At 66.3% G+C, this 56,566-nt stretch carries 53 protein-coding genes (1 of these 53 cut by a window edge); 40 read left to right on the forward strand and 13 right to left on the reverse strand.

Going from position 1 to position 56,566, the window contains the following annotated elements; all coding sequences use genetic code 11:
• The first annotated feature begins 64 nt into the window (after positions 1 to 64).
• The 5 genes from ABW137_RS07730 to ABW137_RS07750 are packed head-to-tail and all read left to right on the forward strand — an operon-like array spanning position 65 to position 5,451.
• Positions 65 to 1,621, forward strand: a complete 1,557-nt coding sequence (locus ABW137_RS07730) for a sugar ABC transporter ATP-binding protein (protein WP_526398541.1) — start codon at positions 65 to 67, stop codon at positions 1,619 to 1,621.
• Complete coding sequence (locus ABW137_RS07735; protein WP_526398543.1) at positions 1,618 to 2,730, forward strand: ABC transporter permease; 1,113 nt, start codon at positions 1,618 to 1,620, stop codon at positions 2,728 to 2,730. The genes ABW137_RS07730 and ABW137_RS07735 overlap by 4 nt, the downstream gene beginning before the upstream one ends.
• Positions 2,727 to 3,758 (forward strand): ABC transporter permease, encoded by a 1,032-nt coding sequence (locus ABW137_RS07740; protein WP_526398545.1) that lies wholly within the window; start codon positions 2,727 to 2,729, stop codon positions 3,756 to 3,758. The genes ABW137_RS07735 and ABW137_RS07740 overlap by 4 nt, the downstream gene beginning before the upstream one ends.
• 20 nt (positions 3,759 to 3,778) lie before the next feature.
• Positions 3,779 to 4,783, forward strand: a complete 1,005-nt coding sequence (locus tag ABW137_RS07745) for a LacI family DNA-binding transcriptional regulator (protein WP_526398547.1) — start codon at positions 3,779 to 3,781, stop codon at positions 4,781 to 4,783.
• An 8-nt stretch (positions 4,784 to 4,791) separates the two neighbouring features.
• Positions 4,792 to 5,451: an HAD family hydrolase gene (locus ABW137_RS07750; RefSeq protein WP_526398549.1), complete on the forward strand. Its 660-nt coding sequence runs from the start codon at positions 4,792 to 4,794 to the stop codon at positions 5,449 to 5,451.
• A 135-nt stretch (positions 5,452 to 5,586) separates the two neighbouring features.
• On the opposite strand, the gene mmsB is transcribed toward ABW137_RS07750, so the two are convergent.
• From mmsB to chvE, 3 genes are read right to left on the reverse strand one after another with little or no spacing between them, the layout of a single operon-like run.
• On the reverse strand, positions 5,587 to 6,837 hold the full coding sequence (gene mmsB / locus ABW137_RS07755) for a multiple monosaccharide ABC transporter permease (RefSeq protein ID WP_526398551.1): 1,251 nt from the start codon (positions 6,835 to 6,837) through the stop codon (positions 5,587 to 5,589).
• Positions 6,838 to 8,346, reverse strand: a complete 1,509-nt coding sequence (gene mmsA, locus ABW137_RS07760) for a multiple monosaccharide ABC transporter ATP-binding protein (protein ID WP_526398553.1) — start codon at positions 8,344 to 8,346, stop codon at positions 6,838 to 6,840.
• 26 nt (positions 8,347 to 8,372) lie between these two features.
• Entirely contained in the window at positions 8,373 to 9,560 is a 1,188-nt protein-coding gene (chvE, locus tag ABW137_RS07765) for a multiple monosaccharide ABC transporter substrate-binding protein (RefSeq protein WP_526398555.1), read from the reverse strand.
• Positions 9,561 to 9,930: 370 nt separating this feature from the next.
• Here chvE and ABW137_RS07770 point away from each other — a divergent pair, with 370 nt between their 5' ends.
• Complete coding sequence (locus ABW137_RS07770) at positions 9,931 to 11,724, forward strand: acyl-CoA dehydrogenase C-terminal domain-containing protein (protein ID WP_526398557.1); 1,794 nt, start codon at positions 9,931 to 9,933, stop codon at positions 11,722 to 11,724.
• A 59-nt stretch (positions 11,725 to 11,783) separates the two neighbouring features.
• On the opposite strand, the gene ABW137_RS07775 is transcribed toward ABW137_RS07770, so the two are convergent.
• Positions 11,784 to 12,884: an alcohol dehydrogenase catalytic domain-containing protein gene (locus tag ABW137_RS07775; protein ID WP_526398559.1), complete on the reverse strand. Its 1,101-nt coding sequence runs from the start codon at positions 12,882 to 12,884 to the stop codon at positions 11,784 to 11,786.
• 40 nt (positions 12,885 to 12,924) lie between these two features.
• On the opposite strand from ABW137_RS07775, the gene ABW137_RS07780 reads away from it, so the two are divergent.
• A complete protein-coding gene (locus ABW137_RS07780) occupies positions 12,925 to 13,392 on the forward strand; it encodes an acyl-CoA thioesterase (RefSeq protein WP_526398560.1) in 468 nt (155 codons plus the stop codon).
• Here ABW137_RS07780 and ABW137_RS07785 read toward each other — a convergent pair.
• A complete protein-coding gene (locus tag ABW137_RS07785; protein WP_526398655.1) occupies positions 13,386 to 14,279 on the reverse strand; it encodes a D-2-hydroxyacid dehydrogenase family protein in 894 nt (297 codons plus the stop codon). The genes ABW137_RS07780 and ABW137_RS07785 overlap by 7 nt on opposite strands.
• Before the next feature lie 107 nt (positions 14,280 to 14,386).
• On the opposite strand from ABW137_RS07785, the gene ABW137_RS07790 reads away from it, so the two are divergent.
• A complete protein-coding gene (locus tag ABW137_RS07790) occupies positions 14,387 to 14,824 on the forward strand; it encodes an SRPBCC family protein (protein ID WP_526398562.1) in 438 nt (145 codons plus the stop codon).
• Here ABW137_RS07790 and ABW137_RS07795 read toward each other — a convergent pair.
• Positions 14,821 to 15,501: a GntR family transcriptional regulator gene (locus ABW137_RS07795; protein ID WP_526398564.1), complete on the reverse strand. Its 681-nt coding sequence runs from the start codon at positions 15,499 to 15,501 to the stop codon at positions 14,821 to 14,823. The genes ABW137_RS07790 and ABW137_RS07795 overlap by 4 nt on opposite strands.
• 169 nt (positions 15,502 to 15,670) lie before the next feature.
• Between ABW137_RS07795 and fadD5 the strand changes: the two genes are divergently transcribed.
• The 14 genes from fadD5 to ABW137_RS07865 all read left to right on the forward strand — a co-directional run bounded on the left by fadD5 (position 15,671) and on the right by ABW137_RS07865 (position 31,855).
• Positions 15,671 to 17,335, forward strand: coding sequence for a fatty-acid--CoA ligase FadD5 (gene fadD5, locus ABW137_RS07800; protein WP_526398566.1), 1,665 nt, complete (start codon positions 15,671 to 15,673; stop codon positions 17,333 to 17,335).
• Between the two features lie 350 nt (positions 17,336 to 17,685).
• Entirely contained in the window at positions 17,686 to 18,402 is a 717-nt protein-coding gene (locus ABW137_RS07805) for an MlaE family ABC transporter permease (RefSeq protein WP_526398657.1), read from the forward strand.
• A gap of 85 nt (positions 18,403 to 18,487) precedes the next feature.
• Positions 18,488 to 19,273, forward strand: coding sequence for an MlaE family ABC transporter permease (locus ABW137_RS07810; protein WP_526398659.1), 786 nt, complete (start codon positions 18,488 to 18,490; stop codon positions 19,271 to 19,273).
• A 4-nt stretch (positions 19,274 to 19,277) separates the two neighbouring features.
• Entirely contained in the window at positions 19,278 to 20,510 is a 1,233-nt protein-coding gene (locus tag ABW137_RS07815) for an MCE family protein (protein ID WP_526398568.1), read from the forward strand.
• Positions 20,507 to 21,538 (forward strand): MCE family protein, encoded by a 1,032-nt coding sequence (locus ABW137_RS07820; RefSeq protein WP_526398570.1) that lies wholly within the window; start codon positions 20,507 to 20,509, stop codon positions 21,536 to 21,538. The genes ABW137_RS07815 and ABW137_RS07820 overlap by 4 nt, the downstream gene beginning before the upstream one ends.
• Complete coding sequence (locus ABW137_RS07825; RefSeq protein ID WP_526398572.1) at positions 21,535 to 23,133, forward strand: virulence factor Mce family protein; 1,599 nt, start codon at positions 21,535 to 21,537, stop codon at positions 23,131 to 23,133. Before ABW137_RS07820 ends, ABW137_RS07825 begins: the two co-directional genes overlap by 4 nt.
• Before the next feature lie 12 nt (positions 23,134 to 23,145).
• Positions 23,146 to 24,774, forward strand: coding sequence for a virulence factor Mce family protein (locus tag ABW137_RS07830; RefSeq protein ID WP_526398574.1), 1,629 nt, complete (start codon positions 23,146 to 23,148; stop codon positions 24,772 to 24,774).
• Positions 24,775 to 24,797: 23 nt separating this feature from the next.
• Complete coding sequence (locus ABW137_RS07835) at positions 24,798 to 26,003, forward strand: virulence factor Mce family protein (RefSeq protein WP_526398661.1); 1,206 nt, start codon at positions 24,798 to 24,800, stop codon at positions 26,001 to 26,003.
• 3 nt (positions 26,004 to 26,006) lie between these two features.
• Entirely contained in the window at positions 26,007 to 27,569 is a 1,563-nt protein-coding gene (locus tag ABW137_RS07840; RefSeq protein WP_526398576.1) for a virulence factor Mce family protein, read from the forward strand.
• The gene (locus ABW137_RS07845) at positions 27,539 to 28,246 is read left to right on the forward strand and encodes an Rv1363c family protein (protein WP_526398578.1); all 708 of its coding nucleotides are present in this window, start codon (positions 27,539 to 27,541) and stop codon (positions 28,244 to 28,246) included. Before ABW137_RS07840 ends, ABW137_RS07845 begins: the two co-directional genes overlap by 31 nt.
• Positions 28,243 to 29,262 (forward strand): RDD family protein, encoded by a 1,020-nt coding sequence (locus ABW137_RS07850; protein WP_526398580.1) that lies wholly within the window; start codon positions 28,243 to 28,245, stop codon positions 29,260 to 29,262. The genes ABW137_RS07845 and ABW137_RS07850 overlap by 4 nt, the downstream gene beginning before the upstream one ends.
• Positions 29,259 to 29,819 (forward strand): Rv1363c family protein, encoded by a 561-nt coding sequence (locus tag ABW137_RS07855; protein WP_526398582.1) that lies wholly within the window; start codon positions 29,259 to 29,261, stop codon positions 29,817 to 29,819. Before ABW137_RS07850 ends, ABW137_RS07855 begins: the two co-directional genes overlap by 4 nt.
• Positions 29,786 to 30,829: a mammalian cell entry protein gene (locus tag ABW137_RS07860; RefSeq protein WP_526398584.1), complete on the forward strand. Its 1,044-nt coding sequence runs from the start codon at positions 29,786 to 29,788 to the stop codon at positions 30,827 to 30,829. The genes ABW137_RS07855 and ABW137_RS07860 overlap by 34 nt, the downstream gene beginning before the upstream one ends.
• A 144-nt stretch (positions 30,830 to 30,973) precedes the next feature.
• Positions 30,974 to 31,855 (forward strand): fructosamine kinase family protein, encoded by an 882-nt coding sequence (locus ABW137_RS07865; protein WP_526398586.1) that lies wholly within the window; start codon positions 30,974 to 30,976, stop codon positions 31,853 to 31,855.
• Between the two features lie 2 nt (positions 31,856 to 31,857).
• On the opposite strand, the gene ABW137_RS07870 is transcribed toward ABW137_RS07865, so the two are convergent.
• Positions 31,858 to 32,940 (reverse strand): phosphodiester glycosidase family protein, encoded by a 1,083-nt coding sequence (locus tag ABW137_RS07870; protein WP_526398588.1) that lies wholly within the window; start codon positions 32,938 to 32,940, stop codon positions 31,858 to 31,860.
• Between the two features lie 211 nt (positions 32,941 to 33,151).
• On the opposite strand from ABW137_RS07870, the gene ABW137_RS07875 reads away from it, so the two are divergent.
• A complete protein-coding gene (locus ABW137_RS07875) occupies positions 33,152 to 33,583 on the forward strand; it encodes an SRPBCC family protein (protein ID WP_526398590.1) in 432 nt (143 codons plus the stop codon).
• Here ABW137_RS07875 and ABW137_RS07880 read toward each other — a convergent pair.
• On the reverse strand, positions 33,580 to 34,902 hold the full coding sequence (locus ABW137_RS07880; protein WP_526398592.1) for a PQQ-dependent sugar dehydrogenase: 1,323 nt from the start codon (positions 34,900 to 34,902) through the stop codon (positions 33,580 to 33,582). The two genes, ABW137_RS07875 and ABW137_RS07880, sit on opposite strands and share 4 nt — an antisense overlap.
• A complete protein-coding gene (locus ABW137_RS07885; protein ID WP_526398594.1) occupies positions 34,880 to 35,644 on the reverse strand; it encodes a pirin family protein in 765 nt (254 codons plus the stop codon). Before ABW137_RS07885 ends, ABW137_RS07880 begins: the two co-directional genes overlap by 23 nt.
• A 72-nt stretch (positions 35,645 to 35,716) precedes the next feature.
• Between ABW137_RS07885 and ABW137_RS07890 the strand changes: the two genes are divergently transcribed.
• The 3 genes from ABW137_RS07890 (at position 35,717) to ABW137_RS07900 (ending at position 37,955) form a co-directional block, all read left to right on the forward strand.
• Entirely contained in the window at positions 35,717 to 36,172 is a 456-nt protein-coding gene (locus tag ABW137_RS07890) for a MarR family winged helix-turn-helix transcriptional regulator (RefSeq protein WP_526398663.1), read from the forward strand.
• A 9-nt stretch (positions 36,173 to 36,181) separates the two neighbouring features.
• Positions 36,182 to 36,958, forward strand: a complete 777-nt coding sequence (locus ABW137_RS07895; RefSeq protein ID WP_526398596.1) for an SDR family NAD(P)-dependent oxidoreductase — start codon at positions 36,182 to 36,184, stop codon at positions 36,956 to 36,958.
• A 115-nt stretch (positions 36,959 to 37,073) separates the two neighbouring features.
• Positions 37,074 to 37,955: an endonuclease domain-containing protein gene (locus ABW137_RS07900; protein ID WP_526398598.1), complete on the forward strand. Its 882-nt coding sequence runs from the start codon at positions 37,074 to 37,076 to the stop codon at positions 37,953 to 37,955.
• A gap of 16 nt (positions 37,956 to 37,971) precedes the next feature.
• On the opposite strand, the gene ABW137_RS07905 is transcribed toward ABW137_RS07900, so the two are convergent.
• Positions 37,972 to 38,973 carry an RNA polymerase subunit sigma-70 gene (locus ABW137_RS07905; protein ID WP_526398665.1) on the reverse strand — a complete coding sequence of 334 codons (1,002 nt, stop codon included), beginning with the start codon at positions 38,971 to 38,973 and terminating at the stop codon, positions 37,972 to 37,974.
• Between the two features lie 75 nt (positions 38,974 to 39,048).
• Here ABW137_RS07905 and ABW137_RS07910 point away from each other — a divergent pair, with 75 nt between their 5' ends.
• From ABW137_RS07910 to ABW137_RS07970, 13 genes are all read left to right on the forward strand, one after another.
• Complete coding sequence (locus ABW137_RS07910; RefSeq protein WP_526398600.1) at positions 39,049 to 39,921, forward strand: alpha/beta hydrolase; 873 nt, start codon at positions 39,049 to 39,051, stop codon at positions 39,919 to 39,921.
• Positions 39,918 to 41,003 (forward strand): alpha/beta hydrolase family protein, encoded by a 1,086-nt coding sequence (locus ABW137_RS07915; protein WP_526398602.1) that lies wholly within the window; start codon positions 39,918 to 39,920, stop codon positions 41,001 to 41,003. The genes ABW137_RS07910 and ABW137_RS07915 overlap by 4 nt, the downstream gene beginning before the upstream one ends.
• A gap of 9 nt (positions 41,004 to 41,012) precedes the next feature.
• The gene (locus ABW137_RS07920) at positions 41,013 to 41,945 is read left to right on the forward strand and encodes an NADP-dependent oxidoreductase (RefSeq protein WP_526398604.1); all 933 of its coding nucleotides are present in this window, start codon (positions 41,013 to 41,015) and stop codon (positions 41,943 to 41,945) included.
• 113 nt (positions 41,946 to 42,058) lie between these two features.
• On the forward strand, positions 42,059 to 42,808 hold the full coding sequence (locus ABW137_RS07925) for a DUF2786 domain-containing protein (RefSeq protein WP_526398606.1): 750 nt from the start codon (positions 42,059 to 42,061) through the stop codon (positions 42,806 to 42,808).
• A gap of 306 nt (positions 42,809 to 43,114) precedes the next feature.
• Positions 43,115 to 43,858, forward strand: coding sequence for an SDR family NAD(P)-dependent oxidoreductase (locus ABW137_RS07930; protein ID WP_526398608.1), 744 nt, complete (start codon positions 43,115 to 43,117; stop codon positions 43,856 to 43,858).
• Positions 43,858 to 44,829, forward strand: coding sequence for a DUF6282 family protein (locus ABW137_RS07935; protein ID WP_526398610.1), 972 nt, complete (start codon positions 43,858 to 43,860; stop codon positions 44,827 to 44,829). The genes ABW137_RS07930 and ABW137_RS07935 overlap by 1 nt, the downstream gene beginning before the upstream one ends.
• Positions 44,826 to 45,398 carry a carboxymuconolactone decarboxylase family protein gene (locus ABW137_RS07940; protein ID WP_526398612.1) on the forward strand — a complete coding sequence of 191 codons (573 nt, stop codon included), beginning with the start codon at positions 44,826 to 44,828 and terminating at the stop codon, positions 45,396 to 45,398. Before ABW137_RS07935 ends, ABW137_RS07940 begins: the two co-directional genes overlap by 4 nt.
• A gap of 162 nt (positions 45,399 to 45,560) precedes the next feature.
• The gene (locus ABW137_RS07945) at positions 45,561 to 46,961 is read left to right on the forward strand and encodes an MFS transporter (RefSeq protein WP_526398614.1); all 1,401 of its coding nucleotides are present in this window, start codon (positions 45,561 to 45,563) and stop codon (positions 46,959 to 46,961) included.
• Positions 46,958 to 47,947 (forward strand): cyclase family protein, encoded by a 990-nt coding sequence (locus ABW137_RS07950; RefSeq protein WP_526398616.1) that lies wholly within the window; start codon positions 46,958 to 46,960, stop codon positions 47,945 to 47,947. Before ABW137_RS07945 ends, ABW137_RS07950 begins: the two co-directional genes overlap by 4 nt.
• A 46-nt stretch (positions 47,948 to 47,993) precedes the next feature.
• On the forward strand, positions 47,994 to 48,878 hold the full coding sequence (locus ABW137_RS07955) for a DUF6282 family protein (RefSeq protein ID WP_526398618.1): 885 nt from the start codon (positions 47,994 to 47,996) through the stop codon (positions 48,876 to 48,878).
• A 53-nt stretch (positions 48,879 to 48,931) separates the two neighbouring features.
• Positions 48,932 to 49,660 (forward strand): HpcH/HpaI aldolase family protein, encoded by a 729-nt coding sequence (locus tag ABW137_RS07960; RefSeq protein WP_526398620.1) that lies wholly within the window; start codon positions 48,932 to 48,934, stop codon positions 49,658 to 49,660.
• Between the two features lie 48 nt (positions 49,661 to 49,708).
• Positions 49,709 to 50,650 (forward strand): cupin domain-containing protein, encoded by a 942-nt coding sequence (locus ABW137_RS07965; RefSeq protein WP_526398622.1) that lies wholly within the window; start codon positions 49,709 to 49,711, stop codon positions 50,648 to 50,650.
• Positions 50,647 to 52,113, forward strand: a complete 1,467-nt coding sequence (locus ABW137_RS07970) for a flavin-containing monooxygenase (RefSeq protein WP_526398624.1) — start codon at positions 50,647 to 50,649, stop codon at positions 52,111 to 52,113. The genes ABW137_RS07965 and ABW137_RS07970 overlap by 4 nt, the downstream gene beginning before the upstream one ends.
• Positions 52,114 to 52,166: 53 nt before the next feature.
• On the opposite strand, the gene ABW137_RS07975 is transcribed toward ABW137_RS07970, so the two are convergent.
• Positions 52,167 to 52,964, reverse strand: coding sequence for an N-acyl homoserine lactonase family protein (locus ABW137_RS07975; RefSeq protein WP_526398626.1), 798 nt, complete (start codon positions 52,962 to 52,964; stop codon positions 52,167 to 52,169).
• Positions 52,957 to 53,904, reverse strand: a complete 948-nt coding sequence (locus ABW137_RS07980) for an alpha/beta hydrolase (protein ID WP_526398628.1) — start codon at positions 53,902 to 53,904, stop codon at positions 52,957 to 52,959. Before ABW137_RS07980 ends, ABW137_RS07975 begins: the two co-directional genes overlap by 8 nt.
• A 183-nt stretch (positions 53,905 to 54,087) precedes the next feature.
• Between ABW137_RS07980 and ABW137_RS07985 the strand changes: the two genes are divergently transcribed.
• Positions 54,088 to 56,343: a LuxR C-terminal-related transcriptional regulator gene (locus ABW137_RS07985; RefSeq protein WP_526398630.1), complete on the forward strand. Its 2,256-nt coding sequence runs from the start codon at positions 54,088 to 54,090 to the stop codon at positions 56,341 to 56,343.
• A 98-nt stretch (positions 56,344 to 56,441) separates the two neighbouring features.
• On the opposite strand, the gene ABW137_RS07990 is transcribed toward ABW137_RS07985, so the two are convergent.
• A protein-coding gene (locus tag ABW137_RS07990) for a TIGR04338 family metallohydrolase (RefSeq protein ID WP_526398632.1) crosses the window boundary here: on the reverse strand, positions 56,442 to 56,566 show its final stretch. It continues 415 nt past the right edge of the window; 125 of the gene's 540 nt are visible here — the last part of the coding sequence; the start codon falls outside the window, past its right edge; the stop codon is at positions 56,442 to 56,444.

Raw genomic sequence — 56,566 nt, forward strand, 5'->3', positions numbered from 1 at the left:
CCCGTCGCCTGCGCCGGGGGCGGTACCACCGCTCGATCGACAGGATAGCTCGAAAGGAACATGCATGGACGCCGAGCCCTCCAACGACCCCGAGCCCTCCAACGCCGCCGAGAACTCCCGCCCCGTCGTCGAAATGCGGGACATCAGCATTGGATTCCCCGGTGTGAAGGCCTTGGACGGCGTCGACTTCCGGTTGCTGGCAGGCGAAGTGCACTCTCTGATGGGGGAGAACGGCGCCGGAAAGTCCACCCTGATCAAGGCGCTCACCGGGGTGTACGGCATCGACTCGGGATCGATCGTCGTCGACGGTTCGCCGCAGTCGTTCGCAGGGCCGCGGCAGTCCCAGGACGCCGGCATCAGCACCGTGTACCAGGAAGTCAACCTCTGCCCGAATCTGACGGTCGGCGAGAACATCTTGTTGGGTCGCGAGCCGCGCCGGTGGGGCCGCATCGACTACCGCCGACTCAATCGCAAGGCCCGCGAACTCCTGAGCGAGCTGGAATTGACCATCGACCCCAGGTCTCAACTCGGGTCCCATCCCATTGCCATCCAACAGTTGGTGGCGATCGCGCGGGCCACCGCCGTCAGTGCCAGAGTGCTGATTCTCGACGAGCCCACGTCCAGCCTCGACGCCGACGAGGTGGCCGAACTCTTCCGGGTCATCCGGCGGCTGCGTGACGCGGGCACGGCGATCCTGTTCGTGTCGCACTTCCTGGATCAGGTCTACGCGATCTCGGACCGAATCACGGTGCTGCGCAACGGCCAACTCGTCGGTGAGTACCTGACTGCCGCGCTGCCAAGGGTCGAACTGGTATCCGCGATGCTGGGAAGGCAGCTCGATGCGCTCGACGAGGTGGCCGACAGCGCGGCAATGGCCACCGCCGTGCAGTCCGACCACCCGTTGGTCCGCATCGACGAGTTCGGCAGGACGCCTGCCGTGCAACCGGTCACGCTGGACATCCGGCGGGGCGACATCCTCGGGCTGGCCGGGTTGCTCGGCTCGGGGCGTACCGAGCTGGCGCGCTTGCTGTTTGGGGCCGACCGCGCCACCAGTGGTCGCCTGGAGGTCAACGGCAAGACGACGACGCTGCGCACCCCACGAACCGCCATCGCTCACCGGTTCGCCTTCACCTCCGAGGACCGCAAGGACGAAGGTGTCGTCGGCGATCTCAGCGTGCGCGACAACCTGGTGCTGGCATTGCAGGCCCGCCGCGGGTTCGCGCGTCCGCTCTCGGCCAAGACCAAGGACGCGCTGGTGACCAAGTACATGGAGGCGCTCGACATTCGGCCGCGGCGGCCGGAAACGTTGTTGAAGAACCTCAGCGGAGGCAATCAGCAGAAGGTCCTGCTGGCCCGCTGGATGATCACCGAGCCCGAGCTGTTCATCCTCGACGAGCCCACCCGTGGCATCGACGTCGGCGCCAAGACCCAGATCCAGAAGCTCGTCACCGAACTCGCCAGGGACGGCGTCGCCGTCGTGTTCATCTCCGCCGAACTCGACGAAGTCACCCGCATCTGCAACCGGATCGCCGTGATGCGCGACCGCCGCAACGTGGCCCTGCTCGACTCCGCCGACTACGAGAACAACCTGACCACGCTGATCGCCGGGAGCTCGTCATGATCAAGAGGCTCGCCGCCACGCCGCTCATCTGGCCGGTCATCGCGCTGCTGGCACTGCTCGCCCTCAACGCCTATCTGACTCCCGGCTTCACTAGCATCCGCGTCCAGGACGGTCACCTCTACGGCAGCCTCATCGACATTCTGCGCAACGGCGCCCCCACGCTGCTGGTCGCCCTCGGCATGACACTCGTAATCGCCTCGCGCGGAATCGATTTGTCGGTCGGCGCCGTCGTGGCGATCTCCGGCGCCCTGGCGTGTGCGCACATCGGGTCGTCGGAGGACCCCGCGGGCGTCGGTACCGTCCTGACGGCCATGGCGATCGCACTCGCCGTGTCCGCCGTGCTCGGGTTGTGGAACGGCACGCTGGTCTCGATCTTGGGAATCCAACCGATCATCGCCACCCTGGTGCTGATGACGGCGGGACGGGGCATCGCGCTGTTCATCACCGAGGGCCAGATCATCACGGTGAGCAGCCCTCCGTTCAAGGTGCTCGGCGCGGGCTACTTCCTGGGGCTGCCGGTCGCCATCCTGGTCAGCCTCGCCGTGTTCGTCGTGGTGGGGCTGCTCACCCGTCGGACCGCGCTCGGCATGCTCTTGGAGGCCGTCGGCATCAACCCCGAGGCCAGTCGGCTCGCCGGGGTGCGCAGCCGCACCATCGTCTTCGCCGTGTACGTGTTCTGTGGTCTGTGCGCGGGTATCGCGGGCCTGATGATCGCGTCCAACATCTCGGCTGCCGATGCCAACAACGCCGGCCTGTGGATCGAGATGGACGCGATACTCGCCGTTGTCATCGGCGGAACCTCGCTTCTCGGCGGTCGCTACAGCCTCACGGGCACGGTGCTGGGCGCCCTGATCATCCAGGCGCTGACCACCACCGTCTACACCGTCGGCATCCGGCCCGAGATCACGCTGGTCTTCAAATCGTTGGTGGTGGTGTTGGTGGTCCTGATGCAGTCGGCCAAGTTCCGGGCGTTGTTCACGTCCTGGCGCCGACGACCCGGGCGCCGCCAGGTGGGTCCCACCGCTCGACCCACGCCGGTCACCAGCGCCGGGCCGGCCGTAGCCGACGTCACCCCCGACCACGACGACACGAAGGTGCGCCAGCCATGACGCCGACCATCGAGCATGCTCCGCCGCCGGTTGCACCCGGGACATCCACCGGGGCAAGGATTCTCGACGTGCTGCGGCGACATGCGCGAGGACGCTTCGTCGGCCCGGTGGCCACCCTGGTGCTTTTCGTCGTGATGTTCGCGGGCGTTCTCGGTCGATACGAGTTCGCCAGCCCGTCGCAGGTCTTTCTCAACCTGTTCGTCGACAACGCCTATCTCATCGTGCTCGCCGTCGGCATGACGTTCGTAATCCTCACCGGTGGAATCGATCTGAGTGTCGGGTCGGTGGTAGCGCTGTCGACCGTGCTGCTGGCCAAGACTCTGCAGCTGGGGTGGCCGGCGCCGCTCGCCCTGGCGACCGTGATGATCGTGGGCCCGCTGCTGGGGTTGTTGATGGGCACGATCATCGAGTACTTCGACGTGCAGCCATTCGTCGCGACGCTGGCGGGCATGTTCCTGGCCCGCGGGATGTGCTACGTGATCAGCGTCGACTCGCTGCCGATCAACGATCCGTTGCTCAGGACCCTCGGCCTGCAGTACATCTACCTGTACGACGACAAGTTCATTCGGTGGCCGGTGATCATCGCGTTGATCGTCGTCGTGGTCGCGATGTACGTCCTGCACCTCACCCGGTTCGGCAAGACCGTCTACGCCGTCGGCGGCAACCGCCACTCGGCGCAGCTGATGGGTCTGAAGGCCGGCGGCGCCCGGGTGTCGGTGTACGTCATCAGCGGGTTCTGCGCGTCCCTGGCGGGGATTCTGTTGGCCACCCAGAAGTTGTCGGGCTACAGCCTGAACGGAATCGGTCTCGAGCTCGACGCGATCGCTGCCGCCGTCATCGGTGGCGTGATCCTCGCCGGAGGCGTGGGGTTCGTCGCGGGCGCGGTACTCGGCGTACTGGTACTCGGCACCATCGAAACCTTCGTCACCGCGGAGAACCTCGACTCCTACTGGACCCGCATCATGACGGGTGGACTCCTGCTGGTGTTCGTACTGGTCCAGCGCGTGCTGGTGAGAAAGCCCAAATGAGCCGCAACGATAATGGCTTCATGACGCGCAAGCCGGTAATGGCCGACGTAGCCCGACTCGCCGGGGTGTCGCACCAGACGGTGTCACGGGTGATCAACGGATCCAACAGCATTCGTCCCGCCACGCGGGAGCGCGTCGAACATGCCATCGCCCAGTTGGGGTACCGGCCCAACACCGCAGCGCGGGCGCTGGTGACCAACCGCTCCGGGATCATCGGCATCATCGGCAGCAACACCGCCCAGTACGGACCTTCGAGCATCCAGCGGTCGGTCGAGGAGGCGGCCCGCGAGGCGGGGTTCTTCTCCAGCACGGTGACGTTGGCGTCGGTCACCCACCAGGAGATACGCGGTGCCCTCGACCACCTGTCCAGACTGGCGGTGGAGGCGATCGTCATGATCGCCGCCCAGCAGGACGCACTGACCGCCGTCAGGACCGAGGACTTCGGTGTCCCGGTGATCGTCGTCGAGGGCGATCTGTCCGGAACGGGATCGTCGGTCGGCGTCGATCAGGTCGGGGGTGCCCGCCGGGCCACCCAGCATCTGATCGACCTGGGGCACACCGCGATCGCCCACGTCAGTGGACCGCAGAACTGGCCGGAGGCGACCGCGCGCACCAAGGGTTACGTCGACGCCATGCTCGCGGCCAGGCTCCTTCCCCGTCCCGAGTACCACGGTGACTGGAGCGCGGCCTGCGGCTACCAGATCGGTGGCCAACTCGCCGCCCAGGACGAGATCACCGCCGTCTTCGTCGCCAACGATCAGATGGCGATCGGCATCCTGCACGCCCTCGCCGAAGCTGGCCGACGCGTGCCCGACGACGTGAGCGTGGTCGGATTCGACGACATCCCCGAGGCGGGGTACCTCATTCCCGCGCTCACCACGGTCCGTCAGGACTTCGCGACCGTCGGCAACCAGGCCATTGCGCTGGTCACCGCACAGCTGTCGGGCACCGAGGTGAAGACTGCGCTATTGCCCGCCGACCTGGTGGTGCGCGCCAGCACCGCCGCGCCGCGCGAAAGGGGTTGATCGACGCCATGTCTCAGCGGATTCTCGACGTCGATGGCATCCTCTTCGACAGTGACGGCGTCCTCGTCGACTCCCACGAGGCTGCCGCCCGCGCATGGAACACCTGGGCCAGCACGTGGTCCCCGGGTTTCGACTTCCACCGCGACGCCCAGCACGGTCGCAGGATGGCGGACGTGGTGGCCGACCTGGTCGGCGAACCCCACGCCGCCCACGCGGCGCAACTCCTCGGCGAGATGGAAATCGAACTCGGAACGCAGGTTCCGCCGATGCCGGGTGCCGTCGAACTGCTGTCGTCTAGCCCCGCGGGTCGCTGGGCGGTCGTCACCTCCGGTGGACGCGCCATGGCATCGGCCCGGCTGGTGTCCGCCGGCCTACCCGCACCCGGCGTGTTGATCTCGGCCGACGACGTGTCGGCGGGCAAACCGGCGCCCGACCCCTACCTTGCTGGCGCTCGTTCACTCGGGCTCGAACCGGAGTCGTGCGTCGTATTCGAGGACGCGCACCTCGGCATCGTGTCGGCACGCGCCGCGGGGGTGAAATACGTTGTCGGCGTTGGCCCTCAGACCATCGGTGACGACGTCGACGTCAGCGTCGCCGACCTGCGCGGCATCACGTTCGACGGCTACCACCTGAGCATCCCCGCATCGGCGGTCCTCGTCGGCCCATGAGGGTGGTCGTCCACGACCAGTACGAACTGACACTTCGGGATTCGGGTCGATCGGCCCGCGCGGTGGTCGGCGTCGTGGGCGATCGGATACGACGACGGCCGCCGGTGGTAACCGGCGGCCGCCATCGGTCTGGAGCTACCGCCCGCCCCTGCGCCTGTTGTAGACGTCGAACCCGACGGCGGCGAGCAGCACCAGGCCCTTGATCACCTGTTGGACGTCGCTTCCGATCCCGAGGATCGACATGCCGTTGTTGAGCACGCCGAGCACCAGTCCACCGACGATGGCGCCGACGACGGTGCCGACACCTCCGCTGGACGATGCGCCGCCGATGAACGCCGCGGCGATCGCCTCCAGCTCGAAGTTGACCCCGGCCTGCGGTGTCGCGGAGTTCAGCCGGGCGGCGAACAGCAATCCGGCGACCGCGGCGAGCATGCCCATGTTGACGAAGACCATCAGCGTTACCCAGCGGTTCCGGATGCCGGAGAGACTGGCGGCCGCGGCGTTGCCGCCTACTGCGTAGACCTGACGGCCGAACACGCTGTTGCGCATCAGGAATGCGTAGACCAACGTCAGCACCACCAGGATGATCCCGACGATCGGAACGCCGCGGTAGCTGGCCAGCAATAGGGTCACCGCCCCGAGTGCGACGACGATCCCCGCGCACTTCGCCACGAAGACGGGTGCCGCCGAAACCTGCTGCCCGTAGCGGGTCTGGGAGCGTCTCCGGCGGATCTGCACGATCACCGCAGCCACCATGATGACGGCACCGAGGATCACCGTCGGCCAGTGGTAGAGCGCATCGGCGCCCCACTCGGGCAAGAACCCGCTGCTGACCTGTTCGAGTCCGGCGGGCATCGGGGCGATCGACTGCCCCTCGAGGAGGTACTGGGTGGCGCCGCGGAATACCAGCATGCCCGCCAGCGTGACGATGAACGACGGTATCCCCACGAAGGCGATCCAAAACCCGTGCCACGCACCGATCAATGCACCCAGCGCCACGCACAACACCACGGCCAGCAGCCAGGGCACGTCATTGCGGACCATCAGGACACCCGACATGGCCCCGATGAAACCCGCCACCGAGCCCACCGAGAGATCGATGTGGCCGTTGATGATCACGATGACCATCCCGATGGCCAGGACCAGGATGTAGCCGTTCTGCTGAATGATGTTGGTGACGTTGAGCGGCTTCAGGAGAATGCCGCCGGTCCAGATCTGGAACAGCACCACGATGGCCAGCAGCGCAACGACCATGCCGGACTGGCGGACATGGGACATCAGGAAGGTGGACAGCCGTTGCCGCAGACCTGGGGGCGTCGGCGGGTGGGGGGCACCGCGATGCGGCGCCTTGGGGTTCGGCGATGGCTGTTCGACGGTGGCGGTCACTCAGGCACGCCCTTTCATCATGTACCGCATGAGGGTCTCCTGCGTTGCGTCTTCACGGGCCACCTCACCGGTGAGCTTGCCCTGGGCCAAGGTGTAGATCCGATCGCACAGCCCCAGGAGCTCGGGCAGTTCCGACGAGATGACGATGACGGCCTTCCCGCGGGCGGCGAGTTCGTTGATGATGGTGTAGATCTCGTATTTCGCGCCGACGTCGATGCCGCGGGTCGGCTCGTCGAGGATCAGTACGTCGGGGTCGGTGAAGAGCCACTTGCTCAGGACTACCTTCTGCTGGTTGCCGCCAGAGAGCTTGCCCGTCACCACCGAGGCCGACGCCGACTTGATGCCCATCGACGAGCGGAACCGCTCGCCGACACTGGCTTCTTCGTGATGGTCGATCACCGACCGTCTGCTGACCTTCGAGAGCGAGGCCAGCGAGATGCTCTGCGCGATGGTGTCCATCAGGTTCAGGCCGAGTTGCTTGCGGTCCTCGGTGGCGTAGGCGATCCCGTTGCTGATGGCCTCGGAGACGGTCTTGGTACTGATCTCCTTCTCGCCCTTGAAGACCCGACCCTCGACGTACCTACCGTAGGTGCGTCCGAAGACGCTCATGGCGAGCTCGGTGCGGCCTGCGCCCATCAGTCCGGCGATGCCGACGATCTCACCCGCGCGTACGTTGAGCGAGACGTCGTCGACGACCCTGCGATGTTGATCGATGGGATGCAGCACGCTCCAGTTGGCCACCGCGAACGCAACGTCGCCGATGTCGTGGTTCTCGCGGGGCGGGAAGCGGTGGGTCAGATCGCGTCCGACCATCCCTCGGACGATGCGATCCTCGTTGAGTTGGTCGTCGACGGCGATCGTCTCGATCGTGCGGCCGTCCCGCAGGATGGTGATCGAGTCGGCCACCTCCATCACCTCGTTGAGCTTGTGGGAGATGATGATCGAGGTGATGCCGTGGGTGCGCAGGTCGGCGATCAGACCGAGCAGGTGACGACTGTCCGAATCGTTCAGTGCGGCAGTGGGTTCGTCGAGGATCAGCAGCCGGACGTCCTTGGCCAGGGCCTTGGCGATCTCGACGAGTTGCTGCTTGCCCACTCCGATGTCGGCGACCCGGGTCTGGGGGCTCTCGTGCAATCCGACTCGGTCCAGCAGGGCCTGTGCCTCGGTGAGGGTCTTGTCCCAGTCGATCACCCCGTACCGGTTGATCTCGTTGCCGAGGAAGACGTTCTCGGCGATGGAGAGATACGGCACCAACGCGAGCTCCTGATGAATGATCGCAATGCCACATCGCTCGCTGGACCGAATGTCCTTGAACTCGCAGAGGTCGCCGTCGAAGAGGATCTCGCCGTCGTAGCTCCCGTGCGGGTAGACGCCACTGAGGATCTTCATCAACGTCGACTTGCCTGCGCCGTTCTCCCCGCAGATGGCGTGGATCTCACCGGTGGGCACCGTCAGGTCGACGTCCGAAAGCGCCTTGACGCCGGGGAATTCCTTGGTGATGCCCCGCATTTCGAGAAGGGTTGACGTCGTTGCGCTCACTGCACCTGCTCTTCGGTGTAGTACCCCGAGTCGATCAGTGCCTTCTGGTAGTTGGACTTGTCGACGCTGACCGGCTGCAGCAGGTACGACGGCACGACCTTGACGCCGTTGTCGTAGGTGTCGGTGTCGTTGACCTCCGGGGTGCCACCGGTGATGACGGCGTTGGCCTCCTGGACCGCGGCCTTGGCCAGTTCGCGGGTGTCCTTGAAGACGGTCTGCGTCTGCTCCCCGGCCACGATCGACTTGACCGAGGCCAGCTCGGCATCCTGACCCGTCACGATCGGCAGCGGCTTGGCGGCGTTTCCGTAGCCGGCACTCTTCAGTGCGGAGATGACGCCGCGGGAGATGCCGTCGTACGGCGAGAGCACGGCGTCGACGCGGGCGGTGGTGTACGCCTGGCTGAGCAGGTTGTCCATCCGGGACTGCGCCAGTCCGCCGTCCCAGCGCAGGGTGGCGATCTGATCGAAGGAGGTCTGTCCGCTCTTGACGACGAGCTTGCCGCTGTCGAGGTAGGGCTGCAGCACGCTCATGGCGCCGTCGAAGAAGAACGTCGCGTTGTTGTCGTCGGGTGAGCCGGCAAACAGCTCGATGTTGAACGGACCCTTTCCGTTGGCCACTCCGAGCGTGTCGACGATGTACTGAGCCTGCAGCACACCGACTTTGAAGTTGTCGAACGTCGCGTAGTAGTCGACGTTGGGCGTTCCCTTGATCAATCTGTCGTAGCTGATCACCGGAATCTTGAGGTCCGCGGCGTGCTGCAGCGTATTGGTCAGCGACGACCCGTCGATCGGCGCTATGACCAGGAGTTTGACGCCCTTGGTGATCATGTTCTCGATCTGCGACACCTGGTTCTGGACGACGTCGTCGCCGTACTGGAGATCGGTGTCGTAGCCCAGTGCCTTGAATTGGTCGACCATGTTCTGTCCGTCGGCGACCCAGCGCTCCGACGACTTGGTCGGCATGGCGATCCCGATGGTGCCCTTCGCGTCGCCGCCATCACCACCGCCCCCTGCGGAGTCGGTCGACCGTCCGCAGCCGGCCAACACCAGCGCGGTCAATAGGAACAGCAGAGCGGTGAGACGGGTGAACTTCCGCATCGAAACCTCCTCGGTGAATGGCGCACGCTCGACGGGCTCCGCGGCGACGGTGGTCCTCGTCGGCAGCACGGATGTGAGCGTTAACATGACGGCTTCAGTATGTGAGGCGGCTCACTATCTTGTCAATCAGGTCTGCGGCGACATCACCCAAAGAGGTTCCTGAACAGGTTGATAGCCGACCGATCACTTTTCGATCCAGATGGCGTGGCCCCCGTGGGCCGCAGCGCCGCCGACCGATCTCATCTGTCGTTGTGAGCATTAACATTCAGGCGCCAGCAATGCGCTGGCGGACCGCTCCGGTCGCACGCCACGCCACCTCCGGCCGCGAGATCAGCCCGGTGACGGCCGCCCGTGGGGCCCGCGTCGAGCGTAGGAAGACCCGGCGATGGCAAGGCAGGGGTGGGCATACGCTGATGCCGACGCAGATTCGACCGGTGCCCAGACGAGGAGCAGACGAATGAAGTCCACCCTGTTGTCCCGACGCGACCTCGACTTCCTGCTGTACGAATGGCTCCGAGTGGAGGACCTGACGAAGCGGGACCGGTTCGCCGAACACTCCCGCGAGACGTTCGACGGCGTTCTCGACCTCAGCGAGGAGTTGGCCGAGAAGTACTTCGCCCCGCACAACAAGAAGAGTGACGCCAACGAGCCCACCTTCGACGGCACCCGCGTCACCGTCATCGCCGAGGTCAAGGAGGCGATCGATGCGTTCGCGCAGGCCGACCTCATCGGCGCCAGCATGGACGAGTCCCTCGGCGGCGCCCAGCTGCCAGCGTGCGTGGCGCAGGCCGGATTCGCGTACGTCTCGGCGGCCAACGTCAGCACGTCTGGCTATCTGATGCTCACGGTCGCCAATGCCAATCTCATCGCCAAGTTCGGCGACGACGAGCAGATCGAGGCATTCGTCAAGCCGATGCTCGCCGGGCGGTTCACCGGAACGATGGCGCTCTCGGAGACACAGGCCGGTTCGTCTCTCGCTGACATCCTCACCCGAGCCGAACCCCGCGATGACGGTACCTACCGCCTGTTCGGTTCGAAGATGTGGATCTCGGGCGCCGAACACGAACTCAGCGACAACATCGTGAACCTGGTGCTGGCCAAGATCCCCGGTGGGCCGCCGGGCACCAAGGGCATCTCGCTATTCATCGTGCCGAAGTACCTCAGCGGCCCAGATGGCGCCAATGGCCCCGTCGGCGAACGCAACGACGTCACCCTGGCGGGGCTGAATCACAAGATGGGGCAACGGGGAATCACCAACACCGTGCTCAACTTCGGGGAGGGCGTCCACTCGCCGGGCGGTGAGGCGGGTGCCGTCGGCTATCTGGTCGGCGAGCCACACCGCGGTCTGACGTACATGTTCCACATGATGAACGAGGCCCGACTCGCGGTGGGGATGGGTGCGGTGTCACTCGGCTACACCGGGTACCTCAAGTCCGTCGCATATGCCCGCGAGCGGCCGCAGGGCAGGTTGGTCAAGGACCCGTCGACGCCGCAGGTGCCAATCGTCGAGCATACCGACGTCAAGCGGATGCTGTTGGCGCAGAAGGCCTACGTCGAGGGCGGTCTGGCGCTGGCACTGTATTGCACCAGGCTCATCGACCTGCAGCGCTGCCCGGAATCCGCGGAAGAGGCCGAGTACGTCACCCATCTGCTCGACATCCTGGTGCCCGTCGCGAAGAGTTGGCCGTCGCAGTGGTGTCTCGAGGCCAACAGCCTGGCGATCCAGGTGCACGGCGGCTACGGATACACCCGAGAATACGACGTCGAGCAGCATTACCGGGACAACCGGCTGAACCCGATCCACGAAGGTACTCACGGCATCCAGAGCCTCGATCTGCTGGGCCGCAAGGTCACTCAACACGGCGGGGCCAGCCTCGTCGAGCTGGGCAAGGCCGTCGCCGCGACGGTCGAACAGGCCACCGCCGACGAGTCCGCAGCCCTTGCCGCTCAACTGGATTCGTCGTTCCAACGGCTCGTCGAGGTGACCGCCGCGATGTTCGCCACCGGTGACGTCGAGGCGGCCTTGGCCAACAGCGCCATCTACCTGGAAGCCTTCGGACACATCGTGATGGCCTGGATCTGGCTCGAGCAGTACCTGGTCGCCGAGGGCCAGTCGGGGGACTTCTACGACGGCAAGCGGCAGGCGGCCCGCTATTTCTTCCGCTACGAATTGCCCAGGACTGCACCGCAACTCGACCTGCTGGCCGGTCTGGACCGGACGACGATGGAGATGCGTGACGCCTGGTTCTAGCCCCTCCGCGATTTCGGCGCGCTCCCGTTCGCTCAGTGAACGTTTACGCGCCCAAATCACTAGTCGAAGTCGATGATCTGCCGCACCGCGTGGCCGTCGGCGAGTTGATCCATCCCCTCGTTGATCTGATCCAGCCCGATCGTCGCCGACACCAGCGACTCCACCGGAAGTCGACCCGCCCGCCACATCGCCACGAAGCGGGGGATGTCCCTGGCTGGCACGGCCGATCCGAGATAGCTGCCGATGAGCGACCGCCCCTCGGCCACGAAACCCAAGGGCGACAATGTGATCCGCGCGTCGGGATGGGGGAGGCCGACCGTCACGGTGCGACCGCCTGGCGCGGTGAGCGCGATGGCCGTCTCCAGCGCCGCGGGATGCCCCGCCGCCTCGATGACGATCCGCGCCTTGAGGCCGCCGCTCTGCTCCGGTGTGACGGCGGCGTGCGCGCCGAGCTCGGTCGCCCGCGCGAGCTTGTCGGGCAGCTGGTCGACCGCGATCACCTCGACGTCGTCGTGCGCCAATGCCGTGAGAAGCGCCGCCATGCCAACGCCGCCCATGCCAACCACGGCGACGGTGTCACCCGGCCGCGGTTGTCCCGCGTTGAGCACCGCACCTCCGCCGGTCAGCACCGCGCATCCCAGCAGCGATGCCACGACGGGCGGGACGTCGTCGTCCACCGCCACCACCGATCGACGGTCGACGACGGCGTGGGTGGCGAACGCCGAGACGCCGAGGTGGTGCAGGACCGGACCGCCGTCGGTGGACAGGCGCGTCCCACCCGCCAGCAGGACTCCCTCGCCGTTCGCCGCGCTTCCCGGAATGCATGGGGCCAACCCATCGGTGGCGCAGGCCGAGCACTCGCCGCAGCGAGGCAGGAACGTCATCACGATGCGCTGCCCGACGGCGACGTCGTCCACCCCGGCGCCGACCCGTTCGACGATGCCTGCCGCCTCGTGCCCCAGCAGCATCGGCACCGGCCTGACGCGAGAGCCGTTCACCACGGACAGATCCGAGTGGCACAGCCCGGCGGCTTCGATGCGGACCAGGAGCTCGCCGTCGCCGGGCGGCTCGAGCTCGAGGTCGACGATCGTCAGCGGCTTGGATTCGGCGTAGCGGGGCGGTGCCCCAATACGGTCGAGGACGGCTCCACGGATCTTCACACGACCAGCTTGCCAGTGCCTGGCCTGGAAGACTTGCCCGATGACCATCGACGAACGGAAGCTGACCTCCCTCGACTTCCCCGTGCACTGGCCGGTGCTCACGCGGTGGGCCGACAACGACATGTTCGGCCACCTCAACAACGCCGTTTACTACGAGCTGTTCGACACGGCGATCAACGCCTGGATCAACACCACCACCGGCGTCGACCCCGTCACCGCGCCGTGGCTGGGCGTCGTCGCGGAGTCGGGCTGCCGGTTCTTCGCCGAGCTGCAGTTCCCCGATCCGCTGGTCGTCGGACTGGCCGTGACCCGGCTGGGGAACAGCAGTGTCACCTACCGACTGTCGATGTTCAACGGTGTCGAGCCGTCCCAGGATGACGGGTCTCCGGTCGCCGCGGTGGGGCATTGGGTGCACGTCTACGTCGACAGGACCACGCGGCGGCCGGTCCCGATCCCCGACGCCGTCCGCACACTGCTGACGACCGCGCGCGCCACCGAGCGTTACTGATTCTCGTCGAGCCACTCGGCGATCGCGGCTACCGCGTCGCGGAAGAAGATCCGGTACGAGCGATCCGCCACGTAGCCGAGGTGAGGGGTGGCCAGCACGTTGGCCATCGTGCGAAACGGATGATCGACGGGCAATGGTTCGGTGCCGAACACGTCCAGCGCCGCACCTGCGATGGCACCGGTGCGAAGGGCGTCGAGCAGCGCCTCCTCGTCGACGATCGGTCCGCGTGACGTATTCACCAGCAGGGCGGTCGGTTTCATCGCATCGAGTTCGGCAACGCCGATCAACCCGCGGGATCGGTCACTGAGCTTGAGGTGAATGGACAGCACGTCGGCGGTGGCGAAGAACTCGTCGCGCGGGACGTAACGCACCCCGGCCGCTTCGGCGGCATCGGCGGTCAGGTTCTGGCTCCACGCCGTGACGTCCATCCCGAACGCTGCGCCGATCCGTCCCACCCGCGTGCCGATCCGGCCGAGCCCGAGCACCCCGAGCACCCGGCCGTCGAGTTCGCGGCCCACCGTGGTCTGCCAGCGGCCCTCGGCCATGGCCCGGCTCTCGACGGCGAGATGCCTTGCCGCGCCGAGGATCAACGCCCAAGTCAACTCCACCGTCGAGGCCACGCTGCCGCCGGTGGATCCGACGTGGATGCCTCGGTCGGCGGCCGCCGCCATGTCGATCGAGGCGTTGGACGGCCCCGTCGACGCGATCATCCGCAAGCGTGGCAACCGTTCGATCACGGTGCGTGGCAACGGCGTCCGCTCCCTCATCACGAATACGACGTCGAAAGGTGCCAGGCGCGCCACCAGCTCGTCCGGGTCGGACACGTGGTCGTCGAACACGGTGACGTCGGCCCGTGAGGTGACGGGCGTCCAGTCCGTCATGGTCATCGCCACGCCCTGGTAGTCGTCGATGACGGCGACCTGCGGTCGTACGTTCACTAGCCCTCCCGGTGTCCCTCGAACGACAGCCAATGCGCCGACGATAAACTCGCCCGATGCCATTGGTGAGCAAGACCGTCGAGGTACAAGCCTCCGCCGAGACGATCCTCGCGATCGTCGCCGACTTCGAGTCCTACCCGCAATGGAACGAAGAGGTGAAGGGGGTCTGGGTCCTGGCGAACTACGACGACGGGCGACCCAGCCAGCTGCGTCTGGACGCCAAGGTCAACGGCTTCGACATCACCTACGTGCAGGCCATCTACTACCCCGGCGAGAACCAGATCCAGACCGTCATGCAGCAGGGCGACCTCTTCTCCAAGCAGGAGCAGCTGTTCTCGGTGGTGGCCATGGGGCCCTCCACGCTGCTGACCGTCGACCTCGACGTCGAGGTGACGTTGCCGGTACCCAAGCCGATGGTGAAGAAGATGGTCAACGACGCACTCGATCACCTGGCGGGAAATCTGAAGACGCGCGCCGAGGAACTGGCCGGCTAGGTCCAAAGACCCAGCTCGTCGAGCCTGGCCGTGAGTCGGCGGGCGCCGTCGGTGAACTGGGCGTCGGTCAGCCGCACCGCGCTGTCGACGTCGCGACGCCGTAGCGCCTCGATCAGTTCGCGACGATTGGCCACGGCGTGTGCGCCCCACTGTGGGTCGCTGGCGTAGATGTCCGGCGGCAGGTACCGCGCCGCATGCAGCAGGAACCAGGCCAGCTTGATGCGGCCGGAGGACCGGTTGAAGGCGCGGTGAAACTCGAACTCCGCGTCGACCACCGCGGCGGTGTCCTTTCGGCCGATGGCGTCGGCAACCGTGTTCGCCAGCGCCTCGAGCTCGTCGATCTCCTGGTCGGTGATGCGCTCGGCGGCCGACCGCGCCAGCTGTCGGGCGATGACGGCCTGCAACCAGAAGATGTCCTCGATGTCGTCGCGGGTGAGGGGCGCCACCACGTGTCCCCGGTGGGGCTCGAGCTGGACCATCCCCTCCCCGCGCAGCGTCCGTAAGGCCTCGCGGACGGGTGTGATGCTGACCCCCAGTTCGGCGGCGGTCTCGTCGAGTCGGATGAACGTGCCGGGCCGCAGGGTGCCCGACATGATGCCGACCCGCAGGTGCGCGGCGACCTCGTCGGAAAGCTGCTCACGACGTGCCGCGCGGCGGGGTCTGGTGGGTGCGGTCACGACGCTCGATTCCCCCGTAGTCCGTGCTAATTCGTGCGCAGTTCGCGTGCTGGCGAGGGTTGTTCCCGGGCCACCGAGGCCATAGTGTGACCGAGGCAACACCATGTTTGATCAAATATAAAAATCGCGCAACCCGGCGCCTCGCCAGCCACGCAGGGAGCATCACCCGTTGAACGATCAGTCGCTCGAGCAGCCCTACCTCGCCCGCAGGCAGAACTGGACCACCCAGCTCGCCCGCCATGCCCTGATGCAGCCCACGGCGACGGCACTGCGCTTCCTCGGACGCACGACGACGTGGGGTGACCTGCAGCGCAGGGTCACCGCCCTGGCAGGCGCGCTGAGCAGGCGCGGCGTCGGCTCCGGGGACCGGGTGCTGATCCTGATGCTCAACCGCACCGAGTTCATCGAATCGTTCCTCGCCGCGAACCTGCTCGGCGCCATCGCCGTACCGGTGAACTTCCGCATGACGCCCCAGGAGATCGCGTTCCTCGTCAGCGACTGCGAGGCAAGGGTCGTCATCACCGAGCCGGTGCTCGCCGGGGTCGCCACCGCGGTGCGTGGCCTGGACCCGGCGTTGTCCGACGTGATCGTCGCGGGCGGCGCCACCGAAGACCTCGCTGGCTCACCCGTCCTCGGCTACGACGACCTGCTGGCCGAGGAGGGCGCCCCGCCTGCGCCCGTGGACATTCCCAACGACGCGCCAGCCCTGATCATGTACACGTCGGGAACGACGGGACGGCCCAAGGGCGCGGTGCTGACGCACCTCAACCTGGCGGGCCAGGCCATGACGCATCTGTTCACCAACGGCGCCGACCTCAATAACGACATCGGTTTCGTCGGCGTCCCGCTGTTCCACATCGCGGGCATCGGCAACACGATCACCGGCCTGCTGCTCGGCAGGCCGACGGTGATCTACCCGCTTGGCGCGTTCGACCCCGGCGCACTTCTCGACGTCCTGGAGGGTGAGCACGTCACGGGCATCTTCCTGGTTCCCGCACAGTGGCAGGCGGTCTGCGCGGCGCAGCGCGCGCAACCGCGCGACCTGAGTCTTCGGGTGCTGTCCTGGGGTGCGGCGCCCGCCTCGGACACGCTCCTGCGCGACATGGCGGCGACGTTCCCCGGCACGCAGATCCTGGCCGCCTTCGGGCAGACCGAGATGTCACCGGTCACGTGCATGTTGCTCGGCGACGATGCAATCCGGAAGCTCGGCTCGGTGGGCAAGGTCATCCCGACCGTCGCCGCCCGCGTCGTCGACGAGGACATGAACGACGTGCCCGTCGGCCAGGTCGGCGAGATCGTGTATCGCGCACCGACGCTGATGGCGGGTTACTGGAACAACCCCAAGGCCACCGCCGAGGCGTTTGCGGGCGGCTGGTTTCACTCCGGGGATCTGGTTCGCCAGGACGACGAGGGCTACGTCTGGGTGGTCGACCGCAAGAAGGACATGATCATCTCCGGCGGGGAGAACATCTACTGCGCCGAAGTCGAGAACGCGTTGGCTGCGCACCCCGCCATCGGAGAGGTGGCGGTGATCGGTCGACCCGACCCCAAATGGGGTGAGGTGCCCGTCGCCATCGTCGCCCCGGTCGCCGTCTCGACTCCGACGGTTGCGTCGGCGGGCCTGACCCTCCAAGATCTAGACGAATTCCTCAACGAGCGGCTCGCGCGTTACAAGCATCCCAAGGCACTGGAGGTCGTCGATGCACTGCCTCGCAACCCGGCAGGCAAAGTCCTGAAGACGGAACTGAGGGTGCGGTACGGCGGGACCAATTCCGTTGACGCCAGCGAAAGTTCTTCTGCTCCAACGGTTTCAACCCGCTCGGCGAAGGGCTGACCTGCGCCGATGTGTTTGCCACCAGTTGCCTCGTCAATCCTGCCGATGCGGTGCCCCGGCCAGGATCGATCGGGTACAGTCCTGTGGTCCGCCTTACTACCGCTCAGTAGGGAGACGGTCATCACGCGTACGGAGCTCGGGCAAGGAGGAGGCGTGCGACAGGTTCTGCCGTGGCGCCTCGAGGGGCGAGCGCAGCGACGGGGGAAGTGCAGTGATCGTGGCTTCGTCGCAGACGACGGCCCGGGTGACGTGGTGAGGTCTCACCGGTGACGGCGCAGACGCCAGGTCTTTTCGACTACGTCCGCGATCAGGTACGGCCAGGGCTGGAGGCCGTCGGCGGCTTCGTCAAGATGTGCGTGCTGACCGGCAAGGCAACCTTCCGCAGGCCCTTTCAGTGGCGTGAGTTCATCCTGCAGGGCTGGTTCCTCATGCGGGTGGCCTTCCTGCCGACCGTCGCGGTCTCGGTACCGCTGACGGTCCTCATCATCTTCACCCTCAACATCCTTCTCGCCGAGTTCGGCGCCGCCGACGTTTCGGGCGCAGGCGCGGCACTCGGAGCGGTCACCCAGCTCGGTCCCCTGGTAACCGTGCTCGTGGTCGCCGGCGCGGGCTCGACCGCCATTTGCGCGGACCTCGGCGCCCGAACCATCCGCGAGGAGATCGACGCCCTAGAAGTGCTCGGGATCGACCCGATCCACCGCCTCGTCGTTCCCCGCGTCATCGCCTCGACGTTCGTCGCGCTGCTTCTCAACGGCGCCGTCATCACCATCGGTCTCGTCGGTGGCTTCATCTTCGGCGTCTACGTGCAGAACGTGTCCGCAGGCGCCTACGTCTCGACGCTGACCTTGGTGACGGGGCTGCCCGAGGTGCTCATCTCCGTCGTGAAGGCCCTGACCTTCGGTCTCATCGCAGGCCTGGTCGGCTGCTACCGCGGCCTGACCGTCGCCGGCGGCGCCAAGGGCGTCGGCACCGCGGTGAACGAGACACTGGTCCTCTGCGTCATCGCGCTGTTCGCCGTCAACGTCATCCTGACGACCATCGGCGTTCGATTCGGAACGGGGCGCTGACGTGTCGACATCAGCAGTAGTCAAGTCCCGATTCCCCAGGGCTGCAGCGCGGGGAGCAAAGCTCGCCAGTTCGCCAGTCCGCTTCCTGGACAGCATCGGCCACATCGCGTGGTTCGTCGTCACCGCGGTCGGCTCCATCGGCCACGCCTTTCGGTTCTACCGCAAGGAGATGCTGCGGCTGGTCGCCGAGATCGGCATGGGCACCGGCGCGATGGCCGTCATCGGCGGCACCGTCGCCATCGTCGGCTTCGTCACCCTGTCGGGCGGCTCGCTCATCGCGATCCAGGGCTTCGCCTCCCTCGGCAACATCGGCGTCGAGGCGTTCACCGGCTTCTTCGCCGCGCTGGTCAACGTGCGCATCGCCGCCCCGGTCGTCGCGGGCCAGGCCCTCGCCGCCACGGTCGGCGCAGGCGCGACGGCCGAACTCGGCGCCATGCGCATCAGCGAGGAGATCGACGCCCTCGAGGTGATGGGCATCAAGTCCATCTCGTATCTGGTGTCCACCCGGCTGATGGCCGGCTTCGTGGTCATCATCCCGCTGTACGCGATGGCGATCATCATGTCGTTCCTGTCGGCCCAGGTCACCACGACGCTGTTCTACGGACAGTCGACCGGTACCTACGAGCACTACTTCCAGACGTTCCTCCGGCCCGACGACGTCGCGTGGTCGTTCGTGCAGGCGATCATCATCTCGGTCATCGTCATGCTGAATCACTGCTACTACGGCTTCTACGCCAGTGGTGGCCCGGTCGGCGTCGGCGAGGCCGTCGGTCGCTCGATGCGGGCCTCGCTGATCGCCATCGTCGTGGTGGTCCTCCTGGCCTCGTTGGCGCTCTACGGCACCGACCCCAACTTCAACCTGACGGTGTAGCGCCATGACAGCTGCCAACCAGGTGCAATCACCGGTCAACAAGCCTCGGACCCCTCCGTTCAAGGTGGCGGGCCTGGTGCTCCTCGTCGTCGTGGCGATCGTTCTCACGCTCGTCGGGTTGCAGTTCCGGGGGTACTTCGCCAACCCCGAGAAACTGACGCTGATCGCCGAGCGGTCGGGCCTCTCGATGGACCCGGGCTCGAAGGTCACGTTCAACGGCGTCGAGATCGGCCGCGTCGCCGACATCGTCGAGGTCGAGAAGGACGGCGTGCCGATGGCTCAGGTCACGCTCGACGTCAACCGCAAGTTCGTCAGCCTCATCCCGCAGGACGTCAACGCGGAGATCAAGGCCAGCACCGTGTTCGGCAACAAGTACGTTGCCTTCGCCTCGCCGCAGGCGACGCAGCCGAGCCAGCCCATCAATCCGGCCATCGCGATCGAGGGATCGCACGTGACCACGGAGTTCAACACGCTGTTCGAGACGGTGGTCTCGGTGGCCCAGCAGGTCGACCCGGTCAAGCTGAACGAGACGTTGACCGCGACGGCTCAGGCGCTCGATGGGCTCGGCACCCGGTTCGGCGAGTCGATCGAGAACGGCAACGCGATCCTCGCCGACGTCAACCCGCTGATGCCGAGGATCCGCGAGGACAACCAACGGCTGGCAGACCTGGCCGACGTGTACGCCAACGCTTCCCCCGATCTGTTCGACGGCCTCAACAACGCCGTCACCACCGCCAAGACGCTCAACGAGCAGCAGAAGAACATCGACCAGGCCCTGATGGCTTCCGTCGGGTTCGGCAACACCGCCGGTGACGTCTTCGAGCGCAGCGGCCCGTACCTGGTCCGCGGCGCCAAGGACCTGGTGCCGACCAGCGCCCTGCTCGACGAGTACAGCCCCATGCTGTTCTGCACCATCCGCAATTACCACGACGTGAACCCGAAGATCGCCTCGTCACTCGGTGGCAACGGCTACTCGCTGAACACGCACTCGGAGATCCTGGGTGCGGGCAACCCCTACGTCTATCCCGACAACCTGCCCCGGGTGAACGCCAGCGGCGGCCCCGAGGGTCGGCCGGGCTGCTGGCAACCGGTCACGCGCGACCTGTGGCCGATGCCCTACCTGGTGATGGACACCGGCGCCAGCATCGCGCCGTACAACCACATCGGGTTCGGTCAACCGTTCGCCATCGAATACGTCTGGGGACGCCAAATCGGGGAGAACACGATCAACCCATGAGAATCACCGGTACAGCGATCAAGCTCGGCGCCTTGTCTCTGGTGCTGTTGCTGTTCACCGCGGTCATCATCGTGGTGTTCGGGCAGATGCGGTTCGACCGCACCACGGGATACTCCGCGATCTTCAAGAACGTCAGTGGGCTGCGGGCGGGCCAGTTCGTTCGCGCCTCCGGCGTCGAGGTCGGCAAGGTCGAGAAGGTCGAACTCGTCAACGGCGGCAACGAGGTTCAGGTCGACTTCAACGTCGACCGGTCGTTGCAACTCTTCCAGGGCACCACGGCCTCGGTCCGGTACCTCAACCTCATCGGCGATCGGTACTTGGAGCTCAAGCGCGGTGAGGACAACGCCGTGCTCCCCGCCGGCGGGACCATCCCGAACAGCAGGACCGAGCCTGCGCTCGACCTCGACGCGCTGATCGGTGGATTCCGGCCGCTGTTCCAGTCGCTGGACGCCGACAAGGTCAACAACATCGCCCAATCGATCATCACGATCTTCCAGGGCCAGGGCGGCACCATCAACGACATCCTCGACCAGACCGCGTCCCTGACCTCGGCGCTGGCCGACAGGGATCAGGCCATCGGCGAGGTGGTGAACAACCTCAACACCGTGCTGGCGACCACCGTCAAGCATCAGCAGCAGTTCGACGAGACGCTGCAGAACTTCGAGACCCTGGTCACCAGCCTGAAGAACCGGGCCGATCCGATCGCCAACTCGGTCGCCGACATCAGCGACGCCGCGGGCTCGGTCGCCGACCTGCTCGGTGACAACCGGCCGCTGTTACAGCGGACGGTGACCAGCCTGGAGATCCTCCAGCAGCCCCTCGTCGATCAGCGGGCGGAGGTCAACAGCACTCTGATCCAGATTCCCAACGCGCTCAAGATCATTGGACGTGCGGGCGGTGTGTACGGCGACTTCTTCAACTTCTACGCGTGCGACGTCACGCTGAAGCTGAACGGCTTGCAGCCCGGCGGCCCGGTCCGCACGGTCAAGGTCTGGTCGCAGCCATCGGGTAGGTGCACGCCGCAATGAGGACACTCGAGGGCGACAACCGGATCCGCAACGGGTTGATGGGCATCATCATCCTGGTGCTGGTCATCGGTGTGGGCCAGAGCTTCGCCAGCGTGCCGATGATCTTCGCGGCGCCCAAGTTCTACGCCCAGTTCTCCGATACCGGCGGACTCAACCCTGGCGACAAGGTGCGGATCGCCGGCGTCGACGTCGGCGAGATCCGTTCGTTCGACATCCAGGGCGACAAGGTGGTGATCGGGTACACGCTCGACGGCACCACCATCGGCACCGACAGTCGCGCCAACATCCGCACCGACACGATCCTCGGCCGGAAGAACCTCGAGATCGAGCCGAAGGGCTCGACTGCGTTGGCCGCCAACGGAATTCTGCCGCTCGGTCAGACCACGACGCCCTACCAGATCTACGACGCCTTCCTCGACGTCAGCAATGCGACGCAGGGGTGGGACACCCAGAGCGTGAAGCAGTCGCTGAACGTGTTGTCCGAGACCATCGATCAGACCTACCCGCATCTGAGTGCGGCGCTGGATGGTGTTGCCAGGTTCTCCGACACGATCGGCAAGCGCGACGAGGACATCAAGCAGCTGCTGGCCAACGCGAACAAGATCGCAGGCGTGCTCGGCAGCCGCAGCGAGCAGATCAACCAGCTGCTGGTCAACGCGCAGACCCTGCTGGGGGCCATCAACGAGCGGTCGTACGCCGTGAGTCAGCTGCTCGAACGCGTCGGCGACTTCTCCGCGCAGGTAAAGGGCTTCATCGACGACAACCCGAACCTGAACAAGGTTCTGACGCAGCTCAATACGATCAGCGACGTGCTGGTAGCCAGGAAGTACGACCTGGTCGACACGTTGACCACGCTGGCCAAGTTCACCGCGTCGCTGGCCGAGGCGCTCGCCTCGGGTCCGTACTTCAAGGTCATGCTCGTCAACCTGTTGCCGTACTGGATCATTCAGCCCTGGGTCGACGCCGCCTTCAAGAAGCGCGGCATCGATCCCGAGGAGTTCTGGCGCAACTCGGGGCTGCCCGAGTTCCGGTACCCGGACCCGAACGGTCAGCGTCAGGCGAACGGCGCGCCGCCGCCCGCACCCACACCGCTCGAGGGCACCGCAGAGCATCCGGGCCCCGCCGTGATCGCCGGCTCGCCGTGCTCGTACGCACCGGGGCCCGGCAACTTCCCGACGCCGGGCAACCCGTTGCCGTGCACGCAGGCCGAGAATGGACCGTTCGGCCCGAACCCGTACGGGGCCAACAACTATGGGCCGCCCGACGTCCTCGGGCTCCCTCCTGACCCGAACGCTCCGCCGCCGGCACCGGGGGTGCCGAGCGCCGCGTTCCCCGGCGAGTTCTCCCCGCCCGTCCAGGGCACCCCGCCGCCCCCGTTCGTTCCTGGCCCGCCGGGAGCCAGGACGGTGCCCCCCACGGATGGTCCGTCGGACCCGTACATCGCCCCCGGATCGCTGCAGGGTGACGGCACCTCGCCACCGCCACCCGCGCTCGTCGGACCGATTCCGCCGCCAGGACCTGGGCCTCAGGTCGGTGGCGCAGGCGTGCCGCTGCCCGGCAATCCGCCGTTCCTCCCGCCCGGATCACAGGGATAGGGGCCAGCAGACATGTCAACGATCTTCAACGTCCGCAACATGAAGTTGCCCGCCCTTTCCAGGGCGTCGGTCATCGTCGGTGCGATCGTCATCATCCTGGCGCTGGTGCTCGGCTACTTCGGCATCCAGCTCTACAAGCGGCTCACCACGACGACGGTCACCGCCGAGTTCGCGCAGACGCTGGCGCTGTACCCCGGTGACAAGGTCCAGATCATGGGGGTGCGCGTCGGCTCGATCGACTCGATCGAGCCTGCGGGCGACAAGATGTTGGTGAAGTTCCACTTCGAGTCGAAGTACAAGGTGCCCGCCAATGTCACGGCGGCGGTGCTGAACCCGAGCCTGGTCGCGTCGCGCACCATCCAGCTGACCCCGCCCTACACGGGTGGCCCCGAGCTGGAGAACGGCGCCGTCATCACCAACGACCGCACCAAGGTGCCCGTCGAGTACGACGAGCTGCGTGACTCCATCAACCGCATCCTGACCGATCTCGGACCCACCCCCGAACAACCCAAGGGTCCCTTCGGCGACATCATCGAGTCGTTCGCCGACGGCCTGCAGGGCAAGGGCCAGGAGATCAACACGACGCTCAACAGCCTGTCGGAGGCTTTGACGACGTTGAACAGCGGGCGCGGCGACTTCTTCGGCGTCATCAAGAGTCTGGCGCTGTTCGTCAACGCCCTTCACAAGAGCGATCAGCAGTTCGTCGCACTCAACGACGACCTCGCGCAGTTCACCAATTCGTTCACCAACACCGACCGCGAAGTGGCGACGGCGTTGCAGGACCTCAACCAGCTGCTCACCACGACGCGTGGGTTCCTGGACGAGAACTCGCAGGTGCTCACGAAGGACGTCAACAACCTCGCCGACGTGACGAACGCGATCCTGCAGCCCGCGCCGCTCAAGGGCCTCGAGACGGGGTTGCACGTCTATCCGAACCTGGCCGCCAACATCGTCAACATCGCGTCGCCGAACGCGGGCGGCATCGTCGGTCTGCCGGTGATCAACAACTTCGCCAACCCAATGCAGTTCCTGTGCAGCTCGATTCAGGCGGGCAGCAGGCTCGGCTACCAGGACTCCGCCGAGCTGTGCGCGCAGTACCTCGCGCCGATCCTGGACGCCATCAAGTTCAACTACCTGCCGTTCGGCATCAACAACTTCAACACCGCGATGACGTTGCCCAAGCAGATCGCCTACTCCGAGCCGCGCCTGCAGCCGCCGCCCGGATACAAGGACACGACGGTGCCGGGCATCTTCTCCCGCGACACGCTGTTCTCCCACGGCAATCACGAGCCCGGCTGGGTCGTCGCGCCCGGCATGCAGGGTGTCGACGTGCAGCCGTTCACCGAGAACATGCTGACGCCGGAGTCGCTGTCGGAGTTGATGGGTGGGCCCGACATCGTCGCACCGCCCGCACCGCCCGCCTTCGGGGTGAACAACGGCAGGCTGCCCGGACCCCCGAACGCCTACGGTGAGAACAGCCCACTGCCCCCGCCGTGGTACCCGCAGCCGGGTCCGCCGCCGGCACCGGCGCCTGGGGTCATCCCCGGCGATCCGGGGGGCGCGCCCTCACCGATGGTCTCCGGCCCGGCTCCTGCAGGCCCGCCGGGACCGCTGCTGCCCGCCGAATCGGGAGGGGGCTAATGCGCAACGTTCTGAAGGGCCGGATGGACCTGTCCCTGGGGCGCATCGCACGGCGCTCCGGTGCCGCGGTGGTCGCCGCGCTGCTGCTGAGCTCTTGCGGCTGGCAGGGCATCGCGAACGTGCCGCTCCCCGGTGGTCCTGGCACCGGAGCGGACAAGATGACGCTCTACGTCCAGATGCCGGATACGTTGGCGCTCAACGTCAACAGCCGCGTCCGCGTGGCCGACGTGTTCGTCGGCAGCGTCCGGGCCATCGAGTTGAAGAACTGGGTGGCGACGCTGACGCTGGACGTGCAGCCGGGCCTCAAGCTGCCGACCAACACGATCGCCCTCATCGGTCAGACGTCCCTGCTCGGTTCCCAACACGTGGAACTCGACGCGCCGATGAACCCGTCGGGCCAGTACCTCAAGAGCGGCGACACCATCGCCATCCGGGACAGTCCCGACTGCCGACCGGCGGGGACACCCGACGAGAACGCGAGCGCGACCTACCCCTGCACTTCGTCGTTCCCGACGACCGAGCGCACACTGGCGAGCATCGCCACGATCCTCACCGGCGGTGGCATCCAAAACCTGGAGACCATCCAGACCGAGGTCGCCAACATCCTGACTGGACGCGGCGATCAGATCCGAGAGTTCCTCGGTCGGTTGGACACCTTCACGGCGGAGTTGAACAACCAGCGCGAAGACATCACCCGCGCCATCGATTCGACGAACCGCCTGCTGGCCATCGTGGCGCAGCGCAACGACACGCTGGATCGGGTCCTGACCGAGTTCCCGCCACTGATCAAGCACTTCGCGGACACCCGGGATCTGTTCGCCGATGCCGTCGTCGCACTGGGCCGGGTCAGCAAGGCAGCCGATGATGCGCTGTCTCAGGCGAATCCGGACATTCACACCAACCTGCAGAACCTCCAGCGGCCGCTGACCCAGCTGGGCAAGGCGTCGCCGTACCTGCTTGGTGCGCTCAAGGTGATCGGCACCGCGCCGTTCAGCATCGAGAACGTGCCGAAGGCCATCCGCGGCGACTACATCAACGTGTCGCTCAACGTAGACCTGACGCTCTCTGCGGTGGACAACGGATTCCTCAGTGGCACAGGCGTATCCGGCATGCTGCGGGCGCTGGAACAGTCGTGGGGTCGCGATCCGGCCACGATGATCCCGGACGTGCGGTTCACCCCGAACCCGCACGACGCGCCCAACGGTCCTCTTGTCGAGAGAGGTGAGTGAGCGATGCTGACCCGCTTCATCAAGATCCAGCTGATCGTCTTCACGATCCTGACGTTGATCGCGCTGGCGGTGCTCGGGCTGTACTACCTGAAGCTGCCAAGCGTGGTGGGCATCGGCCAGTACCAGCTCAAGGCCGACCTGGAGCGGTCCGGTGGGCTGTACGCCACGGCGAACGTGACGTACCGCGGTCAGCAGATCGGCAAGGTCACCGACGTCGAGCCGACCGAGACCGGCGCGATGGCGACCATCAGCATCAACAGCGACTACAGGATTCCGGTCGACACCACGGCCTACGTCCACTCGGTGTCGGCGATTGGTGAGCAGTACCTCGACCTGGTGCCTGCCAGTGCAGACCAGCCTCCGTACCTGTCGGCGGGCTCGACGATCCCGCGGGACAAGACCGTGGTGCCCAGCGAGGTCGGACCCGCGCTCGACGCCGCGAACGACGGCCTCGCGGTGCTGCCGAGGGACAAGATCGACTCCCTGCTGACGGAGACGTCTCAAGCGGTCGGTGGGCTCGGTCCCGCCCTGCAGAGGTTGGTGGATTCGACGACGGCGATCGCGAGCGACTTCAAGGACAACCTGCCGCAGGTCAACGACATCATCAACAATTCGACCCCGATCCTGAACAGCCAGGTCGACTCGGGTGACGCGATCGAGCAGTGGTCGCGGAACCTGAACACGATCACGTCGCAGACCGCCGAGCAGGATCAGACGCTGCGGACGGGCATCCAGCAGGCCGCGCCGACGGCGGACCAGCTGAACGCCGTCTTCGGCGACGTGCGCGAATCACTGCCGCAGACGTTGGCGAATCTGGCGATCGTCACCGATCTGCTCAAGCGCTACAACAAGGGGCTCGAACAGGCATTGGTAATCCTGCCGCAGGGCGCGACCATCGCGCAGGCAGGCACGATCTTCGAGGGCGAGGGCCTGTTGCACTTCGGTCTTTCGATCAACCAGCCGCCACCATGCCTCACCGGGTTCCTGCCCGCTTCGGAATGGAGGTCGCCGGCCGACACCAGCACGGCGCCGCTGCCCGACGGGTTGTACTGCAAGATCCCGAAGGACTACCAGGCCAACGCCGTCCGCGGTGCGCGCAACTATCCATGCGCGGACGTGCCCGGCAAGCGGGCGGCCACGCCCGAGGAGTGCCGGAGCAACACCCCGTACGAGCCGATGGGCACCAACCCCTGGTACGGGGATCCAAATCAGATCCTGACGTGCCCGGCGCCGGGGGCGCGCTGCGATCAGCCGGTCAAACCGGGGTACGTGATACCGGCACCGACCGTCAACAACGGCTTGAACCCGTTGCCCGCCGATCAGTTGCCGCCACCGCAGTCGACGGCGCCGATCAGTGACCCGTTGACGGCCCCTGGCCAGGGCTCCGTCAGCTGCAGTGGCCAGCAGCCCAACCCGTGCATCTACACTCCGGCATCAGGTCCTGCGGCGATTTACACCCCGTCCAACGGGGAGGTCGTCGGACCCGACGGAGTCACGTACTCCGTCACCAACTCAAGTGACCCAGGAGACAACGGATGGAAGGAGATGCTGGCACCAGCCGGCTGAACCCCACCGGAGGGCAGGAGCGCAGCGACTCGGGAGGAGACAGCCCTCCAGAACCCGACACGTCCGACGCACAATCCGAAGAAGAGCAGGATCAGCTCGTCGAAGCAGTAACCGAGGCAGAGGCCCGCGCCGATGTGGACACCGAGCCCACGGCCGACGGGGTCGTCGAGCGCAGGCCCGAACGATTAGGTCGGGGTTGGCTCGTCGCCATCTGCCTGGCGCTCGCCGTGGCCACCGCAGGCGTCGCCGTCGGCGGGTACTTCGCGCACCGCTCGCACGCCCAGAGCGAGGCCATCGCCGCAGAGGACCAGGTCGCCCTTGAGCGCGCCAAGGAGTGCGTCGCCGCAACGCAGGCTCCGGACATCGCCACCCTGACGGCCAGCCAGACCAAGATCATCGAATGCGCGACCGGTCAGTTCGCCGTCCAGGCGAATCTCTTCACCGGCATGCTCGTCGAGGCGTATCAGGCCGCCAACGTCGAGATCCAGGTGTCCGATCTCCGCGGAGCCATCGAGAAACACAACGACGACGGGTCGGTCGACATCCTGGTCGCCGTCCGCGTCAAGGTCACCAACACCCAGGCCGCGAATCAGGAGACGGGTTACCGGCTGCGCGTGAACATGGCGCCCGCCGACGGGACCTACAAGATCTCCGACCTCGAGCAGGTCACGTCGTGACGGTGGTGTTGGACAAGACGTCGTCGAAGGCAGACAGCGCGGACGACACCGCCGTCGGCGCGGTTCGGTACGCCTCCTGGCCGGCACGTGCCGCCGCGTTCGGCCTGGACTTCCTGCCCGGTGTCGCAGTCATCGCGACCATGGCGCTGTTGGCCATCACGACGCCTCGGGGCGGCTGGCTCTGGTGGGTGTTCACGGGGGTGGCCGCGGTCGCGGGCCTCGCGATGATCGTGAACCGGCTGGTGCTGCCGCCCTTGACCGGCTGGACCCTCGGGCGCGCCGTGTGCGGCATCCGGGTGGTGGCCCGCGGCGGCGACGGGGTGGGGAGCCTGCGACTGCTTGGCCGCGACCTCGCCCACCTCCTCGACACGGCTGCGTTGTTCCTGGGATGGCTCTGGCCGCTGTGGGATGGCCGGAACCGGACGTTCGCCGACCTGCTTCTGCGCACCGAGGTGTACGCGCTGGAGTCCACCGAGGCGCCCGAGCGGGACGTCCGACGGATCGCCGGGGTGGTGCTCGTCGCGGCGGCCGTGGTGTGCGGGGCTGGTACCGGCCTGGGTTATCTGGAGGTGTACCGGCAGGACGTCGCGGTCGAGCAGACGCGCGCCGAGATCACCGAGCAGGGCCCCCGCATCGTCGAGCAATTGCTGAGTTACGGCATGCAGACGGTCAACGACGACTTCAGCAGGGCCCAGTCGTTGGTGACCGACGACTACCGGGAGCAGCTGACCGCGCTTCAGCAGCGCGTGCAGAAGGCCGGCGTCATCAACAACGAGTACTGGGCGGTGAGCAGCGCCGTGCTTTCGGCCTCGAAGGACAGGGCCGCCATGCTGCTGGCCCTGCAGGGGCAGCGTGGCAACGATCAGCAGGATTTGAGATTCATCACCGCGACCGTGCGGGCGGACTTCGTCAAGACCGGCGACAAGTGGCAGGTCTCGGCCCTCACGGTGCTCAAGAAGCCCAGGTCGAATGACGTCGAACCGGCTGCCGAGCAACCCAGCGAGCCGGGTCGATGAGCCCGCGGCGCAGGATCGACGACACCGTCGTCGACTTCCTCGAAGCGCATCCCTACGAGCCGAAGCGGCCCACGCGCTGGGGCCTGCCGCTGACGGCGGTGCTGGCGTTCGTTCTGGTGGCGGCCGCCATCGCCGGGAGCGCCATCTTGGCCTACCGCCACGAGAGCTACCGCAACATTCAGGTCCGCGACGCCGCCGCGCTCGGCTACGTGCGAGGCTTCATGACCACCTATACGACGCTGGATCCCTTCAATGCCAACGCCTACGCCGACAGGGTCCTCGCTCAGGGCACCGGCCAGTTCGCCACGTCGTTCAAGGAGAAGGTCAACGAGATCGTCGTCCAGGTCGCCCGTGCCGAACCCACCACCGGATCGGTGACCGAGGCCGGGGTCCAGCGGTGGAACGACGATGGCAGCGCCGACGTTCTGGTGGCCACCACCATCAAGACCACCGGCCCGGATGGCAAGACTCCGGTCGAAAGTGGAAACCGTTGGGTGGTAACGACTATCGAGGAGGGACAGCAGTGGAAGATCAGTCAGCTGATTCAGGTGATCTGACCACCACGACCCCGGAGGAAGCTGCCACCGCCTCGGTCCCGCAGGGCAAGGCGGCACGCAGCCGCCATCGCCTACCGCGGCAGAAGGCAGGGCAGCTCCCCGAGACCGTGGACGACGTTGCAGAGGAAGGGGTTGCAGCGGAACAGGTTGCGGCGGAAGAGGGCTCGACGGAAGTAGTCGAGACCGAGCCGGACGAGCCCGCCGTCGTCGTGGAGCCCGAGCCCGCCGTCGAGCCCGTGCCCACACGGCGCAAACTGTCATGGCGGCGCGCCAAGACACCGGTCGTCCCGCCTGCACCCGTGCCCGACGTCGACGAAGCCGCCGCAGCCGACGAGGTGGTCGAGGGCCCTGCCGTCGACTCCGACGCTGCTGCAGAGCCACCCGTGATCGAGCAGGACGTGATCGGGCAGGACGTGGCCGGGCAAGACGGGGCCGACGGCGACGAGACCACTGCCGCCGAGCCCGAACCCGACGCCGTTCTGGTGCCGCACCGCCCAGCGGGACCGCTGCTCAAGGCGACCGCGGTCGCAGCCGGCGTGCTCTTCATCGCCGCGGGCGCGTTCGCAGGGGCGTCATTGCAGCCCTACCTCGCCGACCGTGCCGCGGTGCACGAGAAGTTCGAGATCGCCGAGACCGCCGCCAGTGCGATCACCACGCTGTGGACGTACACGCCCGAGGACATGGACCAGCTTCCCGAGCGCTCGGCCAAGTTCCTCGGCGGTGACTTCGCCAGCGAGTACCGGAGCTACATCGACGGGATCGCCGAGACCAACAAGCAAGCTCAGGTCACCAACAACACCCAGGTGCTCGGGGCGGCCGTCGAGTCGCTGGGTCCGACGGACGCGACCGCGCTGGTGTACACGAACTCGGTGGCCACCAGTCCGTTGACCAAGGGGATCCCGTCGCTTCGCTACATCTCCTACCGGCTGTCGATGGTCAGGGCCGGGAGTCGTTGGCTCGTCACCCAGATGGTGGCGGTGACCAAGCTGGACCTCACGCCGCGGATCTAAGCCGCCGCCTAGGCTGACCACATGCCTGCCGTTCTCGTCACCGGCGCCGGGCGATCACGCGCGTCGGCGTCGTCGACGACGCGGGTGTCGTGGTGAACGGACTGCTGGAGGCCGTGAGCTCGGATCGGTGGCGAAAGTCATTGGATGGCAGCGATATCAGCGTCACGGGCCAACTCGCGGGGTACTGCCGAGGCTGCGGTGCTGGACCTTTCGCACGGTGACGGGTCAGCCATGACGAATAGCGCGCCTCACTTCGTCAAGCGCAACGCCAACGCGCCCCGCGACTTCTTTGGTTGCGAGGCCGCCGGTCTGCGCTGGCTCGGCGCCGTGGATGGGGGAGTGCCGTGCGTCCGGGTGATCCGGCACGATGCGACCAGCCTCACCCTGGAGCGGTTGGCGCCGGTGCGCCCGGACCGGGCGGCGGCCCATGAGTTCGGTCGTCGTTTGGCCCGCACGCACGATGCGGGCGCGCGGCGGTTCGGCGCCGCGCCCGACGGTTGGACTGGGCCAGGCTTCTTCGGTCCGCTCGACCAACCGCTGCCGATGGCGTACTCGGTCGACCGGAGTTGGGGCCGGTTCTACGCGGCGCATCGGCTGGTGCCGATGGTGGAGCGCGCCGGGTCACTCTTGAACCGGGTCGTTCGCGAGGCCATCGCCGAAGTGGTGAAGCGTTGCGAGAACGGTGATTTCGACGACGGCGACCAACCGTCGCGACTGCACGGTGATCTGTGGAGCGGCAACGTCATGTGGACTGCCCAGGGCGTGGTGCTGATCGATCCGGCGGCGCACGGCGGGCATCGTGAGACCGACCTCGCGATGCTGGCGTTGTTCGGGTGTCCGTTCTTGGGGGCCGTGATCGACGGCTATCAGACGCAGAATCCGCTACGCGCCGGATGGCAGGCCCGAGTCCCGCTGCACCAGCTGCATCCGTTGCTGGCCCACGTCGTGCTGTTCGGATCCGGTTACGTGCGCGGGGTGGCCGACGCAGCCGATGCAGCTTTGGCCCTTGACGCCCCGCACGGCTGAGGTCAGATGAACGCGAGCCAGCTCGGGAGGGCGCGCTCGCGCGCGTCGCACAGCACCTGCATGGTGTCGCACGAACCCTTCGGAACGCCTGCGCCTGCCCACATGCCGCCGGTGTCGCGACGCAACACGATGGCCGACGAGCCGCCGCCGTCGAGCAGGATCGCGGTGTCGCTGCCGAGCCCGCGGAACAGGTCCTGGATCTGATCGGGCGTGTAGCTGCCACCCTGGAAGACGTACATCTCGTCCTTGCCCTTGGCGTAAGCCAGCGCCGTTCGGGCGGCACTCGGCCCGCCGTCATTCATTTGGCCAGTGTCCCCAGGTGCGAGCAGACCAAGGCCGCTGACGGCCACGAACCGGGTGCCGTTGTCCATCAGGTCGGCGATCACCGGTGAGGCGGCGTCATAGTCGTCGGGCGATCTCGGGGGGACGATGAAGGGCGCGCCGCCGACGGGAAGGACCATCGTCGTCAGCGCCGTCCACACTTCGTCACCCCCGGACAGAGCCTGCTTGCCTGCGTAGGCGATGGTCCCGGTGACCGCGACGTTGGTCTTGCCGCCGCCGCGCGTGTTGTCGACGTAGGCCCCGAGCGGCGAGCTGCACCCCGTCGTCTTCCACGACCCGCCCTTTTGGCTCCGCACGTCGAAGAAGTTGGCGTTGATTGCGATCGTCGGCTGCCCGAGTGCCTGCCACGCCTGCAACGGAGTGAACGTCTCCGAGGCCTGCCAGAGGCCCTCGCTGGTACGCGCCGCCGGACTGCGCTCACAGCGCGCCTGGTACCCGCGGTGGGAATCCAGCAGCAACTTGGGCGACAGTCGTCCCGACGCGCCCTTGATGATCATCAGATGGCCGCCGCTGCCCATCTCGTACCAGTTGCCCGCTGCGTCGAGCATCGGTGCGGGGTTACCGCCGCCGAAGTTGTAGACCAGGTATGAACCGCGAGTGGTGGCTATCGCGGCTGCGAGCAGTTCGCGGGCGTCCGCGGCGCGCGCCACGGGTGCCATCACGATGGCCGCCAGCGCCGCACCGAGCGTCAGAATGGTCGCGAAGGCGGTGAATCTCTGGAGGTTCGCGGTGCTAGTCGACACGCTTGGCCCCTGTCACGAAGTTGCTGTGGAACACGACACCGCTATCACATCTGACGCACCGACCGCTTTGGTCTCGGCGTCGTCTCGGTTTCGCATCTGTTCATTGGCAAACGGTTCGTGGCCGCACGGGAGACCCACTGGAGTCCACGATTCGGCCGTGGCCATCCGCGAGGTCGGGAGTGATTCCCGCTGACGCGGGTAATACCCACGCATGCCTTCAGTGTCACGAACCTTCAACGTCGCCGTCCCCCCGGACCGCGTCATCGACTACCTCAAGGACTTCGGCAACGCCGAAGAGTGGGATCCCGGCACGGAGTCATGTACCCGTGAGGGCAGCGGTCCCATCGACGTCGGGGCTTCCTGGCGCAACGTGTCCAAGATCTTCGGAGTGACCGCCAAGCTCACCTACACCCTGGACAAGCTGAGCAACCGCACGCTGGTCTTCGTCGGCAAGAACGACTCGTCGACGTCCGTCGACACCATCACGGTCGACGCCTCTGGTGCGGGATCGGTCATCACGTATGAGGCCGATCTGGAGATGCATGGCGCTGCCAAGCTGATCAGCCCTGCCATGAAACTCGTCTTCGAGAAGCTCGCCAACGACACCGAGAAGCAGATGACGACGGTCCTCAACGGCCTCTAGGGGCGCGGCGGCGCCACTCGGTAAATGGCGTCCGCGTAGTCGTCGGTGACGTACAGCGCGCCGTCGGGACCCGTCACCGCGGCGACCGGCCTGCCCCACCGAGAGCCGTCGTCGGCCTGGAAACCGCCGACCAGTGTCTGCTGATCTCCGAGACCACCGTTCTGCCACGGGAAGAACGACACCTCGGGGGCGCGCGGCGGCTGACGGTTCCACGAACCGTGCACACCGACCAGGGCACCGCTCGCATACGGCGCGGGCAGTGCTCCGTCGTCGAAACTCAAGCCAAGCGGGGCCGAGTGCGCACCCATGCTCTGCTCGATGGCGGGGAGCGCCGCGCAGTCGAGCCGACTGCCGTCGGCGTTGGTCTGCACGTCGCGGATCAGCGGTAGATTGGCTGGTCCGCCGTCCGGATTGCAGTAGGGCCAACCCAATTCGCGACCCGGGGTCAACTTCGCGAGGGACTCCGGGGGGTTCTCGTCGACGTAATCGGGAACCACCTGGCCGTAGCTTGGCCCCTCGTCGGCGACCGCGACGTTGTCGCGGTTGTTGACGGCGGTCCACACCGAGCCGTCGGGGGCGACCGCCAGGCCGGTGCCGTTGCGGACACCCGTGGCGAACGGCTGGTACGGTCCGCCGCCGGGCGGGATCCGCATGATGGTGGCGCGCTGCGGCGTGGCGTCGCGATCCTCGGCGGAGACGTTTCCGGTCGAACCGATCGAGAAGTACACGGCGCCATCGGGTCCCACGGCGACGCTCTTCAAGGCATGCGAGTAGGCGCCGCCGAGTTCGGGGCTCCTCGCGTCGGGTAATCCGGTCGCCACGGTGCGCGGCCGGTTCACGACGCCGTTCTCGTAGTCGAACGCCACCACCTCGTCGCTCTCGGCGATGTAGAGGGTCGAACCGGCGAAGGCCAGGCCGTGCGGTTGGTTCATGCCGTTGAGGAGCAGGAGCATCTGCGGTCCCGCGCCGGTCGGCTGCAGTTTGATGACCTGCCCGGCGCTGGGGATCGACACTAGGAGACTGCCGTCCGGGGTCCAGGCCGCTAGTCGTGGCTTGGGCACCCGCGCCCACACCGACATGGTCCAACCGTTGGGCACCAACGCCTTTCGGGGTACGTCGAACGGCGCGGCGTTGAGATCGTCGGGAACTTGCACGGTCACCTCGACCAGACCCGCCTCCGCGGGCGGCCGCGTCGTCGTCGTCGCTGCCTCGGTCGGTGCCTGCGGAGTACTCGACGAGCACCCCGCCAGCAGAAGGACGCCGATGGCGCCGACCGCACCCGTTGCCTTGAACGCCTTACGCCGCAGCCAAACCCGCATGCATCTCCCAGATCAGGATTTCCGATGATTCCGTCGCGGTGACCCGTTGGCCACCGGATGCGGTGAAGCGCACCGCGTCACCTTCGTGGAGCGGGCCAGCGCCCTCCAGCACCACCTCGCCGCGGGGGACGAACAGGTGCAGATAGGGGGCCTGCGGCAGTTCGACGCTGTCGCCGGGCTGCAACCGCGCTCCACGCAGGGCTGCGTACTTGTTGCTGATGGTGATGGCGGCGTCACCCGAGTGTTCGGGCATGCCCGTGGCGATGGTCACCAGCTTGCCGCGCAACAGTTCGTCGTCGATCTCGAGCTGCTGGTAGCCGGGGGTGATGCCCGACTCGTCGGGTACGACCCACATCTGCACGAAGTGCACGGGGTCGGCGTGTGAGCTCTCGCCCGTCAACGTCCAGGAGTCGTTCTTCTCCGAGTGCATGATGCCGCGCCCCGCCGACATTCGCTGTGCCAGGCCGGGATAGATGACGCCCGAATGGCCGGTGGAGTCCTGGTGAACCAACGAGCCGCGCAGCACCCAGGTGACGATCTCCATGTCACGGTGGGGATGGGTGTCGAATCCCTTGCCCGGCTTGACCACGTCGTCGTTGTTGACGAGCAGCAGTCCGTGATGGGTGTTGGTGGGGTCGTAGTTACCACCGAACGAGAACGAGTGCTTCGAGTCGAGCCAGGAGATCTTGGTGCTGGCCCGGTCCTGCGCGCGTCGGATCTCGACGATGTCAGTGGTGGTCATGGAAGAGCTCCTCGGGGATCATTTGCCAGCCTAGGTGGCTGTCACTGGACACGACAACTTAAATGATGTGTCATATATTCCATGTGGCTGAGCGACGATCAACAGCGAGTGTGGCGCAACTACCTGGCGATGAGCGCCGGGCTGCAGATCGAGATGAACCGCCAACTGCAGCGCGACTGCGGGCTCTCGCTGGCCGACTACGACGTGCTCGTCGCGCTGGCGGAGCTCGCGGTCTGCCGGGTCAACGAGCTCGGCGACCGGTTGGGGTGGGAGCAGAGCAGGCTGTCGCACCAGCTGCGACGGATGCGTTCCCGCGGGCTCGTCGAACGTCGCGGCGCGGACGACGACCGCAGGGGGGCCACGGTCGAGCTGACCGACGCGGGACGGTCCGCGCTGGAGTCGTCGGCGCAGGGTCACGTCGAGCTGGTGCGCACCGTCGTGTTCGACGGGGTGAGTGCAGCCCAACTGCGCGCGTTGGACGGTTGGACGTCGCAGGTCCTGGCACGGCTCGGGGAGGGCTCTGCTTAATCTGTCAGCGTGGACATCAACGGAGCTAGCGCAATCGTCACCGGAGGTGCGTCGGGTATCGGCGCCGCATCTGCCCGCAAGTTGGCCGAAAGGGGAGCCAAGGTCGTCATCGCGGATCTGCAGGCAGAACGCGGCGAGGCCCTCGCCAAGGAACTCGGGGGTGCCTTCGTCAGCGTGGACGTCACCGACACCGCGCAGATCGAGGTCGCCGTCAACGCGGCCACCGAACTCGGCCCGCTGCGGGCACTGGTCAACTCGGCAGGCATCGGGTGGGCCCAGCGCACGATCGGCAAGGACGGCGAATTCGCGTCGGCACACAACCTCGACGCCTACAAGAAAGTGCTCGCCATCAACCTGGTGGGCACCTTCGACTGCATCCGCTTGGCTGCCACGGCGATGAGCCGCAACGAGCTCACCGACACCGGCGAGCGAGGCGCGATCGTCAACATGACCAGCGTCGCGGCCTTCGACGGCCAGATCGGCCAGGCCGCCTACTCGTCGTCAAAGGGTGGCGTCGTCGGTCTGACCCTGCCGGTGGCCCGCGACCTGTCCGCGTCCGCCATCCGCGTCAACACCGTGGCGCCGGGACTCATCGACACCCCGATCTACGGCGAGGGCGAGGCGTCGGAGGCATTCAAGAAGAAGCTCGGTGAATCGGTGCTCTTCCCGCATCGCCTTGGGCAGCCCGAGGAGTTGGCGTCGATGGTCATCGAGCTGATCACCAACTCGTACATGAACGCCGAAGTCGTCCGTGTGGACGGCGGTATCCGGATGCCGCCGAAGTAGCCTCGTCGAGTGGCCAGTTAGCGCACGCCTTTTCGCGAATTGCGTGGGATAAGTGGCCACTCGCGCCTGTGGATAACTTGAGCACGACACGGCGGATTCGTCGCATCGTGGGCTGGTGACCTCCGACTGGCCCTTCCTGGGAAGTGAAGCACTGGCTCGCGGCGCCGTGAGCAGGAGGGCGCTTGGTCATGGGTATGTCCGCGTCTACCGCGACGTCTACGTGCCACGGGGTGTAGTGCTGACGGCTGCCGATCGTGCGGTCGCGGCGTGGCTGTGGTCGGGGCGGGATTCGACGATGGCGGGTCTGTCGGCCGCGGCGTTGCAGGGCGCAAAGTGGATCGACCCCGCGAGGCCCGCCGAGCTGTTCCGTCGCAACGGAAAAGCGGCCGCCGGCATTCTGATCCATCGTGACGAGCTATCCGCCGACGAGCATCGGTACATCGGCAGGATCGCCGTGTCGACGCCAGCCAGGACGGCGTTCGACCTGGGGCGGCGGCCGGGACGCACCGCAGCCGTGGTCCGGATCGACGCGCTGGCCAACGCGACGGGTCTGCGCATGTCGACAGTTGCTGAGCTGATCGGGCGGCATCCCGGTGTCCGGGGCTTGGCGCAGCTGCGCGAGGTGATCGGGCTCGTCGACGGGGGCGCGGAATCGCCGCAGGAGACCAGAACGCGTTTGGTGCTCGTCGATGCGGGACTACCGCGGCCAGAGACCCAGATCGTGGTCGACGATTGGCGCATCGACATGGGGTGGCGGGAGTTCAAGGTCGGTGTCGAGTATGACGGCGTACAGCATTGGACCGACCCCCGCCAGCATCAGCGCGACATCGACCGCCTTGCGGAGCTGCTGGCCAGGGGGTGGCTGATCGTGCGAGTTAGCGCCGACATGCTGCGCGCCCGCCGCGACGTGATCATGCTCAGGACCTGCCAGGCACTTCGCCAAGCCGGTGCCGAATGGCCAGTTGTCACACGTCTTTTGGCCAATTGCGTGGCGTAAGTGGCCACTCACCCGCCTACAACGAGGTGGGCAGCCCGAACTTCTCGAACAGGCCGTTGCCGACCGCGTGGAACGCGACCACGTGGGAGACCCCGCCGCGGCGCACCTCCAGCACGTGCAGCTGGAACTCCTCGTGCGCGCCCGTCTGGCGGTTGAGCATGTACAGCGCGGCGGCGGGCTGACCGTTGGCGGTGGTCTGCACGAATCGCATGTCGCCTGCGCCCTCGGCGGGGCAGTGCGTCTTGGACAGCGTGACGATGTCCTCCGGACCCTGATACCAGCCGTCGAACGGTGGCATCTCGAAGACCGCGTCGGCAGTGAAGAGCTCGACCAGCTTGTCGATGTCGTAGGTCTCGAAGGCTGCGATGTACTTCGCCAGAAGATCCCGCGCTTCGGGCGACTCCGGCGCGGCGACGTCGTCGTCCTGGCTGGGGTGCACCGCGTCGAGTTGTGCGCGGGCCCGCTGTAGCAGGCTGTTGACCGCGGCGGTGGACAGACCCACGGCGTCCCCGACCTCGGCAGCCTTCCACTGCAGCACTTCGCGCAACACCAGCACCGCCCGCTGGCGCGGCGACAGATGCTGTAGCGCGGCGACGAACGCCAACCGGACCGCGTCACGGGATTCGACGATCACCGACGGGTCCGACGGGTGCTCGCGAGGGGAGTCCGGTAGCGGCTCCAGCCAGGTGATCTCGTCGTTCTGGGCGATGTCGCCCGTGGGATCGGAGCTCGGCGCCCCGAGGCCGGTGGGCAGCGGCCTGCGCTGGCGCCCGTCGAGGGCGGTGAGGCAGGTGTTGGTGGCGATCCGGTACAACCACGTCCGGATCGACGACCGGCCCTGGAACCCCTCGTAGGACTTCCAGGCGCGCAGGTACGTCTCCTGGACCAGGTCCTCCGCATCGTGAAGCGACCCCGTCATGCGATAGCAGTGCGCCATGAGTTCCCGCCGGTAACGCTGCGCATCGGCGAGGAAGGCGTCTTTCGAGTCGAAGCTCTCGGCAAGCACGCTCACCTCGATGAGCCTACCCAGAGGGTCCGACAGGTGGTAGCGCCATCGCCAAGCGCGTTCAGCATGGCCCGCTAGTCTCCCCTGATGGCCACATCTGCTGACTCCTCGCGCGAAGGCTCGTCGGTCACCCGCAGCGAACGCAGCTTCGACGGTGTCGGCGGCACTCGGATCGTCTACGACGTGTGGACACCCAACACCGATCCCACCGGGGTGGTGATCATCTGCCACGGTTACGCCGAACACGCCCGCCGCTACGACCACGTCGCGCAGCGGTTCGGCGAAGGCGGACTCATCACCTACGCGCTCGACCTGCGCGGCCACGGCAGGTCTGGCGGCAAGCGCGTCTATCTGAAGGACATCTCCGAGTACACCGACGACTACCACCACCTGGTCGGCATCGCGACGGCGGCGCACCCGGAACTCAAGCGCGTCGTGCTTGGCCACAGCATGGGCGGCGGCGTGGTGTTCTCCTACGGTGTCGAGCACCCCGACGACTACGCACTGATGGTGTTGTCGGGACCCGCGGTCAACGCCCAGGACGGAGTCTCGCCGGTGATGATCGCCGTCGCCAACGTCGTCGGTAGCGTCCTGCCCGGCCTGCCCGTCGAGAACCTCCCGACCGAGGCGGTGTCGCGCGACCCCGAGGTGGTGGCCGCGTACATGGCCGACCCGATGGTGCATCAGGGCAAGCTCCCCGCGGGCATCGCCAAGGCGCTCATCGGCGTCGGGGAGACGATGCCTCAGCGCGCTGCCGCGCTCACCGCGCCGCTTCTGGTCGTGCACGGCGGTCAGGACAAGCTGGTTCCGGTCGACGGCAGCCGCAGGCTGGTCGAGTGCGTCGGCTCCAGCGACGTCAACCTCAAGGTCTACCCCGAGCTCTACCACGAGGTCTTCAACGAGCCCGAGAAGGCGGTCGTGCTCGACGACGTGGTGGCCTGGATCGAGGTTCGCCTGTGAAAGCCGTTGGCCGACTAATTGTTTTGCTATTCGTCGCGATCCTTGCCGTGGCAGGCTGTTCTTCTGAGGACGGCGCGTCCGCCCCGCAGGGACAATCCGAGCAGGCGGGTGGGTGGGTCGACGATGACGTCACCTTCACCGCCGACGGCCTCACGCTGTACGGCACCTACCGCCACGTGAAGGACGCGCCGAAAGGCCCTGCCGCGCTGCTCATCTCGGAGAGCGGCAACACCGATCGCAACGGCGACAACGCCGTAGCCGGACCGGTGGGCAACATGCGCCAGCTCGCCGAGTACCTGTCCGGCAAGGGCATCGCCACGCTGCGCTACGACAAGGTGGGCACGGGTAAGACCGGACTCGGACCCTACGCGCTGCGGCCCGCCGACGTCGGAAGCGCCGTGTACACCGCGGGGGCGAAGGCCGCCGTTCGGTACCTCGCCGGGCAGCCGGGGACCAATCCCGCGGGCATCTCCGTCTACGCGGTCGGCGAGGGCACGGTGCACGCCATCCAGCTGGCCACCGACACCGCGCCCGGCGCCCCGAAGATCCAGGCGCTCGGTCTGTTTCAGCCGCTGTCGGGCCGCTACCTGGACATCATCACCGGCCGCGTGCGTACGGGCATCGACGCCGACGTGAAGTCGGGGGCAAAGACCCAGCAGCAGGCCGACGACGTCCTGAAGGCGTGGCTGGCCGCCGTCGACGAGGCCCGCACCAAGGGCACCGCGCCCGCGCAGATCCCCGAGGGGCTCGGCGCCATCCTCAACCCGGGAAACGTCAAGGCGGTGCTGGAGACGGATGCCGTCGACCCGCTCGCGTTGGCTCCTGCGGTGCCGCCGGGTACCCCGGTGTTGCTCACGTGTTCGGATTCCGACGCTCAAGCATATTGCGGCGCCGAGAAGCCCCTCGTCGACGCGTTGAGCCACACCGCGCTGACTGTCGTCGAACTCAAGGGCGTCAGCCACGTGCTCCGCGACGATCCGACCGACAACGTCGCGAACTACGCCAAGCAGGATCCGTTGTCGCCGCAGCTGGTGTCGGCGATGGACACGTTCGTCGCGAAGCTTCCCGTCCCAGCTCGCTAGACTCCAGCCATGACGAGAGCAGTGGTTGCGCAGAACTACGGTGGACCGGAAGTCCTTGCGCTGCAGGACATCGAGATACCCGAACTCCGTGAAGGTCAGGTGCTGGTCGACGTGCGTGCGGCGGGCACCAACCCGATCGACGTCAAGCTGTACAGCGGGGCGATGGGGCAGGACCCCGCCAGGCTACCCATGCGGTTGGGGCTGGAGGCGGCGGGCGTGGTCGCGGCGATCACCCCGGGAGCGACCGCATACACCGGTCCACTGACAGTCGGCGACGAGGTGATCGTGACCAATGTCGACGGCACCTACGCCGACCAAATCGTGGCAACCGCCGCTGAGCTGGGACACAAGCCGGCAGCGCTGAGCTTTCCCGAGGCCGCTGGGCTGGTGCTCGCCGCGGGCACCGCGTGGCACCTGTTGACGAAGACCGGGGTGGGGACCGGTGACACCGTGCTGATCCACGGCGCCAGCGGCGGCGTCGGGCTGATGGCGGTCCAGCTCGCGGTGGCCCGCGGGGCCACGGTGATCGCCACCGCGAGTCCCGGCAGGCACGCTCAACTGCGGGAATACGGTGCCGAGCCCGTCGCGTACGGCGATGGACTCGCCGACCGGGTGCGGGCGATCGGTCCGGTCGACGTGGCGCTCGACCTCGTCGGCACGGACGAGGCGTTGGACACGTCGGTCGAACTCGTCGCCGACCGCGCCCGCATCGCCTCGATCGCGGGCTTCGAGCGGGGACCAGAACTGGGCATCGCGGTCTTGAGCAGTGCCGATGGTGGTCAGGAGGTCCGCGACGCGGCCCGCCCCGACATCATCGCGCTGGCTGCGGACGGCAAGCTGGTGGTGACCGTGGATCGGACCTTCCCGCTGGACGAGGCCGCCGAGGCGCATCGCTACCTGCAGACCGGGCACGCCGGCGGAAAAGTCGTACTGGTTCCCTAGCGTGGGCATCCATGAGGATCAGCGAGAAGCGAAGCGGGATTGCGCATGAGGATCAGCGAGAAGCGAAGCGGGATCGCGCATGAGGGTCAGCGAGAAGCGAAGCGGGATCGCGCATGACTGACGACAAGATGCTGGCGCGGATTGCCGCGTTGCTGCGCCAGGCGGAGAACACCGATAACGTCCACGAGGCCGAGGCCTTCATGACGGCGGCCCAGCGGCTCGCCACCACGACATCCATCGATCTGGCAGTCGCGAGGGCACATTCGGCGACGAGGACCGCCGCGCAGGCGCCGGTGCAACGCACCATCACCATCGGTGAGGCCGGCACGAAGGGGTTGCGGACGTACGTGCAACTGTTCGTGGCGATCGCCATGGCCAACGACGTGAAGTGTGACGTCGCATCGAACTCCACCTTCGTGTACGCGTACGGATTCGCCGAGGACATCGACGCCGGGCATGCGCTGTACGCCAGTCTGGTGGTGCAGATGGTCAAGGCGGCCGACGCCTACCTCGCGTCCGGTGAGCATCGTCCGACGCCCACCATCACGGCGCGCCTGAACTTCCACTTGGCCTTCGGGGCGCGCGTGGGTCAGCGACTGTCCGAGGCACGCGAGGACGCCAGGCAGGCCGCGACCTCGGGCCGTGATCAGCAGCCCGGTACTGCGGTCGCGTTGCGCAACAAGGACATCGAACTCAAGAGTTTTTACCGGGAGGCGTCCAAGGCGCGCGGCACGTGGCGGGCCACCAGCGCCTCGGCGGGGTACTCGTCGGCGGCACGGCGGGCCGGTGACCGCGCAGGGCGACGCGCCAGGCTCGGTCCCAGTGCCGAATTGGCCGGGGCGCGAAAGACATTGGGTCGTTAGGTCGGGGCCGCGATATCCATCGCTCGAAGGCATGTGAGGCCGAGCGCGCGCTTCGTGCGCACGCTCTTCGGGGGCGGGTGAGCACGCCAACCGCAGCCTGGAGTTCTTCGGTGGCAGGCTGGCGAACCGCTGTTCGTGCGTGCGCGTCGCGGCGTCACTGCCGCGCACCACGAGGACGACGGTCCCACCGCAGGCTGCCGGACCGGCCCACCACGTGGGCGCCGCGCACATGGGTGGGAGCCGTCGCCCCGGAGTAGGGCGAAAACACCCTAGGAACGGGACATTTGCGCTCGTAGGGTCGAAAGCATGGCTCCAGCGATGCAGCGCACAGCCCTGGTGACCGGAGCGGCCGGGGGAGTTGGACGAGCGGTCGTCGCCGAACTTCTAGGGAACGGCTACGCAGTCATCGCCGAAGACGTCGACCCGAGCGTCGAAGAGCTGGCGCAGCCAGGTGTCGTGATCCCGTTCGTTGCGGATGTCACCCGAGAGTCCTCAGCTCGGGAAGCCGTGCAGCTGGCGCGTGAGAACTTCAGCCAGCTCGACCTTCTGGTGAACAACGCAGGCCGCTATCTCAGCCGTCCGCTGCTCGAGACCACGGTCGCTGACTTCGACCGGCTCGTCTCGGTGAACGTCAAGGGCAGCTTCGTGCACGCTCGCGAATCGATCCTCGCGCTGCGTGAGACACGCGGCGCCATCGTGAACGTCGCATCGATGTCAGGCCTGATCGGCATGACCGGGCAAGCGGTCTACGCGATCACGAAGGGCGCGTTGGTGCAGTTCACCCGCCAGCTGGCGATCGAGCATGCGCCGGCGGGTATCCGAGTCAACGCGGTAGCGCCCGGAGCGATCGACACCCAGTTCGTTGCGAAGTCTCGCACCGAGAACCCGGATCCCGACCCCGAGGCCACGCGCGCGGCTCAGATCGCAAACCACCCGCTTGGCCGCATCTCGACGCCCGAAGAAGTCGCGCAGGCAATCGTCTGGCTGGCCCAGGCGCAAGCAATCACCGGCGCGATCCTCTCGGTCGACGGCGGATTCACGGCTCGCTGATGATCGACCAAGACGCGACATCGACGACGCCGACGGCATCAACACCGCCGCACCTCGCCGACGCCCTGCCCAGAGGTTTCAGCGATCTGATCGCCGGTGCAATCGATCTGCACGTTCACGGGCAGCCCGACCTCTCACGGGCTGTCGTCAACCGCGGCACTGACGCCGCGGTCGCGGCTCTCGCCCGGCAGTACGAAATCAACGGCTGGGTGCTCAAGTCTCACCTCTGGCCAACCATGGATCGAGCCGCCGCGCTTCAAGATCAGTTCGACCCGGAAGAATTCCGCGTCTTCGGCAGCATCACGCTCAACCCGCAGAATGGCGGCGTCTCACCGGCGGTCGTCGAACTCGCAGCGGCACATGGTGCCAAAGTGATCTTCTTCCCGACCTGGGGATCGGCTGCAGACGTCGAGCGTGGTGGGTACATCTCGACCCTGCTCGCTCGCGGATCCGCTCACTTCGACGACTACGCCAGATCCAATGCGATCAGTGTCACCGACTCGAACGGACGCTTGACGTCTGCGGCCGCCGACATCGTTCACGTCGCCGCCGCCCTCGGGCTCGTGATCGGCACCGGGCACCTGACCTTCGCCGAATCGAAGGCACTCGCCGAGGAGTGCAAGGAGAAGGACGTCCCCGTGTTCATCAACCATCCGCTGCACTACGCCGCCGACCCGGCAGAGCTGAAACAGTTCACCGAGTGTGGCGCCTACGTGGAGTTCGCCGCGGCACCGCTGCTGCATCCCGACAGCCACCACACGATCAAGCAGGTTTTCGCGGCTATCGAAGAAGTAGGTGCGGAGCACACCGTGCTGTCGACCGATGTGTTCTCGCGCTGGGTCCCGCCGGAACCCGAGATGCTCCGAATCTTCGCCGAGCAGCTCAAATATCTCGGCGCGAGCGCCGAGGAGCTCCGTCAGATGCTCGTGCGCAATCCGCGCCGAGTCTTGGGAATCGAGGTCGCACGATGAACCGTCGCCTTGAGCCGCGGCCACCGGAAACCCTCACGGTTGAGCAGCTCGAGTTCTACAACCTCTTCGCGACAGGGCCCCGGGCAGCGCCCGACGTGGCCTTCTCCCTACTGGACGCCGACGGGGCGCTCACCGGTCCGCCATCGGCCTGGCTGCTCGCGCCGCCGGTTGCGAATGCGCTCGAAAGGCTCGGGGCAGCGATCCGCTTCGGCCTCACGCTCACTGCACGCGAATGCGAAGCCGCAATCCTCACTGTCGCGTATAGCGAGGCTCAGCCCTTCGAGTTGCACGCCCACCTTCCCGCAGCGCGCAAAGCTGGCTGGACAGCCGACGACCTCGAAGACATCCGCGAGGGCCGCGACCCCGAGGGGGCCAGCGCGGGGGAGAGAGCGGCGCTCGCCGTAGCCCGCCGGCTCGTCGACGCGAGAACCCTCGATGACACCGAGTACGCGATCGCCCGCGACGAGCTGGGTGAGCGCCGCCTCTTCGAGCTCGTCACCCTTGTCGGCTACTACCGAATGATGGCTCTGCAGCTCAACGTCTTCGCCATCGATCCTCCCTCCGAATAGCGGGGAAATACCTGAAATCGACTCGTCCAGTAGTGGTCCGACGAGAGCCCGCACATAGTTTGTGAGTGTGCTCACGGCGAGCTGCGGTCCTGTCCAGGCCCGGCAGATTGCCGCAGAATCGCTCGCCGATCCACTGTCGGATCCCCCCGAGGAAGAGACCAAATGTCGCAGCCAACTTCTGCAGCGGTGTCGACGACCGACCCCGTCGTCCGTCGTCGCAGAGCCATCAGGGGAGCCTTCTGGGGCTTCCTGGTGGACTCGTTCGATATCTATCTGCCATCCGTGGCGCTGCTGCCGGCGATGATCTACTTCACCAAGGGGCTGTCGACCGAAACGACCGCACTGGTGACCGGGCTCACCTTTGCGTCCACGCTCATCGGACGACCAGTCGGCGCCATCCTGTTCGGCCTATTCGCCGACAAGCTGGGCCGCAAGCGCGTGGGAGCCATCGCGATCTACGGATTCTCGATCGTCACACTGATCATCGGGCTCCTTCCCGGCGCGGAGCAGATCGGTGGCGGGCTCGCTATCGGCATCCTGCTCGCCCTTCGCTTCATCGACGGGATCTTCCTGGGCGGCGAGTACACGGCAGCCACTCCGATGGCGATCGAATACGCCAAGACCAACCGTCGCGGCCTCGTCGGCGGCTTCGTGCAGAGCGCGTCGACCATCGGCTACTTTGCCATCTCCTTGGTGACGTTCGTCTCGCTCACCATCTCGCCTGCAGGCGAAATCGACTCCCCATACGTCCAATGGGGTTGGCGCATACCGTTTTTCGTCGGCGCGATCTTCGCATTCGTGGTGGCCCGCTTCCTGCGCAACAACGTTGAGGAGAGCGTCATCTGGGAGAACGCCAAGAAGTCGGAGAACCCTCTTCGCGAGATGCTCAGCGGCGAGAACCGCACGGCGTTCATCCAGGTGTTCCTGCTGATGACGGGTGTCTTCTTCATGGTCAACATGGTCGGGTCGGTGCTTCCGCAGCTGGTGCTCGCGCAAGACGGTTTCACCGGAACGACACTCACGGTCAGCCTCATCGTCGGAAACATCTTCATCCCGGCGGCGTACTGGGGTTCCGGACTGCTGAGCGACAAGGTCGGCAGACGTCCCGTGCTGATCGGCTGCGGAGCCCTGGTGGTTCTTGTCATGACGACGCTGTTCGCCGTGCTCGGCACGAATACCAACCTCGGACTGCCGTACGTGATCACGATCGTGTTCTTCCTCAACGCGGTGAACGCCGCGACCATCGGAACCCTGCCCTCCTACATCAACGAACGCTTCCCGACCTCGGTTCGCTCGTCGGGCTGGGGCATCGGCTACAGCCTGGCCGTGATCATCCCCGGCTTCTTCGCCTTCTACCAGCTCGGTTTGGCGCAGCTCATCCCAAGCGGTCTGACGGCTGCGGTGCTGGTCGCGGTCGGCGGGCTGCTGATCATCATCACGGTGGCGCTCTCGCCAGAGACCCGCGGAACGGATCTGAACACCGCATCGATGGCAACACTGCACTCGAAGGGTGCCGCGGGAATCGCGGCCCGAGCGGCCGCGGCAAGCAAGTCGAACTCGTGATTCCGAGCTACCGAGAACTGGTCGCCCGCTCCGACGCTCCCTCAGGTTCGTCCTGGGGAGTGTTCGGTGAGAGCGATCAGCTCGGCACGCTGAACTTCATCACGTCGGAGGTTTCCGCGCGGGCGGCTGGTTTGGTACGCGAAGGCCGCATCATCAACCTCGACTACCCGATCAACACCTTCGTTCCGAGCATTGCCGGCACTCGTCCGCCGACCGAGCACTACGTGTTCTCCAATAACCCGAACCATCGGGACGACTGGCTGGACAAGTTCTATCTGCAGTCCACCTCCCAGATCGACGGACTCCGCCATATGCGGCATCCTGTGGCCGGCTTCTACGGAGGCGTTGCGGATGACGCCGTAGCGGTCGGATCCCCTGATCTCGGAATCGGACTCGTCGCCGAGAACGGAGTCTTCGGCCGCGGCGTGCTGATCGACCTCCCCCGGTACTACGCCAGCATCGGTACCACGTTCGACAACAGCACGAACCACATGGTGACGCCTGAGGATCTGGTCGCGGCGGCTCGGCACCAGGACGTGGCATTCCACTCCGGTGACATCCTGCTCGTCAACACGGGGTGGGCAGCCGATTATCTCGCGCTCACCGATGACGGCCGCGCCCACCGCCGAGCCAACTGGGGATCCCCGGGGCTGATGCAGTCGGATGCGATGCTCGAGTTTCTTTGGGACAGCCAGTTCTCGATGGTGATCTCCGACAATGCCGGTCTCGAAGCCTTCCCGGTCAATCCGGACTCCGGATTCATCGACCCCGATGAGCCGCTTCCCTGCCGTGGGCCGAGCCACAACGGCATGATGCACCGCCAGCTGATCGCTCTGCTCGGCCTCTTCATCGGCGAGCTCTGGAAGCTCGACGAGCTCGTCGAAGCCTGTGCCGCAGACGGCCGCTACGAATTCCTGCTCACTGCCAAACCCCTGAACGTCATCGGTGGGGTCGGCTCCCCGCCGAACGCGATGGCAATCAAATGACGGCGACGCGCATGCCCCCCCAAAGCCATTCGAGAGGAACCACCAGATGAGTGCCGTAGACGACTTGCTCGTTGGGGCGATCGACCTCCACACCCATTCCGGCCCTTCGCCGATGCCGCGGCGCATCACACACGCCGAAGCTGCGAAGCAGGCGGCAGAGGCCGGCTTCCGCGCCATCGTCGTGAAGTGTCACTATCACGACACCGTCAACGACGTCCTGGCGATCGCGCCGCTGCTGGAAGACGTCAAGACCCAGGTCTTCGGCGGAGTCGCACTCAACAGTCCGGTGGGCGGACTCAACCCGCACGCTGCCGACCTGTCACTGAAGATGGGCGGCAAGATCGTCTGGTTCCCGACGATCTCGTCCACCATCCATCTGGACCACTCGTCGCACCACCCCGAAACCCAATGCCACTTCCAGCCTCTGGGCATCAGGCAGGCCGAGGAGGTGTCGGTATTCGGAGACGACGGCGAGCTCCGGCCCGAGGTCGAGGAGATCGTCGGCCTTGCCAAGCAGGCGGGCGCGCTCATCTCCACCGGGCACTTGGACACGAAGTCCGCCGCAGCCGTCGTGGGTGCCGCGCAGAGGATCGGGCATCGCCAGATCGTCGTCAGTCATCCGAACTACGTGTCCGACATCGATCGCCAGCATGCGCAGGCAATGGTTGCCGCAGGGGCAGTCATCGAGCACGAGATCGCCATGTACGACAACGACAAGATCTTCCCGGTGCAGACCTTGATCGACTGGATTTCGGCGATCGGCGCCGAGAACACGATCATCGGATCCGACCTCGGCCAGGTCGGGAATCAGCTCCCGATCGACGGGTACCGAAGCTTGCTCGGGCGCCTCCTCGACCTCGGCGTCACCGAGCGCGAGATCTCACTGATGATCCGCGAGAATCCAGCCCGCCTCATCGGGCTCGACTCGTGAGGGGTTTCGCGCGCGCACTCCGGGAGGCTGACCGCACTCTGATCGGAACGTGGGTGAAGATTCCGTCGCTCGAGACGGTCGAGATCCTGGCGCTGTCCGGATTCGATTACGTGGTCATCGACCAGGAGCATGCGCCGCTGTCGTTCGACTTCGTCTACTCGGCAACCGTGGTCGCGCAGGGGGCCGGAATGAACGTGCTGGTGCGCGTGCCCGACCGCAGCGGCAGCCACCTCCAGCGGCTTCTCGATGCGGGGGTCGACGGAATCCTTGTTCCTCGGGTCACGACTGCCGCCGAGGCCGCTCAATCGGTAGCGCAGATGACCTTCTCTCCGGCCGGTGAGCGCGGGATGGGCATCACGGCTCGGGCAGGGCAGTGGGGTGGCCTCTCGCGGGATGCCTACCTTGCCTCCGGGGATGACGTGTTGCGTGCTGTTCAGCTCGAGGATCGCGGGTCGCTCGAGGCGATCGCCGAGATCGTCGCGGTGCCGCATCTCAACGGGCTTTTCCTCGGCATGGGCGATCTGCAGCAGTCGAGCGGACTGGACGAGAAGGACCCGCAGATCCAGCGACTCGTCGCCAGCTTCCTCGAGCAGGCGCAGGCACACCGGATCCCGACGGGAACGGCGGTGCAGACCGCAGAACAGGCTGCCGCAGCTGCTGCCCGTGGGTTCTCGTTCGTCATGGTCAGCAATGACACCGGGCTGCTGCGCGCCGCGGCAGCCGGGCTCGTGGCCGAGACGCGCAGCCAGGTCGCCGAGCGCACCCAGCCGCAGCCCGCGTAGTCCGGCTCTCCTCGCGAACCTCCCTCAACGAACCGAAAGGATTCTCCCGTGCCCTACGAAAAGGACGATGTCCGAGCCAAATTGGCGAGCTCCGGGCCCACCGGGCCAACTGCCACCGCGTTCTCCGGGATGGAGTATGCCAAGTTCTACGAGACCGAGCCGCAGGAGACCGGCGACGGCTTCTCCACCTGGTACGCGCGTGGCCAGAACTTCGTGCTCAGCTACACCGATCTCGCGGGTGAGGTGAGTTTCGAGCGAATCGCGGAGCCAGAAGAGCATGTCGTCCTGCTACCCGACACCGCCACCCGCGCAGTCGTGACTGCCGGGGAAGAGACGGTTGACGCCTCGGGCAAGCGCCTGATGATCGTTCCGCCCGGTGACAGCACAGTGACGGTCACCGGCACCGGTCGCGTGGTTCGCCTGGTGCGTTCGACCGCTGCGGATCTGGTGGCGCTCGCCGCCAACTCAGACTCATACGAGACCGCTCACGAGAACATCCCCGCGTTCGAACGCTGGCCGAATCCGCCGGAGGGCTTCAAGATCCGGTCGTACGACCTGAACGTCCCGACCCTGGCGGGATCGAACTTTCGGCTCTTCCGCTGCACCACGTTCATGGTCAACTTCATCGAGCCGGCCGACGGTCCGCGTGACCTGCACAAGCTTTCGCCCCACTTCCACGACGACTTCGAGCAGTGCTCCCTCGTGCTGAATGGCGCATACGTTCATCACGTCCGCTGGCCCTGGACCACCGATCGCAGCGTCTGGCGTGACGACCAGCACGAGTTCTGCGGCGCCCCATCCGTCGCGGTCATCCCGCCCCCCAGCGTGCACACGAGCGAGGCAGTCGGCACCGAGATCAACCATCTGGTCGATATCTTCAGCCCGCCCCGACTCGATTTTTCGAACATGGATGGCTGGGTGCTGAACGCTGCCGACTACCCGATGCCCGTGCCGGTCGCCGAACCCGTCGCTGGGGCAGCTGCTGTATGAGCGGCCGTTCCAAGAGACCGTTCCGGGTTGCGATCATCGGATCCGGATTCGGCGGCATCGCCACCGCCGTGAAGCTGAAGAAGGGCACGTCCGCTTCGTTCGTGATCTTCGAGCAAGCCGCCGGGGTGGGGGGCACATGGTTCGAGAACCGTTATCCGGGTTGCGAAGTCGACATTCCGTCGCACGCCTACTCGTTCTCGTTCCTCAAATACGACTGGGCGCGCACGCACGCGACTCAGCCCGAGCTGTTGAAGTACGCCGAACACGTAGTGGACACGTTCGAGCTGCGTCCGCACGTGCGACTGAACACCCGGGTCACGAAGGCCGAATGGGACGACGGCCGCCAGGTCTATGACGTCTATACGGATCTCGGTGAGAAGCACGAGTTCGACGCCGTCGTCTCGGCGGTCGGTCTGCTGAGCGTGCCGCGCTTCCCCGACTGGCCAGGACTCGACGAGTTCTCGGGTGTCTCGTTCCACACGTCGCGCTGGGAGCCTGACCACGATCTGACGGGCAAGACCGTGGCGATCGTCGGCACGGGATCCACTGCGGCCCAGGTCGTTCCGGCCCTCGCCCCGAATGTCGGCAAGCTGCTCGTGTATCAGCGTGAGCCTGGCTGGGTGGAGCCGAAGACCGAGCGCGCGTTCACCCCGCGTGAGCGTGCGTTCTACAAGCACGTCCCGTTTGCGCAGCGGATCCACCGCCTGTACCTGTTTGCGCAGGGCATCCGGCGGTTCAAAGCGAACGACGCCACCAGCAAGAAGCAGAAGCAGATGCGCGCGATGTGCGAGGCGTACATCAAGTCGGCGATCAAGGATCCGGCGATCCAAGAGGCCGTGACGCCCGACTATCCGTGGGGCTGCAAGCGGCCGGTGATCGCGTCGACGTATTACCCGACGTTCAACCGGTCGAACGTGGAGCTGGTTCCGCACGCTGTTGTTCGCGCGACACCGGGCGGGTTGGTGGATGCGACCGGGACCGAGCGCGACATCGACGTGCTAGTGATGAGCACGGGATTCCAGCCTACGAGATTCTTGGCGAACATCGAGATCGTCGGCCGCAAAGGCACGCGGCTGCACGATGTTTGGGCGCATCGCGCATCCGCGTTCCTGGGTGTGACAGTGCCGAATTTCCCGAACTTCTTCGTGCTGTACGGGCCGAACACCAACGGTGGGATGTCGATCATCGCCCAGCTGGAGCGACAGGCCGAGATCGCGGTCAGCTCGATTGCGCGGCTGCAGAAGGACGGCCTGCGCGCGGTGGACACCGACGCTTCGGCCGCTCGCGGCTACGTGCGATGGATCGACAAGCAGCTCGCGACGCACGCGTCAGCGATGAACTCGGGGTGCAACAACTACTTCCACACGGCCAGTGGCGACAACGTGACGCAGTGGCCGCGCACCCACTTCGTCTACTTCGTGCTGACGCGCATCCTGCGGCGTCGCGGCCTGCGCTTCTCCTGAGGTCGCCGGCAGTCACGCTGGTGGAGTCGCTGCCCGACCCTCGATCGGCGTGCTTACGCCAACCGCACCGCAACCTCCCCAGCCGCACCCTCCGCCGCCGGAAACCTCAGCCGAGTCCGGCCATCATGCCCCGGAATCACAACCGCTCCCGTCTTGGCCGCGAGCGCGCGGATCAACGCGAATCCCGCCTTCATCTCCTCGAGATCGGTAAAGGCGAAGAACGGCCAGTCCAGCTCGAACTGCTCGTAGAAGTGCGCGGCATCGGACGCGAGCAGAAAGGGTCCCGCCGCCGAGTCCACCACGGTCAACAGCTCGCCCGGGGAGTGCCCGCTCACGGGATGGACGGTCACGCCCCGGTGCACCTCGGTCGGTTCCTGCACCAGAACCAGCCGTCCTTCTGCCTCGGCCACCTTGATCGCGGCAAGGTGATGTTCAGACGCCAGGCTGCCCTCGAGTTGTCCCGCATCCCATAGTCCGAACCAGTATTCGCGCTCGGCGCTCCCCGCGACGATGGTCGCATCGGGGAACAGTCCGACATAGCCGATGTGGTCGTAGTGGAAATGCGAGGTGATGACCATGCTGACGTCGGCTGGGTCGATGCCAAGCAGCTTCAGGCCTTCCGGTGGCGACATCACGTGGACTTCGTCGTGCGTGTTGCGCTCGTGCAGCGGGTAGCCAGTGTCGAAGAGGATCACGTCGCTGCCGGAGCGGATCACCCAAAAGCTGTAATCCATCTCGAGGTCGTCGTCCGGTAACCCGTACTGCGCGTAGTCATGGAACGCGTAGCTCTTCTTCAGTACCCGCTTCGCGTAGCGCACCTGCCAGAGGTGAATGGCAGGATGCTCAGCCACGGCCTGCGCTGCTGGACTCGACGACGTACTCGGAGTCAGCTTCCAGTTGCCTCCAGAGGAACTCGGCGATTTCGGTGCGGCACTCCTTCGCCTCATCCATTTCGGGATCGCTGAGGAACGCGTGCCACATTCCCTCCCAAACGAGCAGCTCGGTTCGTGCACCGCTTCGACGGAGCTTCCAGTAGAGGCGCACGCAGTTGCTGAGGAAGAGGTCACTAGTCCCGCAAGTGATGATGCTCGGCGGGAAGCTCGCGTCATAGTCTGCGTAGATCGGCGAGACCAGCGGGTCGTCGTATGGGGCGACCCCTGCGTAGGCTGCGGCCGCCTCATCGAGTTGGCCGTTCCAGCGGATGATCGGGTCGCGGCCCTCGTTGCTCTCGTAGGTGTCGCCGATCGGGGCGAGATCCGACCATGGCGTGACGAGTGCGAGTGCGTGGGGTAGCGGTGCGCCGGTCGCCTGGAGACGTTGGACCAGGCTGAGCGCGAGGGACCCGCCGGCCGAAACTCCAACGACGACCACCTCGGGTCCGAATCGCTCGACGATCGCTAGGTAGGCATCGACGCACTCGCCGATCGCCTGGGGAAAGACGGCTTCCGGGCTCAACGAATAGTCGATCGAGTGCACCGGCAGGCCGAGCGCATCCGCGAGCAGAACGCCAGTGGCGTCGGCGGGTGCGCCGAGAATGTATGCGCCGCCGTGGATGTAGATGACGTGCCGATCACCAGCATCGGGTCTGAGCGACTTCGGATTGAGGATCACGACTCTCGCCAGGGACTCCGTGACCGAATCCGCGGTCGGGGCGGCGACCAGGAGCTCCCGCGTCAGTCTGTCGATCAGCGTCGCCGAATCTGCGACACGGGCGGCGCGGACGGCGTGAGCGGCCGCGAGAGTTATCGGGGCGGCTTTGGCGTAGGGGAGCTGGGCGGAGTCCGGTGCCATCAGGTCAGCTAACTGCGCCGCGTCCACCCGTTTCTAGCGTGGAACCACGCTATTCAGCGCCTCCGCAACCCGCTTCTGCCTGCTCCCGATATTGTCGGACGAAGGTACAATTGCGCGGCGAGCAGTCGAGGTTCGGTCGCTTGCCGAAGGCCGAAGGCCTTCAGAAGACCTTCATGGAGCTCAATGTCGAGTGACACGTTTTCTCTTCGCGACCTGATCGCGGCTGAGCGTACGAGTTTCATCGGGCGCAAAGCTGAGACGGTCGCTGCGCGCAAAGCGCTGGTCGACGCACGCCTCCTCACGCTCACCGGCGCTGCCGGAGCGGGCAAGAGTCGCCTTGCCCGAAAGACGATCTCCGACATCCAGAAGACCGGCAGCGTTCGGGTATTCGCGCTGGATTTCGCTGAGCTCGCGCCCGAAGAGGTAGCCGATCGCACGCTGGCCGCCGCGTGGATCGCTGCGGTTCGAGACAGCGGCAACGCTGTCGTGCTGGTCGACAACGCCGACTCGCATGCCGACTCGCACGCCGACGATGCCCGCATCATCATCGACGGGATTCTCGATGGAGCCCCGGAGGCGCGGGTGATCGCGACCTGTCGCCATGCGCTCGCGATCGCCGGTGAAGCGTTGCTCGAGGTCGCCCCCTTCACTGTTGATTCCGATGTCGCCGCTCACGAATCTCCTGCCGAAGCGGACTGCGTCAAGCTCTTCGCAGATCGCGCGCGATTAGCCGTTCCGACCTTCGCGCTCTCGGACGGCAATGCCGGCCAAGTTCTCGAGATCTGCGCTCAACTGGATGGGCTTCCGGCAGCGATCGAGGTTGCAGCCTCTGCGCTTCGGATCATTCCGCTGGACCGCATCCGTGCCGCCCTGATCGGTGCCGACCCGATCGTCGACTTCGTGCCTGCGGCTCGCGCGCTCGCTGAATCCGTCGATGCAGAGTTCGCGCGTCGAACCCCGGCGGAGCGGCACCTGCTCGCTGTCGCTGCCGGTATGGCCGACAACTTCGCGATGGAGTGCCTGACGGATCTTCGGTTCATCGACCTTGGGCTCGCCGAGCGCACCGAGGCGTTCTTCGGATTGGTCGATCATTCGCTGTTCCTGCGCGCACCGAATGATGAAGGCAGGTTCCGCATCCTGCGCTCGGTGCGTCGTCGCGGGCTCGAGGAGTTGGCGGCGACAGATGCAGTCGGCGCCTTCGGGGCCGGGCTTGAGAAGCATCTCGTCGACCTGCTCACCAACGCCGCAGAGAAGTGGACCGGTCCACAGCAGCAAGCGGTCATCCGCCATTTGCGCTGGCACCGGCGCGACATTTCCAAGCTGCTCGAGACGTTGGCTGCCAGCTCGGACCGTTCAGGCGACGCAATCACGTTGATTGCTGGGCTCCGTCGGTACTGGCTCGTCGCGGGTCAGGTCGATCAGGCTCAGAAGTGGCTCGAGACCGCGATCGAGAACCATCCGATCCGTGACGTGCTGGTGGCGAGGGCACTGTGGGTGCGCGCCTACCTCGTGATCATGTCGGCCGATCAGACGCTGGCATCCGCACTGCTGCTCGAGAGCGTCTCCCTCAGTGAGCATTTGGATGAGCCGTCCGAACTATTCTCGGCAAAGTTCATCCAGGCGATGATCGGGGTGAGTCGCTTCGAGATCGATGCCGCTGAGCAGGATCTGCTTTCCGTCGTCGAGCACACGAAACAGCAGGGGAGTGCGTCGGATCTCGGCGAGCAGTATTACTTCCTGGTGCTGATCAGCCTGCTGCGTGGCGACCACATTCAGGCCGAACTGCTGTTCCAGGAGAGCATTCAGAGTCTTCGGGTGCTGGGGGACACGTGGGGCATGGCGAATGCGATGCTGGTGCTGGCGATTTCGCTGCTGCACCGCGGGCAGGAGCAGCGCGCCGCAGAGCTGGCGAAGGACTGTCTCGCCGTCCTCGACGGCCTTGGCGATGAGACCGGTCTCCCGACGTGCCTGAAGCTGCTGGCAACGGTGGCATTCCGGCAGGGGGATGCGGTGAAGGCGGCGACCCTGCTGGCTGCGGCGCAGCAGCTGAGTTCGACTCGCACCATGGTCCGAAACGCGATCAGCGCGGAGACCGATTTGGGTCTTCGGAAGGTACTCGGTAATCGCGAGTACTACCGGATCACCGCCAAGGGGCGGCGGCTGGGGCACTCAGAGCTGATGGCGCTGGCCATGGGAGAGAGCGGTAGTGCGGGTGAAGTTGCCCTCACGCGCCGGGAACTTGAGATCGCGCAGAAGCTCGTCGAGGGTATGAGCAACTCGCAGATTGCTGCCGCGCTCGTCGTTTCGCCGCGAACCGTCGAGGGGCACATCCAGCGCATCTTGTCGAAGCTGCAGTTCCGTTCCCGTTCGCAGATCGCCGTCTGGATGGCGAAGCACCACGAGAAGAACCGTCCGCGTCCCCTCCGCGCGATCGTCTAACCCACCCGGGATTGGCTGTGTCAGTTCCGGTCGCCGAACGCGCTGGACCCTCCATGTGGATGACGGCTGGGTCTGAGATCCAACGCCGTGCTTCCTCTCTACCCGCTGCGACGAAGTCCCGACGAGTAGTACCCGCCGCGAAGAAGGAGTGCCGCCGGTTCTCCCAACACGACGCTGACCAAGAAGATCATCGCGCGTCGGAACTCCACTCCGTGCCATCGTG

Origin of the sequence: Mycobacterium sp. (assembly GCF_040509115.1) — a bacterium.
GTDB lineage: Bacteria > Actinomycetota > Actinomycetes > Mycobacteriales > Mycobacteriaceae > Mycobacterium.

What these genes read in the sequence shown, in the direction of transcription:
- ABW137_RS07735 (WP_526398543.1), top strand. Translation starts at nt 1,618, where the DNA reads ATGATCAAGAGGCTCGCCGCCACGCCGCTCATCTGGCCGGTCATCGCG.
- ABW137_RS07750 (WP_526398549.1), top strand. Translation starts at nt 4,792, where the DNA reads ATGTCTCAGCGGATTCTCGACGTCGATGGCATCCTCTTCGACAGTGAC.
- ABW137_RS07815 (WP_526398568.1), top strand. Translation starts at nt 19,278, where the DNA reads ATGACAGCTGCCAACCAGGTGCAATCACCGGTCAACAAGCCTCGGACC.
- ABW137_RS07855 (WP_526398582.1), top strand. Translation starts at nt 29,259, where the DNA reads ATGAGCCCGCGGCGCAGGATCGACGACACCGTCGTCGACTTCCTCGAA.
- ABW137_RS07930 (WP_526398608.1), top strand. Translation starts at nt 43,115, where the DNA reads ATGGCTCCAGCGATGCAGCGCACAGCCCTGGTGACCGGAGCGGCCGGG.
- ABW137_RS07865 (WP_526398586.1), top strand. Translation starts at nt 30,974, where the DNA reads ATGGCAGCGATATCAGCGTCACGGGCCAACTCGCGGGGTACTGCCGAG.
- ABW137_RS07880 (WP_526398592.1), bottom strand. Translation starts at nt 34,902, where the DNA reads ATGCGGGTTTGGCTGCGGCGTAAGGCGTTCAAGGCAACGGGTGCGGTC.
- ABW137_RS07825 (WP_526398572.1), top strand. Translation starts at nt 21,535, where the DNA reads ATGAGGACACTCGAGGGCGACAACCGGATCCGCAACGGGTTGATGGGC.
- ABW137_RS07780 (WP_526398560.1), top strand. Translation starts at nt 12,925, where the DNA reads ATGACCATCGACGAACGGAAGCTGACCTCCCTCGACTTCCCCGTGCAC.
- ABW137_RS07940 (WP_526398612.1), top strand. Translation starts at nt 44,826, where the DNA reads ATGAACCGTCGCCTTGAGCCGCGGCCACCGGAAACCCTCACGGTTGAG.
- ABW137_RS07845 (WP_526398578.1), top strand. Translation starts at nt 27,539, where the DNA reads ATGGAAGGAGATGCTGGCACCAGCCGGCTGAACCCCACCGGAGGGCAG.
- ABW137_RS07785 (WP_526398655.1), bottom strand. Translation starts at nt 14,279, where the DNA reads ATGACCATGACGGACTGGACGCCCGTCACCTCACGGGCCGACGTCACC.
- ABW137_RS07830 (WP_526398574.1), top strand. Translation starts at nt 23,146, where the DNA reads ATGTCAACGATCTTCAACGTCCGCAACATGAAGTTGCCCGCCCTTTCC.
- mmsA (WP_526398553.1), bottom strand. Translation starts at nt 8,346, where the DNA reads ATGCGGGGCATCACCAAGGAATTCCCCGGCGTCAAGGCGCTTTCGGAC.
- ABW137_RS07955 (WP_526398618.1), top strand. Translation starts at nt 47,994, where the DNA reads ATGAGTGCCGTAGACGACTTGCTCGTTGGGGCGATCGACCTCCACACC.
- ABW137_RS07985 (WP_526398630.1), top strand. Translation starts at nt 54,088, where the DNA reads ATGTCGAGTGACACGTTTTCTCTTCGCGACCTGATCGCGGCTGAGCGT.
- ABW137_RS07770 (WP_526398557.1), top strand. Translation starts at nt 9,931, where the DNA reads ATGAAGTCCACCCTGTTGTCCCGACGCGACCTCGACTTCCTGCTGTAC.
- ABW137_RS07730 (WP_526398541.1), top strand. Translation starts at nt 65, where the DNA reads ATGGACGCCGAGCCCTCCAACGACCCCGAGCCCTCCAACGCCGCCGAG.
- ABW137_RS07970 (WP_526398624.1), top strand. Translation starts at nt 50,647, where the DNA reads ATGAGCGGCCGTTCCAAGAGACCGTTCCGGGTTGCGATCATCGGATCC.
- chvE (WP_526398555.1), bottom strand. Translation starts at nt 9,560, where the DNA reads ATGTTAACGCTCACATCCGTGCTGCCGACGAGGACCACCGTCGCCGCG.
- ABW137_RS07740 (WP_526398545.1), top strand. Translation starts at nt 2,727, where the DNA reads ATGACGCCGACCATCGAGCATGCTCCGCCGCCGGTTGCACCCGGGACA.
- ABW137_RS07920 (WP_526398604.1), top strand. Translation starts at nt 41,013, where the DNA reads ATGACGAGAGCAGTGGTTGCGCAGAACTACGGTGGACCGGAAGTCCTT.
- ABW137_RS07835 (WP_526398661.1), top strand. Translation starts at nt 24,798, where the DNA reads ATGGACCTGTCCCTGGGGCGCATCGCACGGCGCTCCGGTGCCGCGGTG.
- ABW137_RS07790 (WP_526398562.1), top strand. Translation starts at nt 14,387, where the DNA reads ATGCCATTGGTGAGCAAGACCGTCGAGGTACAAGCCTCCGCCGAGACG.
- ABW137_RS07745 (WP_526398547.1), top strand. Translation starts at nt 3,779, where the DNA reads ATGACGCGCAAGCCGGTAATGGCCGACGTAGCCCGACTCGCCGGGGTG.
- ABW137_RS07980 (WP_526398628.1), bottom strand. Translation starts at nt 53,904, where the DNA reads ATGGCACCGGACTCCGCCCAGCTCCCCTACGCCAAAGCCGCCCCGATA.
- ABW137_RS07910 (WP_526398600.1), top strand. Translation starts at nt 39,049, where the DNA reads ATGGCCACATCTGCTGACTCCTCGCGCGAAGGCTCGTCGGTCACCCGC.
- ABW137_RS07875 (WP_526398590.1), top strand. Translation starts at nt 33,152, where the DNA reads ATGCCTTCAGTGTCACGAACCTTCAACGTCGCCGTCCCCCCGGACCGC.
- ABW137_RS07805 (WP_526398657.1), top strand. Translation starts at nt 17,686, where the DNA reads ATGTGCGTGCTGACCGGCAAGGCAACCTTCCGCAGGCCCTTTCAGTGG.
- ABW137_RS07925 (WP_526398606.1), top strand. Translation starts at nt 42,059, where the DNA reads ATGACTGACGACAAGATGCTGGCGCGGATTGCCGCGTTGCTGCGCCAG.
- ABW137_RS07945 (WP_526398614.1), top strand. Translation starts at nt 45,561, where the DNA reads ATGTCGCAGCCAACTTCTGCAGCGGTGTCGACGACCGACCCCGTCGTC.
- ABW137_RS07885 (WP_526398594.1), bottom strand. Translation starts at nt 35,644, where the DNA reads ATGACCACCACTGACATCGTCGAGATCCGACGCGCGCAGGACCGGGCC.
- ABW137_RS07820 (WP_526398570.1), top strand. Translation starts at nt 20,507, where the DNA reads ATGAGAATCACCGGTACAGCGATCAAGCTCGGCGCCTTGTCTCTGGTG.
- ABW137_RS07935 (WP_526398610.1), top strand. Translation starts at nt 43,858, where the DNA reads ATGATCGACCAAGACGCGACATCGACGACGCCGACGGCATCAACACCG.
- ABW137_RS07840 (WP_526398576.1), top strand. Translation starts at nt 26,007, where the DNA reads ATGCTGACCCGCTTCATCAAGATCCAGCTGATCGTCTTCACGATCCTG.